Here is a 47,498-nt window from a genome sequence, read left to right as displayed (position 1 = left end):
CGTACTCAAGTACAGCCTGCGGCTAGCTTCCTAGTTTGCTCTTTGATTTTCATTGAGTATTAGCATTTGACCGATTTTGTCAAAGGTTTTTGCATTACGAATGGTAATTTGGCGGTAGAAAGGCATCTTGAGTAAGTACTTGTGATAGGCCGTTTCGTAGTATGATTCTTCGGAGTATTTTCCCCAGAAAATACCAAGTTTTCCAAAATGAACGACTTCATCTTCCAGTACCAAACTGTCCACTTTCTCGATAACTTGATCCGCATCCAAGCCCTCCGTATAGAAGAGGACGTCTTTTCGTGCCAAGTTTTCGTTCCACCAATCTGGCAGATTCTCCAGCTCTGCTTCATAATCTTCCTGACTCAGCAAAGAAAAGCTCTTAATAAATGGATAATGGATTTCAAAGAAAGCCTCTAATTTTTCAACCAATTGGGCTTTGGGAGTTGTCGAAGTAAAGAAAATGTTGCCACTATTGATGTAGGTTTCAACCTTTTCAAGTCCCAACTCTGTCAGTTCTTGACGAAGTTGCACCATGACAACCTTATTCTTGCCACCAACATTAATGCTCCGAACAAGTAAAGCATATCGCGTCATCTTATACCAATTTATCTAAGAAACTTTCCCCAATCATGGCAGTTTCAACGCCAAAGTTATCGGCAATAGTCGCTGAGATATCTGCGAAATGTCCGACTGGTAGCAAACCATTTCCTTTAAAGGCAGGGCTGTAGGCCAAAAGTGGAATGTATTCACGAGTGTGGTCTGTTCCTGCATAGGTCGGGTCATTCCCATGGTCCGCGGTAATCAAGAGAAGGTCATTCTCTCTCATGGCTGCGATAATTTCAGGCAAGCGTTCATCAAACTCATGCAAGCAATCACGGTAACCATGGGCATCACGACGGTGGCCGTAAAGAGCATCAAAGTCAACCAAGTTTGTGAATGAGAATCCTTTTTCAAACTCAGCAAGGCCCATAGTCTTCAATAGTGTATCAATTCCATGACTATTTGATTTGTTGTGACCCATATCATGGTTGATACCAGCACCGTTAAAGATATCGTTAATCTTACCAACAGCGTATGTATCAATACCTGCTTCGTTCAATTTATCCAACACAGTTGGTGCAAATGGAGATACAGCCAAGTCACGACGGTTTGCAGTACGAGTGAAGTTACCAGGCTCACCTACATAAGGACGGGCAATGATACGACCTAAAAGGGCTGGACGCTCAAGGGTGATTGAACGAGCGTATTCACAGATACGGTACAATTCATCCAAAGGAATAATGTCTTCGTGGGCAGCAATCTGCAAAACAGGGTCAGCTGAAGTATAGATAATCAACTCCCCGGTTTCCATCTGACGTGGTCCAAAATCATCAATAACAGCTGTTCCTGAGTAAGGTTTGTTAGCTTCACGAATAACCTTGCGTCCTGAGAATTCTTCAATTTTTGTCAAGATTTCTTCTGGGAATCCGTTCCAGAAAGTATCGAAAGGCTCCGTAATGTTAAGTCCCATGATTTCCCAGTGCCCAGTCATGGTATCCTTACCAAGAGATACTTCTTCCAATTTCGTTGCATAACCAGTTGGATTGCTTTCTGCTGGTACAGTCTTAAGAGGAGTTTCTCGAGGAATATTTCCAAGACCAATTTTAGCCATGTTTGGGACATTCAAACCAACTGCTTTTGAAATGTGTCCTAATGTGTCAGAAGCTCCATCTGGAACTCCTGCATTGACAAAGTTATTAGCATCTGGTGCAGCACCGATTCCTACAGAATCCAGTACCACCAAGTGAATACGATTAAATTTTGACATAGTATGTCTCCTTATTACTTTGATTAGTTTGCTTTTGTTGAAGTTAAAATCTGAACCCCATCTCGGCCAGCAACGATGACCTTATCCACCATTTTGTTGAATAATCCGTGCTCCACAACACCAACGATATGGTCCAATTCTTTCCCAAAGGCAATTGGGTCTTCGATGACATCCAAGGCAAGGTCAATGATAAAATTCTGCATATCTGTCACAAAACGTTGACCGTCTTTTTCACGGAAACTTGGTTTGTAGCCAGCTCGCTCAAAACGACGAAAGACTTGTTCTGCACCATACTGAACCACTTCTACTGGCAATTTAAAAGCACCTAGTTTATCTACCAGCTTGCTTTCATCCACCACCCAAATGTATTCTTTTGAGGGCGTTGCAACCACCTTTTCCATGAGAAGGGCACCACCACCGCCTTTGATTCCATTAAACTGACTATCCACTTCATCCGCCCCGTCGACTGTCACATCGACAAAGTCTACTTGGTCAATAGACTTGAGTGGGATATTAAGCCCTTCAGCCTGTTTACTGGTCACACTAGAAGTCGTTACAGCTGTAATCTGCAACCCTTCTTCTTTAATACAACGACCAATTTCTTCGACAAAATAATAGGCAGTAGAACCAGTTCCCAGTCCGACAACCATTCCATCCTTGACAAACTCAGCAGCCTTGATGCCTGCCATTTTCTTCAGATTTTCCACTCAAACACCTCCATTAAAGAGCTACTTTTATTATAACATGTATCCGTTTTTATTTCATGGATACACTGGAAAAACCCGAACATTTTTATTTCTAGCTTATTCTGGTAGTTAGAATCTTAGTTGTGAGAACTTGTACATAAAAACAGGTACTAGACAAAAGCTGCAACAATTGATTTTTTATCATAAAAATGATTAAATAGTTAAGTACAAAAAAGGAGAATAAGATGAACTCATTAGATTTGTTTAATCAAGTAAAAGAACTAATCTAAACAAAAGATTTCGAAGCTACAAAAACATTTGTTACAGAAAATCAAGAACAGCTTGGAGAATACTTCTCTCAAGCTCAGCAATTGATTTCTGGTTATGAAGGTCTAGATGGCCTCGTTGACAAGATTAAAGGATTTTTCTAAACATATAAGAGGGTGACAAAACTCAATTTCAGGAAAAAATGAACTAAATTTTCCCACAATCATGACCACCCGTCTAACGGGTGGTTTGTCCCAAGGCTATAAGCCCAAATTACCAGAGTCTGGGACAAAAGTCTAACCTTAAATATAAAAAGCGAACAAAACAAGTTATCTTACACTCAGAATTCTGTTTTGTTCGCTTTTTTATCTAATCTATCGATTTTAAAAATTTATAATAAAGAATTCCTAAAATCAAAATCTTTTTGTCCCAGACTCTTTCACTTTGTTCAAGCCTTATTGCTCTTGACTCGTCACTTGCCTCTCAAAGAGGCTTGGGTATTACTTACCACTATCCCTAAAGGGATCCTCATATTCTTTTACACTTAATTTATCTAGTGCTATATCATGCTTTACTCGTTCTCAAATTTTTATACTCGTGAAGAAATCATCCACTGGATAATTTCTTTATTCTTGAATATATTTCTTAATTGTGGCTTCATTGAGGCCAACCGTACTCACATAATAACCTTCCGCCCAGAAATGCCGATTCCCAAACTTATATTTGAGATTGGCGTGTTTGTCAAACATCATGAGTGCACTTTTCCCTTTTAAATACCCCATGAAGCTTGAAACACTTATCCTTGGTGGAATACTGACTAACATATGTACATGGTCTGGCATCAAGTGTCCTTCGATAATTTCAACTCCTTTATAACTACACAATCGATGAAATATCTCGCCTAAACTACTTCGATATTGATTATAGATGACTTTTCGTCTATACTTAGGGGTGAACACAATGTGATACTTACAGTGCCACTTTATGTGCGATAAACTATGAGCCTTTTGTGCCATATTTTTCTCCTTTCGCTTTACAATTGGCTTGAACACCTTTATTGTACCGCGTTTGGAGTTTTTTTGGTATAACCTTCGACGCGCACCCGCATAGCGGGTGGTTTATTTGTCTCGCACCTAACGGAGCGAGACGGACTAATAGTCACATAATAAAACGCATAGTATCAAGTTTTTGTAACTCTGATACTATGCGTTTTTATGATTAACTATGCTCTGTAATAAACTTGTAAGCTTCTTGACCAGCGATAGCTCCATCTCCAACTGCTGTTGTTACTTGGCGAAGGTCTTTCAAGCGAACATCTCCAACGGCAAAGATACCATCAACTGCAGTTTTCATGTGGTTATCTGTCACAATCCAGCCAGCCTGATCTTGGATATTCAATTCTTTAACAAAATCGCTAAGAGGGTCCAATCCAACATAGATAAAGACGCCACCGAAGGCTTGTTCTGTCACTTGACCTGTTTTCACATTTTCAAATACGACAGATTCTACTCTGTTTTCACCCTTGATTTCCTTGACTACAGAATCCCAGATAAAGCTGACTTTTTCATTAGCAAAGGCTCGGTCTTGTAAAACTTTTTGGGCGCGAAGTTGATCACGACGGTGAACAATGGTAACAGTCTTGGCAAAACGAGTCAAGAAGAGGGCTTCTTCCACAGCCGAATCTCCACCACCGACTACCAACAAATCTTGGTCACGGAAGAAAGCTCCATCACACACGGCACAGTAAGAAACACCACGACTGTTCAGTTCTTCTTCTCCAGGCACTCCCAAAGGACGGTGTTTAGAGCCAGTCGCTACGATAACTGTACGTGTTTCATATGTTTGGTCATCAGTAATCACTTTCTTAAAATCACCATGGTCTTCTACATTTTCAACATAACCATAAATGTTCTCAACACCAAGATTTTCAAGCGGTTCAAACATCTTTTCTGCCAATTCTGGCCCACTAATATTAGCGTATCCTGGGTAATTTTCAATATCAGATGTATTATTCATCTGACCACCTGGCAGACCACCTTCAATCAAGGCTACTTTCAGATTGCTTCGAGCAGCATACAAGGCTGCAGTCATCCCTGCAGGTCCAGCACCGATAATAATAGTATCGTACATATAGTTTCCTTCTTTCTTGTTGTAACTATCTTTATTCTAACTCTTTCTTGTCAATCATGCAAGGATTATGCCTTGAAAACAAGAATTAAACTCATAACCGCAAAGGATAATACTGGAACAACCAAGACTCCAATCATAATCATATCATAGAGATGGGCTTGGCGAGCCTTGGCTGTCTTATCAACTCCCGACATGGCTCTTAGTCCAATCCAAATCCCTAAAAAAATCAGGACGAGGATGGTGGTCAAGATCAAACTCTCGAAATATAAAGAAAATAGTTGCAGTAGCATGGTTTCTCTCATTTCTATCTTTTTTAAAGAGTAAACTCAGCTAGTCCAGCTAACTGAGTTTTTCTTTATCTATTATATCAAATATAAGTCCGTTTGTAACTAGCGAAGAATTCTTTTGTCCGCTCTTCTTTAGGATGGTGGATAATCTCATCCGGTGTTCCAGACTCGATGATTTTCCCCTTATCTAAGAAGAGAATCTTATCAGCTACTTGGGCTACAAAGGACATGTCATGACTGACCAAAATCATGGTTTGACCTGACTTAGCAGCATCTGCAATAGACTTCTCTACTTCACCGACCAATTCTGGGTCAAGAGCTGAAGTTGGTTCGTCTAAGAGCAAGACATCTGGTTTCATAGCAAGCGCACGCGCTAGGGCAACCCGTTGCTTTTGTCCACCTGATAAATGACGAGGGTAATGATTCTCACGGTCAGAAAGCCCAACCTTAGCCAACTCTTCCTTGGCAATCTTAGTCGCTTCTTGGTCAGATAATTTCTTGACAACAACCAAGCCTTCTTTCACATTATCAAGTGCTGTGCGGCGTTCAAACAAATTAAACTGTTGGAAAACCATAGACAGCTTACGACGTAGGGCAAGGATTTCTTCTTGAGTGATTTTAGAAAAATCAACTGAAAAATCATCAATCTGAATAGAACCGCTGTCAGGTGTTTCAAGATAATTGAGACTGCGAAGGAAGGTTGATTTTCCAGCTCCTGAAGAACCAATCAAGGCGACAACTTCCCCTTTTTGAATATCCAAGTCCAGATGATCCAAGACAGTCTGTCCTGAAAAGGATTTGCTTAAATTCGAAATCTTAATCATTAACGAAGGTCTCCTTTCACATCTGTTTGCACTGTATCAGGTGCAGAAATAGCCATTTTTCTCTCGATGAAACGACCAAGACTTTCAATACCGATATTGACTACCCAATAAACAAGGGCAACGGAGATAAAGCGTTCAAAGTAACGATAATCGGCACCACCCAAAATCTGAGCTTGGGCAAAGACTTCCACAACACCCGCACTGAAGGCTAGGGAAGTTCCCTTGGTCAAGCCGATTAGGGAATTGATCAAGGTTGGAGTCGCCACAACGGCCGCATTTGGAATAATCACTCGTCGATAAACTTGTGCTCGGGTCATACCCAGACTGCGTGCTGCCTCAATCTCACCAGGATTGACTGAGAGAATAGCTGCACGAATGGTTTCACTAGCATAAGCTGCCTCATTAAAGGCAAAGGCTACAATCGCAAAAACAGCCGCTGGAATCGCATTGATATTGAAACCAGTACCCCATTGCTGATTGAGAGCTTTCAAAGCCAAAGGGATTCCGTAGTAGGTCAGCATGAGTTGCACCAAAATCGGTGTCCCTTTTAAGAAACTAACAAAGAAGGCCTGCAAGGGGTATAAAATCTTGACACGATTGATCTTCACAATGGCAAAAAGAAGTGCCAAAACCAAGCCAAAAAAAGCACCTCCAATTGTCAACATAATCGTTGTTGGAAGTTGTTGGACAATTCTTGGAATCCCATCAAAGACCGAACGTAGGCTAAACAGCTTGCCATCCGGAATCAATTGCATCAAGTTTTGGTACCAATCTGATGCTAAAATCGTTGTAACATTCATAAAAACATCCTCTCCTGATAATGATTCATTCTACCATACTTCTGCCGTCAATGAAATTATTTGCTACGGTCAGATACAGACTTTGTCTATCTACTAGTTTATCATACTTTGAAACAGGGAGGTTATATATTTTATCTATCAAAGAGATAAGTAAAAACTATTTCAATCCCAATTCTTCATAAGGTTTTCGATAACCGATTTGCTTAACAGTTCCATTTTCTACTAAAATGGGCCGTTTTAACAACATACCGTCACTTGCTAGTAACTCAGCCGCTTCTTGGTTTAACAGACTTCCTACCTTATCTTTCAGCCCTAATTCACGGTATTTAATTCCACTGGTGTTGAAAAATTGCTTTAGCTCAAACCCTGAGGTTTCTAACCAGTTTAAAATTACTTCTTGGCTGGGTGTTTCTTCTACGATATGAACAGCATTGTAGTCCACACCGAGTTGGTTTAATTCTTGTTTTGCTTTTTTACAAGTTGAACATTTTGGGTATTCGATAAATTCTAACATGTCTTTCACTTTCTATTGTTTATATCTTTAAAATCTGCGCCTTCATGCTCCAAGAGCCAAGCTTTCTTTTCCACTCCCGCAGCATAACCTGTCAGACGCTTGTCTGCGCCTAGCACACGATGACAAGGTACTAGGATAGACCAGGGATTGCGTCCCACTGCTCCACCAATTGCTTGAGCAGAATCCACTTGTAGCTCTTGGGCTATTTGTCCATAGGTCACTGTCTGACCATAAGGAATTCCCTGTAAATAGGACCAAACTCGCTTTTCAAAATCCGTTCCGATTGGAGCCAAGGGCAAGTCGGATAAATCCCGAGACTTGCCTTTAAAGTAATCATCTAAGCAAGCAATAACTGGATCTAAAATGAGATGACTAACAACTTCTTCTATCGTTTCATCTCCTAGTCCTCTCTCAAAATACTTCTGCTCCTGCACCCAAATTCCATACAAATAATGGTCATCAGCTACCAGTGATAGAATACCAATTGGCGAAGAGTAGAGCATTTTTGCGTACTTCTTTTGCATTATTTCTTCAATTTTTGATAGGCCAAGCGTTCGCCATCAACTGGAACCTTACCAACCTGTTTAAATCCGAGTTTTTGAAAAATATGTTGCATAACCTTGTTTTCAGCATGCGTATCTGAGCGAAAATCTAGATAATCAAATCCTTCAATTAAGCCCTCTAAGAAGGTTTGAGCAACGCCCTGTCCCTGAACATCTGCTGCCACAGCGATTCGGTGAAAGACTAGGTACTCTGACTCTCCAGCTTGCCATTTTCCTTCATAAATGGCCTCAAAGGCTGCCTCTGGACTCTTAGTCACAGCGACATAAGCTAGTAGTTCTCCATCTTCCAAGGCTACGTAGGCTTGACCTGAGATAATATCATCGATGATAACATCTGCATTTGGATAACCATTTTGCCACTGGTCACTACCAGCATCTGCTAAACATTTTTTAGCATCCTCCATCACCTGCATGATGGCATCTACCTCATTTGGAAAAGCTAAACGAATCTCCATCTTTTCTCCTCATTTCTGACTAGTTTCTCCCATCATAGCATAATTTAAGCCTTTCTACAAGCAGTTAAAACTTGACTTTCTGTTTTTATTATTTTATAATCTAGTTATTAAAACTAGATAAAAAGGAGTTGAAAATGAAAACTACCTTTTCCTACCCAAAATGGGCAGAAATTCCAAACATTGACCTCTATCTGGACCAGGTTTTACTCTATGTCAATCAGGTCTGCGCCCCTATCTCTCCTGATAAAGACAAGGGCCTAACAGCATCTATGGTCAATAATTATGTGAAACATGGTTACCTGACAAAGCCTGACAAGAAAAAATACCAACGTCAACAGATTGCCCGTTTAATTGCTATTACAACCCTCAAGTCGGTATTTTCTATTCAAGAAATCGCTCAGACACTTAATACTCTCCAAAGTCAAGCAAGTTCAGACCAACTCTACGATGCTTTTGTAGATTACATGAACCAAGGAATTGACCCATCAAACCCTATTATCCAAACCAGCTGCCAAACCGTTAAACTCTATCATCAAACTCTAGCCTTAATCCATCATACTGAAGAGGAGGTAATCCAATGAATACCAGTCTTAAACTCAGCAAACAACTCAGTTTTGGAGAGGAGATTGCTAATAGCGTGACCCATGCTGTGGGTGCAATCATCATGCTCATCTTACTGCCTATTTCATCCACCTATAGTTATGAGACACACGGATTTTTATCCTCTATCGGCGTTTCCATTTTCGTCATCAGTCTCTTTCTCATGTTCCTCTCATCCACCATTTACCACTCTATGGCCTATGGTTCGACCCACAAATATGTCTTGAGAATCATTGACCATTCTATGATTTACGTTGCCATTGCTGGCTCTTACACGCCCGTCGTCTTGACCTTAATGAACAACTGGTTTGGTTATCTGATTATTGCCATTCAATGGGGAACGACCATCTTTGGTATTCTCTATAAAATCTTTGCTAAAAAGGTCAATGAGAAATTTAGCCTTGCTCTTTACCTGATTATGGGCTGGTTGGTTCTGGATATCATTCCAGCCATTATCAGTCAAACGACACCCATTTTCTGGAGTCTCATGGTAACTGGCGGACTCTCTTATACAGTTGGAGCTGGATTTTACGCCAAGAAAAAACCTTATTTCCACATGATTTGGCATCTCTTTATCCTAGCTGCATCCGCACTCCAATACATCGCCATTGTTTATTACATGTAAAAATAGGTCGGGACGAAAAATCCTAACCTCATTTTTTTATTCTCTATGATGTTTTATACCCAATCAAAAAATTACTCTAGCCCATTTTATAGTACCTACTATCGTGCCGTCAATTATGGGATACTGCTTCCCTACTAGTACGTAAATCAGAATGGTTAATACTCAATGAAAATCTCTTCAAACCACATCAGCTTTACCTTGCCGTAGATATATGTAACTGACTTCGTCATTCTTATCTACTACCTCAAAACGGTGTTTTGAGCAACCTGCGGCTAGCTTCCTAGTTTACTCTTGAATTTTCATTGAGTATAAATCATAAACACCCACCCGTTAATAAACCGTACCTAACGAATCAAGACAGACAAATGGTCACATAACAAAAATCATTTTCCAACGTTTTTTTGACTGTGATTTCTTTAAATGCCTTTGCTCCTAAGGCAAATCATTTCCTGCAGCGATGTAAATTTCATACCATTCTTTTCGAGTCAGGTTGACATGACTTGCTTGGCTTGCCTCTATTAAATGCTTAGGATTGGTTGTTCCTACCACTGCCTGCATCTTGGCTGGGTAGCGTAACACCCAAGCGATAGCAATAGCTGATGGACTGACTCCATATTTTAAGGCTAGTCGATTTAGGACTTGGTTTAGTTGTTGGAACTTCTCATTGCCAACAAAATTACCCTTGAAGTAGCCAAACTGCAAGACTGACCAAGCCTGAATAACCATGTCGTTTAATTTACAGTATTCAAAGACGCTTCCATCACGCAAAGCTGCCTTGTTCCCGTCCATATTGACATGAAATCCTGCTTCAAAACCAGGCGTGAAAGCTGCACTTAGTTGTAATTGATTGATAGCTAGAGGCTGTTTGACTTCTTTCTTCAGCAACTCCATCATCATAGGATTTTGGTTGGACACACCAAAGTCTCGAACTTTACCTGATGTGTGGAGAATTTCAAAGGCTTCCGCCACTTGGTTAGCTTCCATCAATGCATCTGGTCGATGGAGTAGCAAGCTATCTAAATAGTCAACCTGCAATCTTTTTAAAATACAATCTACTGATTCTAGAATACACTCTTTTGAAAAATCAAAATAGGTAAATTCTTCAATGCGAATGCCACATTTGGACTGAATCCACATCTTTTCTCTTAAATCTGGACGATTTTTTAACACTTGACCCAGTAATTCTTCGCAACGTCCACCACCGTAGATATCTGCCAAGTCAAAGGCATTGATTCCAACGGACAGGGCTGTTTCAACTAGCTCCTCAACTTCCTTGACCGACTTGTCACTGATGCGCATCATACCGAGCACAATTTCTGACAGTTCTTTTTTCTCTTGACCAAAAGTAATGTATTTCATAGCAACTTCCTCCGTTTTCATTCATTATAAAGGAGAATGACACTTTTATCAACCGCCACCTTACAAAAGAAAAGAACCAGTTCAAACTGGTCCTTTTAAATTTTACCCAATCACACTTCCATTTGGTACAGCTGGATCAACTGTGAGAAGAGTTAATTGTCCATCATGTTCAGCTGAGAGAATCATCCCTTGGCTGACATATTTCTTCATCATCTTACGAGGTTTTAGATTGGCAACGATTTGAACTTTCTTGCCGACCAATTCTTGTTCATTTGGATAATATTTTGCAATTCCTGAGAGGATTTGACGATCTTCACCATCACCAGCATCTAGGCGGAATTGAAGCAACTTGTCAGAACCTTCCACTTTAGACACTTCTTTGACTTCTGCGACACGGATTTCAATCTTGTCAAAGTCTTCAAACTTGATTTCTTCTTTGTTTAGTTTGAGTTCGACTTCATCCGGATTCCATTCTTTTTCAACTGCAGGTTTATTACCTTCCATTTGTTCCTTGATATAGGCGATTTCTTCTTCCATATCCAGACGTGGGAAGATTGGTGTTCCCTTAGCAACTACAGTCACACCTGCAGGAAAATCAGCCAAGCTCAAGTTCTCAAGGCTAGAAACTTCATCCAAGCCAAGTTGATTCAAGATCGCACGACTTGTTTCCATCATAAATGGCTCAATCAAATGAGCTACGACACGAAGGCTGGCTGCCAAGTGGCTCATAACACTAGACAATTGATCACGAAGAGCATCTTCCTTAGCCAAGACCCATGGAGCTGTCTCATCTATGTATTTGTTAGTACGAGAGATGATGGTCCAGACCGCTTCAAGTGCACGTGGATAGTCGACTGCGTCCATACGATTATGGTAATATTGAATAAAAGTTTCCACATTTTCAACAAGATTCATTTCAGGAGTATATGCAGGATTAACATAACTCACTTCGTCTTTTTCAATAAATGCCGGCGGAAATGTATCTGAGTCCATAACAGGTAATTCAGGAATTTGCCCATCAAAATACTTGTTAATCATGGAAACCGTACGGTTGAGGAGGTTTCCAAGGTCATTTGCCAATTCATAGTTGATACGGCCCACATAGTCTTCTGGAGTAAATGTTCCGTCTGAACCGACAGGAAGGCTACGCATGAGGTAATAACGAAGTGGATCTAAACCATAGCGCTCTACCAACATTTCAGGGTAAACGACATTCCCTTTTGACTTAGACATCTTACCGTCTTTCATGACAAACCAACCATGGGCAATCAAACGTTCTGGCAATTTAATATCCAACATCATGAGAAGGATTGGCCAGTAGATAGAGTGGAAGCGAAGGATATCTTTTCCTACCATGTGGAAGACTGTTCCATTCCAGAATTTGTCAAAGTTACCATGCTCATCTTGACCATAACCAAGGGCTGTCGCATAGTTGAGAAGGGCATCGATCCATACATAAACAACGTGTTTAGGATTTGATGGGACTGGTACACCCCAAGTAAAGGTTGTACGAGAAACTGCCAAGTCTTCCAAACCAGGCTCAATGAAGTTACGCAACATTTCATTAAGACGACCATCAGGAGTGATAAATTCAGGATGAGCTTTGAAAAATTCAACCAAACGATCTTGGTATTTGCTGAGGCGAAGGAAGTATGATTCTTCAGATACCCATTCAACTTCGTGACCTGATGGAGCAATACCACCCGTTACATTTCCAGCTTCATCACGGAATACTTCTGCAAGCTGGCTTTCTGTAAAGAATTCCTCATCTGAGACTGAGTACCAACCAGAATATTCACCCAAATAGATATCATCTTGAGCAAGCAAGCGTTCAAAGACTTGTGCGACAACTTTTTCATGGTAGTCATCAGTTGTACGGATAAATTTATCGTATGAGATATCTAGTAATTGCCAGAGTTCTTTAACTCCAACAGCCATCCCGTCAACATAGGCTTGAGGGGTAATGCCTGCCTCTTCCGCTTTCTGCTGAATTTTCTGACCGTGCTCGTCAAGACCTGTCAAATAAAAGACATCATAGCCCATCAGGCGTTTGTAACGTGCTAGGACATCACAGGCGATGGTTGTGTAGGCAGATCCGATATGAAGTTTTCCAGATGGATAGTAAATCGGTGTTGTAATATAAAAATTCTTTTCAGACATAATTTTTCCTTTCCAGGCAAATGAAACCTGTTTTTCTAACACTTCATTATATCACATTTTTAATGATTTTCGATAGGGAAATCCATACAAAAACAAGATAGACGAGTGTCCATCTTGTTTATCTTATTCATAACGAAGGGCTTCAATTGGATCAAGTTTCGATGCTTTATTAGCTGGCAAGACTCCAAAAATCATACCTACACTAGCTGAAACTGCAAGACTAAATAGGGCAACTGGGATTGATACTCCCACTTCTATACCCGCAATCAATCCTTGTAAAAGTATCCCAGCTATAGCTGTTAAGCCTGTCGCAATGGTTAGACCAATGACTCCACCTAGTAAGGTCAAAATCATGGATTCAATCAAAAACTGGATTAAAATATTAGCACGTGTTGCACCCAAAGCCTTACGGAGACCAATCTCACGCGTACGCTCTGTCACCGAAACTAGCATGATGTTCATAACACCAGTCCCTCCAACAAAGAGGGAGATTCCCGCAATGGCACTAATAATCGTAGTTATAAAGCCAAAAAGTTGTTGTACTTCTTGGAAGGCTGCAGTTGCATCTGCCACCTGATACTCCCCTTGCTGAAGACCAGCAATCTCGGTCAATTTTCTAGCTAATTCTGGTCCCACTGTTGGTGTCAAACTGGTATCATTGACACGAAAGACAATATCAGAAATTTCATCCATATTGAAGTTATTTGCAAGAGAAATATTAGTCGTAATTGGAAGTCCACCAATACCAAAAGTCTTGGCAGCCTTGGACTCGTCGCTAGTATAGACACCAATGACACGATAACTAAAGCCACCAACATCTATAATTTGGTTAACCGCTTCTTGAGCTGACCCAAACAGACTATTAGCAAGTTCTTGGTCTAGTAAAATGACACTGGCCACATCTTTATAATCCTGAGCCATGAGACTTCGTCCTGCAACAATTTCATTTTCAACCGCCTTCATGTAGGTAATATTGCCACCTGTCAAGCTAGCTCGCTCTACTTTTTTATCTTTATAAGACAAGGTGGTATTTGTTGAGTTGGTTACATAGTAACTATCTACCCCCTTCAGTTTGGCCGCCTCCTTGACCCAAGATTCTTGTGGTTTTGGTGGTTCAACATGAACTTCCTCTTCTTTCCCAGAAACTGTTAAAGCTGATTGTTTTTGGGTAAAAGAACCGTCTTTACTTTTAATAGGCGAGAAAAAGACATGAATATTCTTCTGTGACTTGGTCATATTTTTATTGATCTGACGAGACATAGAATCCCCCAGAGCCATAATCACAACAACTGATGAAACACCAATGATAATCCCAATCATAGTAAGAAAAGAGCGCATCTTATGTGCCATGATAGATGAAAAGGCAAATTTCAGATTCTGCATCTTAGTTTTCCTCCTTTTCTAACTGAGCACTGTCAGACGAAATAACTCCATCCCGAATAACAATCTGGCGTTTGGCATAAGCAGCGATTTCAGGCTCATGCGTTACCATAATAATTGTTTTTCCTTCATTATTCAGTTCAACTAATAATTGCATGATTTGATTCCCTGTTTTGGTATCCAATGCTCCTGTCGGTTCATCTGCTAAGATGATAGAAGGATTGTTTACCAAGGCACGCGCAATAGCCACACGTTGCTTCTGACCACCAGATAATTCAGAAGGCAAATGGTGACTACGCTCAGTCAATTCAACCTTATCTAGATATTCCTCAGCCAACTTGCGCCGTTTTGAAGCCGAAACTCCTGCGTAAATCAAGGGCAATTCTATATTTTGTAGAGCATTGAGTTTGGATAGAAGAAAGAACTGCTGAAAGACAAATCCGATTTGTTGGTTACGGACCTTGGCTAGTTGTTTTTCACCCAATCCAGCCACTTCTTGGCCTTCAAGATAATACTCTCCACTGCTTGGTGTATCCAACATGCCAATGGTATTCATCAGAGTGGACTTACCAGAACCAGATGGTCCCATGATGGCGACAAACTCACCCTCGTTCACTTCTAGGTTGATATTTTTGAGAACCTGCAGTTCTTGGTCACCATTACGGTAGCTTCTGCAGATATTTTTTAAACTAATTAGTTTCTTCATCAGCCTTCACCTCTTTTCCTTCCTCTAGAGAAGACGTTGGGTTACTGATGACCTTGACTCCATTTGTCAGACCTGAAGTGATTTCTTGGTTGTCTGCATCAGCATTGCCCAAACCAACTTCCACTTTCTTGGCCTTTTTCTGCTCGTCAAGCACCCAGACATAGTTCTTATCATTTTCAGTCACAATACTTGTTAGAGGAACCAAAATAGCTTTAGTCTTATTCTTCACCTCAACACTAACTGAAAATCCTTGTTTCAAGACACCGATTTCACTTGTAACGTCGATGGTATATGGATATTTGGAACCAGAATTACCAGCTGCTGCGGCAGCCGTTGCACTTGCTGCTTCGCCATTGGTTTTAGGATAGTCAGAGATATAGCTAATCTTACCTGTCCAGCTCTTATCTTGGTAAACTTTAGAAGTAAAGGTTACTTCTTGTCCAACAGATAGGTTGGCAAGATTATATTCAGATAGTTCACCCTTAACTTGCAAGTTTTCATTACTTACGACATGAACCACCACTTGGCTAGCTCCTGTTGGAGATTTAGAAACGTTGCGGTTGACTTCTACCACAGTTCCTTCTAGGGTACTGAGAACCGTCATGGCATCCAACTGACTTTGAGCCTTGCTTAATTGCGCTGCTGCATCTGCACGGGCATCACGAGCATCCCCTAGTTGTGCATCAATAGAGGAAACTGCATTTCCTGATACTGGAGCTGGGGTTTGGGCTGCTGCACCTTCTCCTCCTGCTGGCGCTGGTAACTGTGGAGCCGGAGCTGAAGCGGCTTCATTTCGTGCTTGATTGAGTTCATTGATATGACGATCTGCCTTAGCTACTGCTCGACTAGCTGAATCATAGGCTGCCTGGGCTTCTGAACTACTGTACTTGACTAAAGCCTGGCCTTCGCTGACCTTATCACCCACAGAAACAAGGATTTCATCTAAATCTCCCTTACTAGCATCAAAATAAACATATTGTTCATTTTTTGCTGTTACTGTTCCTGATAATAAAACAGAAGATGCCACGCTTCCTTCCTTGGCAACAACAAGATGAGTAGCCTCATCTTTTACAGCAGTCTGAGAAGGTTGTCTAAAGAGCAAAATCCCCCCAGCCCCCAATACAACTACGCTTGCAGCACCAATTGCTGCATACAATTGCCACTTTTTAGCTTTACCATTTTTTTTCATAATGAAACTCCTTTTTGATTTAAAGTCCTTAACAATATTATACAAAAATTATCAATTTGAAACAATAACAGTTCAGAACGAAATAATGACATTTCAGGATTCAATAATTGTTCGGAATTTATTTTTTGTTATTGTACTAGATATATAATACACTTTATTTTGCCTTTTTGCAAGCCTTTTCTCTAATTTTTTTGAACGTAGCAGATTTTTGCAATCAAATCAAAAAAAAGATAGAATATGACTATCAAAAAATGACACTCTATTATTTCACAGAGTACAAAGGAGTTTTCAATGAGAGAATACGATATCATTGCTATCGGTGGAGGTAGCGGGGGAATTGCTACCATGAACCGTGCTGGCGAACATGGTGCCAAAGCAGCTGTTATTGAGGAAAAGAAACTCGGTGGAACTTGCGTCAACATCGGTTGTGTTCCCAAAAAAATCATGTGGTACGGAGCACAAATCGCTGAGACTTTCCATCAATTTGGAGAAGACTACGGCTTTAAGACTACTGATCTTAACTTTGACTTTGCAACCCTACGTCACAATCGTGAAGCCTACATTGATCGCGCTCGTTCTTCTTATGATGGCAGTTTTAAACGCAACGGTGTAGACTTGATTGAAGGTCATGCTGAATTTGTAGATTCTCATACTGTCAGCGTAAATGGTGAACTGATTCGTGCTAAACATATCGTGATTGCTACTGGTGCCCATCCAAGTATTCCAAATATTCCTGGTGCTGAACTAGGTGGTTCTTCTGATGATGTATTTGCCTGGGAAGAATTGCCAGAGTCAGTTGCTATTCTAGGCGCTGGTTATATCGCCGTTGAATTGGCTGGAGTACTCCACACTTTTGGTGTCAAGACAGACCTCTTTGTTCGTCGTGATCGTCCTTTACGTGGTTTTGATTCTTACATCGTTGAAGGTCTGGTCAAGGAAATGGAAAGAATAAACTTGCCGCTTCATACTCACAAAGTCCCTATCAAGTTAGAAAAAACTGCTGAAGGCATTACCATTCATTTCGAAGATGGTACTAGTCACACAGCTAGCCAAGTTATCTGGGCTACAGGTCGCCGTCCAAACGTTAAGAGCTTGCAACTTGAAAAAGCTGGAGTAACTCTGAACGAACGTGGCTTTATCCAAGTAGATGAATACCAAAATACTGTTGTTGAGGGAATCTACGCTCTAGGTGATGTAACGGGTGAAAAAGAACTAACTCCAGTTGCTATCAAGGCTGGACGTACTTTGTCTGAACGTCTCTTTAACGGCAAAACAACTGCTAAAATGGACTACTCAACTATTCCAACTGTTGTCTTTTCACACCCTGCTATCGGAACGGTTGGCTTGACCGAAGAGAAAGCTATCAAAGAATACGGTCAAGATCAAATCAAGGTTTACAAATCAAGCTTTGCATCTATGTACTCTGCCGTTACTAGCAATAGACAAGAATCCCGTTTCAAACTCATAACAGCTGGTTCAGAAGAAAAAGTTGTCGGACTTCATGGAATTGGCTATGGCGTTGATGAAATGATCCAAGGATTTGCCGTTGCTATCAAAATGGGAGCAACCAAGGCTGACTTTGATGCAACCGTTGCGATTCACCCAACTGCATCTGAAGAATTTGTAACCATGCGTTAATCGAAACAAAAGAAGCAGAGCAAAAAACACTTCTAAATATCAAAAAGCGAGTATTTCTGTAGCTGGAGATACTCGTTTTCTTATGTCTTATGTTATAGTATGTTGAAATAAGATATGAAAAAATCATACTCAATGAAAATCAAAAAGCAAACTAGGAAGCTAGCCGCAGGTTGCTCAAAACACCGTTTTGAGGTTGTAGATAGAACTGACGAAGTCACTAACCCTATCTACGGTAAGGCGACGCTGACGTGGTTTGAAGAGATTTTCGAAGAGTATCAATTAGCAAGCCATAGCAAAATATAAGGATTATAACACAATCATTTATTCTTTTCTTTAAAAGATTCATATATTTTTTTATATAACACTTTTATATCTTTTTTCTGAGAATTCAACTCTTCATTACCGTAGTCAAAATTTGCTACTACAAATCCCTCGTCAGCATTAGAAAAAGTAAAAAATTCTATATCAATTAGTTTATTATGCTTAGAGTCCTCTATAGTGTCTCCTAAACCATTATTGAATTTCTTCACTTCTTCTTCACGAACTCCGAACCCCGCAGCAGCTCCATTTGCAATGATGTTTGAAAATACTTCTTCTGAAGATGCTAATTCTTTCACAGTTATGAAGTATATAGCTTCTTCCGTTTCTACTTGTCTCACTTTATTCCATTTTTCTGTATCACTAGAAGAAAGCGTATAGACTATTAACTCCAGTGTTGGTTTATTGGTATTTTCTTTTGTGATCATTTGTTTTCCAAAGAAGAAAATAGCAAGTAGCCCAGCTACAAAGATCAAAGCAATATAAATTATCTTTTTCATACATTATCCCCTATATCTTTCATATCAATGATCACATCAACTTTATTATAGACAGCTGGATCATGTGTCGCTATAATAACATATTTGTCTTCAGCTGTCTCATTTAATAATAAACGAATAATTTCTTTTCCAATCTCACCATCTAAAGCTCCTGTGGGTTCATCTGCTAAGATAATTTTACGTGGTTTCATTAACATTCTGGCAATAGCTACACGTTGAGCCTGCCCTCCAGACAATTCATATATTTTTTGATGTAAGTAGTCACTTGACAGTCCTACTTTTTCAAGTACATCAGTTATTGTTTTTTTGTCTTTAGTGATAAGTTTCAAATTATCATATACTGTTTTGTTATCTATTAAAGAATAATTCTGAAATACATATCCAACAGTATTTTTAAAAAAAGTTCTTTCTTTTATCTTCCAAATATCTTGTTTATCAACTAAAACATTCCCACTGTCAATTTTTTCTAATCTTCCTATAATATTAAGAAGGGTGCTTTTACCAGATCCGGAACCTCCAATCAATCCATAACTTTTTCCAGATTCAAATCTTAAATTTAAGTCTGTAAAGATCTTTTTTGAGCCGAAACTTTTTGAAACGTTCAAAAGGTCAATTGTCATGTTTCATCTCCTTTTAAAATTTTAGTGTAGCTTTCAGATAATTTTCTAAAACTCATGATTATTGACAACATCAAAACGAGCAGAGAAGCAAGACCAATATATAGCAACTCTATTTGACCTGTCATAAGAAATGTAAATAGGATAACGATTGTAATAGTCATCATAAAATACTTGAGACTTGAAATTGCTATATATGTTTTTGACAGACCTAAAATGATTTTCTTCACATATTCATTCTGTTTTAGGGCAATATAAAGTTGGACATATTGATAAATGAGTATAAAGACAATACTGTAAATTATCTTCTGCAAGATTTGTGAAAGTAGAATTTGGTGCTCTAAGGACTGGATCTTTAATTTCACAATTTGGTAAACATCTACTGGATTCATTGAAAAATTCAACTGGGTAGCCATCTCATTTATTTTCTTTACCGCCTCAGGACTAAAAAGAGACTTATGTGTTATATTACTAGCCAAAGAAAACTTGTTGTTTTCAATCATTTTGTCCGTATCTAACACAACAACAATGTTATCTTTGCTATCTGCTACACTTGCCATTGGTAAAAACTCTTTCATTTTATGACTATCATCAGTATCTTCATTGAAATAAAAAATTTTATCCCCATCAGGAATTATTTGTACTGCAATTTCTTCTTTTGTATAGTTTGTTCCAATAAATTGTTCTGCTACAACTGTATTTTCAATAGATTTCTGATTTTCTTTCCATTTCTCAGGAATATAGATGGTTGCTATCTTATTATCTAAAAGATGATAGTTTGTTCCATTCACTTTATTTTGTAGGTTAGCACCTGTTTGATTGATATAAATCAACTCTTTATTTATTTCTGGATTCGTTATTCCGTCATTTTCTAATTGTTTAGAAAAGTCTTCCATAACATGTGAAGTTTTCATGAAATCTGGAACATATGCTGAGGATCGATCTATATATAAATAATCTAAGTTTTTTAAGGAAGCAGCGATCTGTAGATACTGACCATCCGAATCATTAACTTCTCCATTTTTAGTAGAGTTACTTTCAATTCCAAGGAACTCAATCCTTCTCCAGTCTTTTACTGTGTCCCATGGTACTAAATTCTGTATCTGGATGTTAATACTGGATTGACTACTCTTTGTTTCTTGTAAAAAAATTCCTGAGATAAGGATGATAATCGAAATAATGGCAAGCCATACGACAAAAATAAGCTTATTTTTTGCCTTGTTTTTGATAATTTCAATAGGCTTTTCAACCTGAATCGTCAACCAAAATAAAACAAAGGTGATGAAATCAATGATTTGAAATAGTATAAAATTCGTTAAAAGCAGAGAGAAAAATAACTTAGAACTATAGGTGAAGAAACCATTTCCCAAAAAAGAACTGTAAGAAATCATCCATAAAGCTATCATAATCAGTTCAAAAATAAGAGAAATGCCATAATCTCTTTTTAGTTCGTATACAGGCAAGCCCAAAGAACGTCGTATCACTCCTTCTTTAATCTGCTTCGTTCTAACAACAAATAACACAACTAATAAAGTTAAGTAAATTGAACCCATTAACAGTATTCTTAAAGTTCCAGTAAATTGTAAGATTCCTCCTATATACCAAGGATAAGCCATATATACTGTTTGCAACCCCGTCATCGTAAGTGGTTTCAAACTATCTATATCCATTTCCCCAAGGGTGTAATACATCCCTATTATTGGTGCTGACTTTAATTGTTCATTATTTACATCATCAAAATTTACATACTTCAACTGACCAGAACTCTGAACGATGGGCTTGTAAATGGTAACCTTTTCCTTTTTTGATAAGTCACGAACCATTTCGTATATTTCGTTATTAGAAAGATTGCTTTTTCCTTGAATAGAAAAAGCACCATCAATTGGTAAAGGTATGGGCATTTCGGTATCGCTAATAGTGACCCAACCAATTGCAGCAATCAAACAGAAGAAGAAGCCAATGATACATAATTTTAATTTCATAAGCACTTACCATATTACAAGAGACCCTATTTTATAATTGGGTCTCCTGTTTTCATAAATTATTTTTAAAATCTATAATAATCCCAATATGCATTTAATCGAGCATCGCTCCAAGATTTTGTAGCACTTGAATATGCCCATCCATAATCTTGTTTATCGTGAGCTTTAACTGTTCCCCAAAAATTCGTTACTGAAGATTTTGAACCAATATTATCTGGAGAACTAACAAAGTAATTCGAATAACCAGAGTTATCATTTACACCATATTCCCATACATCAATAATGGGACTTGGAGCAGGGTGTGCTGTAGTTGGACTAACAACACTAGCTACAGTAGCAAAGCTAAAACTTAAAACACTTGCGGCTAGAAAAACAGATGCTTTCTTACTCATTCTTTTTTTATTTTACTTCTCCTTGAATTAAAATATTTGATGAAGAATAAGCAATAGTCCCCTTTTTAGTCCCTCCATATTACTTTAATATGAATTGATTATATTTAGGTTTTTAATCACCGTTATGATATCTAGAGTCGTTAAAATATCTCATAACTACCCCTCCTTTTAAAATTGAACACATTCAAATGTATTCGTTTACATTTGTTAATATATCACTTATTTTTTAGTTTGTCAATTATTTATAGTATATTTGTTATTGATAAAATGAGATTATCTATAAAGGCAATTTTCGAATCTACAAAAAAATTATCCAACTTAACCAATAAGCAAAATCGGCCGTTACAGCTTTTGTTACCTTGTTTTTAAAAATCGGTTGACAATGATTCCTCTACGAGTATAATAGTTACTATACATCAGAAAAGAGGTTAACTATTATGAAAAAAGCTCACGTTTATGCTATCCCTGCTATTGGAGCTGCTCTCGTTGCTGTTTTGGCACAAATCAGTCTTCCAATTGGACCTGTTCCCTTCACTCTGCAAAACTTTGCAATCGGCTTGATTGCTACTGTCTTTAGACCGAGAGAGGCTGTACTTTCTGTTGGACTCTATCTTCTTCTAGGTGCTATCGGTCTTCCTGTCTTTGCAGGAGGTGGAGCTGGATTGCAGGCGTTGGTTGGTCCTACTGCAGGTTATCTTTGGTTTTATCTTGTATACTCTGGACTTACTTCTTCCATAACTAACAGCAAGAGTGGAGTTGTCAAGATTTTTCTTGCAAATCTCTTGGGTGATGCCCTTGTCTTTGTCGGTGGAATCATTGGCTTGCATTTCCTAGCTGGAATGCTATTTGAAAAAGCTCTTGCTGTGGGGGTATTTCCCTTTATCATCCCAGATCTTGGTAAAATTATTGCTATTAGTTTTATTAGCCGTCCACTACTTCAACGCCTTAAAAATCAGGCTTACTTTACTAACTAAAAAGGATATCGAGTTGTAATGACTCAGTATCCTTTTCTTTCATTTTGAAAACTTAGTTTCCTTTAAAAGCATCCACCATGGTTTGAAATTCTTCATTAGAGAGAGTAATTCCTTTGCCCATTTTAGTATGGTCTGGGCTCCAAGCACGAATATCAAACTTTGCAGGGGCACCATTAAAGCTCACACGGTTGATTTCCTTAGTCCAACCTTTTTCGTTTTCAGAAAGAGTCAACAAGTGCTCTTCAATTTCAAATGTAAATTCTGCCATTTTCTTCTCCTTTTTTAGCTTTCATCTGACTATTCGTAAAATCTTGTAGATTTTAGGAAAATTTTATATAATATTGATATCAAAGAAGGGAGGCCAATATGAAACATAAATTCCAGCAAGTTCTAGATAAAATACATGATTTTTTAAATGGACATGACCAACAAGACCAGACTGAAAGCAACTCCCTTACGGCTACTATTGAAGAGGCTATCCAGAAACAAACCGCTGTTCACCTTATCTTATCAGAGACAAGTTTTACAGGTGATATCATCAAATACGATCAGCAACGCCAGCAAATTATCGTGAAAAATTTTGCCAAAAATGTGAGTCGTATTATCCGCATAAGCGATATTCAACGCCTTCGCTTTGTCCCCTCAACTGTCCAAACAGCCCAAAAAAATAGATTTAAGAAAGAGTGAGATGTCTTCCTTCATCCCACTCTTTTTTCTTAACGAACTTGTTCAAAATGTAAATGAACCGCGATATGATCTCCATAACCACTTCTTTCCAAATCACGTTGTAGACGATAGGAAATGTAGTGTTCTGCAATGGTAATGTAACCTGCACCCAGTAAACGATGTTCAACCATAGACTGAATCATGCTGATAGTGGCACGTTCCACCTTGGCTTCTTCCAAATCCAAAACCACTTTCTTAGTGACTTGTGCAAGGTTTTGACGCAAATCATCTGTCAATACATAGACGGTCTGGGCTGCCTTTAAGATGGCTTGGTAAATCTTATCTGGATTAAATTCAGCAATTTCTCCGTCACGTTTGATTACTTGCATAGGTTTCTCCTTTATTCTTTGTTTTCTTTAATTTCTGCCAGCATTTTTTCTTCTTCTGGTGTCAGTTGGTAATTTTCTAGCAAATCAGGTCTGCGCTCGTAGGTTTTCTTTAAACTCTCATACAGGCGCCACTGACGAATCTTTTCATGGTGACCACTCATCAGAACATCTGGCACGACCATACCTCGATAATCATAGGGACGTGTGTACTGAGGATATTCGAGAAGGCCAGAAGAAAAACTATCATCTTGGTGGCTAGACTCCTTGCCAATCACTTCTGGAATCAGGCGAACCGTAGCATCAATCATGGTCATGGCCGCCAATTCCCCACCAGTCAAGACATAGTCTCCTAAGGAAATTTCATCGGTTACCAAGGTCTTGATGCGCTCATCATAGCCCTCGTAATGCCCGCAGATAAAGATAAGTTCCTCTTCTTTCGCCAAATCTTCAGCATAAGCCTGATTAAACTGCTTTCCAGCTGGATCGAGGAGAATGACGCGCGGATTTTTCTTTTCAATAGCATCAAAGGCATCGAAAATGGGTTGAGCTCGGAGCAACATCCCCTGACCGCCTCCGTAGGGCTCATCGTCGACATGGCGGGCCTTTTCAGCACTTTCTCGGAAGTTATGATACTGGATATCCAAGAGCCCCTTTTCTCGAGCCTTTCCAACGATTGAGTGCTCTAGCGGAGAAAACATCTCTGGAAAAAGGGTTAAAATATCAATCTTCATCGTCTAACCCTTCTAAGATTTCCACATCGACGCGGTTATTTGGAATATCAACATTGAGAATCACTGGTGGGATATAAGGCAAGAGCAAGTCACGTTTACCTTTTCGCTTGACCACCCAGACATCGTTGGCACCTGGTTGCAGGATTTCCTTGATGGTTCCAATCAAGTTATCACCCTCATAGACTTCCAAACCAATAATCTCATGATAATAAAATTCACCATCGTCTAGGTCATTCAAATCTTCCTCAGCGACCTTGAGACTGTACCCCTTGAATTTTTCAATAGCGTTGATATGGTACATATCTTTGAATTTAATAATGTCAAAATTCTTCTGTTTACGGTGGTTAGCGATAGTCACTGTTTGGACAAACTGATCTTTTTCATCAAATAAAGCCAGCTCAGCGCCTTTTTTAAACCGTTCTTCTGCAAAATCCGTCACAGACAAGACTCGCATCTCACCCTGTAACCCCTGCGTATTGACGATTTTCCCAACATTAAAGTAGTTCATCTTGTCTCCTGTACTCTCCTTCTTTCCATCTTACTTATTCTGACAATTCTCGAATAATAGCCACAATTTTTTCTGATTCTGACCATTGTAAATAATGGTGATTCCCTCCTAAAATGAGTTTAGTATTGGAAGTCCAATATTCTGATTCTCTGTACTCTTTTTCTCTATAAGCCTGACAAAAAATAAATACAGGGGTATGAGCTTCTATCGACAAATTCTCAAAATCTTCCTCAGTAATCTCTCCAGATATCTGAAATCCTGGATCTTGATTTTCCAACTCTGAGCCTTTTTCTTGCATTATTTCCCAGATTTCTTTATTCATTTCAGGGCTAAATGTTGCTTGAGTTAAGTTCTTAAAATAAAGTTCAGGACCACACTCGTCAATCAGCCTCATCTGCTCTTCCATTTCTGGATAAGGATTTTCTGAAAAATCAGCAAACATGACGTTTTTAGTTGTCGGTTCAATTACTACTAAAGCCTGACACTTAATTGGTTTCTTGAGTAATTTACAAGCTAAAATTCCACTCAAACTATGTACACAAAGTATATATTCAGAAATCCCTAATTCTTCAAGTACTTCATAAACCGCATCTGCAAGATTATCTAGATTTTTTCCAGCTTGGTCATGAATCGGACTCCTACCTGTGTTCGGAAAATCAATAGTCAAATAACCAATTGTAGGAGGAAGTTTTTCAAGTATAAGTGAAAAATTTTCATAACTTGGTAGCAAACCTGCGCCACTTAAACAAACTAGCACTTTCTTTTGCTTTTGATAAGTCACAGAGAGACTACCAATTTCTGTAGATACTTCAAACCTCTTCATAAAGAAACCACTCATTCTATACAATGATTTATTATATACCCTTACCCTTTATTTTATCACGTTCCAGGGATTTTCACAAGTTGGATAGATACTATCTTACGGGCCTACTACTTCTTCAAAAAATTCACCAATAAGCCGATTAAACTCTTCAGGATGGTCATTCATAGGTTGGTGTTTGCTATCTGAAACCGTTACTTGACGCGCATTGGGATTTAAAGCAATGATACCATCATAGATTTTCTTTAGGTGTTTGGGAAAATCGTTTTCACCTCTTACTAATAGCATGGGGGGATTTCCATGATAACCTTCTATCTCATGGACAGACAAAAAACCGGTGATTCCAAGGTTCAAAAAAACATCTCGCCCAGTTTCTATAATGGCCGTCTTGACCAATTCTCTTGTGATAGGATTATCTGTACACATCTTTGAGTTCTTGTCTGCAATCACCTTCCAAGGAATCGTTTTATACATAAGAGAACTATATTTTATGCGATTTCTTTCTTTATCTGATAGGTAACGATGCTGTCCCCAACTGTCTACCATGACCAAGGCTAGAACTCGATCTGGATGACGATAGGTGTACTCTTGAAGTGGATTTCCTCCCCAAGAATGTCCGACCAATATCACCTCATCTAACTGGAAATAGGACAAAATAGCATCTACATCTTGAACAGCGCCTTCCAAGTCAGGTAGACCAACTTTCATAGGTGATTCCCCCTGTCCTCTAACATTGACAAAGTAGAGGTCAAATCCTTCAAAGGCATCATACTGGTGGGCCCACATCTGACTACGACCACAAGCTCCATGATAAAAAATAATGTGACCCTTACTTGAGCTTCCAGGGCGATGATAAACAGCCAAATCACAATTTAAGACTGGTATAATGTGACGTACCAAAGTCTCGGGTTCTCTGTTATAAAAAGCAATAGCTTCAGCTATATCATTTCGCTTCATTCCTACACTCTCTCCTCTTTATCCTAGTATCATTCTTTTATCTATTTTATCATGCTAAATTAAAATCATCGTTTTCTAAACATAATTTCATTAAAAATTTTGAATTTTCTGCATCATCTAGATAAAGAAAAAGACTGCTAAGCAATCTTTACTATTTTCTCATCAGATTCATACCTAAAATTCCAGCAATAATCAAAGTTGCTCCGATCACATGATAACTAAAAATTGGTTCGTGGAGGATAAGAGCTCCGGCTAGAATAGTCAAAACTGTTCCAAGATTTCCAAAGACACTGACGGTTGATGCTCCAAGTCGAACAATAGCATAGATAGAGAGACTACCAGTAACGATAGAGGCTAAAATTCCCAGATAAAGGATGGAAATCAGATAAGGAAGCTGTCCGAACGGCACAAAGTAAGCTAATATGTTGCCATCTAGATAGTGCGAGGTCAGACTCAGCGTATTAAAGGTGACGAAGCCAACAAATATCACAACAGCTGTCATATCCATGGCCCGATAGCGATCTCCTTTAGCCTTGCTGAGGATATTGTTTATTGCATTGGCGAGAACAGATCCCAACATCAAGAGAAAGCCAAAACTAGCAGTCTCAGTACCAAAGTTCGCTCCTTTACTAAGGAAGATGAAAACTACTCCTGCTACGGATAAAAATAAAAAGAATTTTTGAAGAAAGCTTGTCTTTTCCTTGAGAAAGGCCGATGCTAAAAGGAGAGTAAAAATCGGGACAAGAGCCTGTAAAATTCCAGCTTCAGAAGACGATATATACTGTAAAGCAAAGGATTGAAAAATAAAAAAGAAAAGCGGATAGAAAAGACTCATAGGAAGAATAGAAAGAATATCTTTTCTACTTAAACTCAGTTTGATAAGTTTGGTTTGATGAAGAACGACCATTACTAAAGCTGCGATTGTATAGCGATGCGCTAAGTTTGTGAGAGGACTGGCATAGCCTAAAGCAATCTTAGTAAATAAAAAAGAAAATCCAATGATGGCTGAAAAGAATAAGGCTGCTAGGTAAGCTTTTGTTTTCTCGTTCATAGATGGTTACTCCCTTTAAAAAAAGCTATTCTCAAGATTGATTGACTAGAATTCTTTGAGACTGTCTTTCCATTTTAGCATAAGTAGAATCCTAGATGCTATTTCTAGGATTGGTATTTTATGCCTTCTTTATTAAGAAAAAAATCATTTCTTTTTGTCTTAGGTGTTCCCCTTCAAAAAACCTTCCAAATCTCGTTCATGTTGGTACTTAATAGCTGCAATTTTGTCTTTCTCAAAGATAGTCTTGGTAAGGTCAATATGATTAATAGCTGCGATTGCGACGGTGTAGTGAATAATATCAGCCAGTTCTTTTGCTAGTTCCTCGTTCGAATCTTGAACCCCCTCTTTTCGACCAGAGCGCCCATTCAAAACTTCGGCTACTTCTCCGACTTCCTCCACTAGCTTGATAAAAAGACCTTCCTCAGTCCTAGACTGCTGGTAATGTTCGAGTAAGTAGTCTTGTAATTGTCTAAACGTTAAATCTTTCATCCTCTATTCCTCATAAAAAAGCGAGACTTCTGTCCCGCTCTTCTTATTTTTCGTCAATAACGATTCTTACTTTTTTGTCTTCAGTTGGGACAGAGTAGACAATCGTTCTTATCGCAGAAATAGTGCGACCCTTACGACCGATTACACGACCCACATCGCTTTGATCAAGATCCAAGTGATATTCCAAAAATTCTGGTGTATCTTCAATCTTGATAGTTAAGGCATCTGGTTGTGAAATCAAGGGTTTCACAATCGCAATAATGAGATTTTCAATCGTATCCATCTGTCAACCTACTTTAAACTTATTTTGAGAATTTAGAATCGTGGAATTTCTTCAATACACCTTCTTTTGAAAGGATGTTGCGAACTGTATCTGAAGGTTGAGCTCCATCAGCCAACCATGCAAGAACGCGGTCTTCTTTCAATGTTACTTGGTTTTCAGCAACAAGTGGGTTGTAAGTTCCAACTGTTTCGATGAAACGTCCGTCACGTGGTGAACGTGAATCTGCTACGTTAATACGGTAGACAGGTTTTTTCTTAGAACCCATACGAGTCAAACGGATTTTAACTGCCATTTTTAAAGTCTCTTTTCTTATTTTTTATTTGAGTGAAATAGCTGAGCTATTTAGCACATGTTCTATTATAGCAGATTTCTGACAGGTGTCAAGAAAAAAACTTGACAGACTATAAAATTTTTAAATTTTTTAGACTAATAGGGATAAATTAGAAAGAAAAAAATTATGAATACTACTTTTGATACTGTCTATAAAGACTACCCTGTCAAGCCCTATATCTTTCCTAATCTTGATATGGAAGGCCCTAAACCTGTCCCAAAACGCAAAATGGAACTACTAGAAGACAATCTATTAGCAGATGATATCACCCTCCTATGGAGAGTCCAGTTTGGTACTTTTACAACCGAAACATGATTTTAAAAACTCCCATTCGAATATATTTCAAAATTCGCTTAAAATCAATGTTTTCCCACTTTTTCAGCAAACAAATTTTCATCTAATTTAAATAACTTTCAATTAAATGGTGTGAATTTTGCTTAAAATCATCAAAAACACCCCATGGTGTGAACCATGAAGTGTTGTAAATGCTGTATTGTAGCTAGTTTTTAACGTTTAGAAAACTACCTAGCTTTACGAGCTTTCTTAAAATCTGGTTTGAAAAGTATGCGTTTCAGTTGGACTAAAAACAGCGAAATATGAAGGATTTTAAGAACGATATCTACTAATTAATTTATAAAATATGAATTAATAGATTCTAAATAGGGGAATAGTTTAGGTCTGTAATCATTAAAATAATACACCTAACTTTGGTCACCGTTTTTTAGTTATTCACTCTTTTTTCAGATAGTGTTTTTAAAGTTATGATGTAAAATGCCGCAATTAAAACACTATACATCATAATCGGAGGATAGAGAATTAAGGATAGAATCAATCCCACTCCTTTAATTATTAGGTCAGGTATCAATAACTTTCTATATTGTGCGGTAGCTTCAAGTAATTCTTTCTGATCCATATTGGGTTTATCAATTACTTTATGTAAAAACCAGTTGGCTACTGTTGAAGCAACAACGATTAATCCGTAAAAGAGCTGTGCCGTATGGTTCATGAAATGACTACTAACGATTCCAGTAGCATAGGGCATAAATGAAACAAAAAATAAAAGATACAAATTCCACCAAACAATTTGTGGGGAAATTCTCTCAACCTTTTCCCATAATGTGTTTAGTGCCATCCATAACGATCCCAACCAGAAAAAGGAAAGAAAATAAGCAAAGAAATTTTGCCGTAAATCCCAAAAAGCTTGAAGACTTGGTGTCGTTGGCTTTTCTAACTCTAAAATCAAAATGGTCATAATAATTGCTATAACAGCATCTGTCAATGCAATTAATCTATCTTTCTTCATCAGATTACATCGCCTTTCATTTTGTAGCATTCTATCTCATCGTATAATATTTATTAATCTTAAATATTAGATATTCATTTCATACTTTGAGTACAAACAAGATACACTAAAAAACATGTATCTGTCATATTTTATTTAACTTTAGAAATATTCATCCATCTAATTAATAAATATATCATATTTCACAATAAATGACTACTATCAAAGATACATTTTCTTTCAAATTTCTCCCTTTTCAACTTGGCTAACTTGACCTGCATTACCTAGGTAGCTTTGCTTTAAATTATATTTTTCTCTTAAAGATTTGATACGAGTATGTATTTCTTGTGAGTAATTTTCATCAAAAAATTTCATAGAGTAGCTCCCTAGAATCATGGAAAAGTAGTAAAAATAGTTGTTATCCTAGTTGATTAAAAAAATCTCTGATTTCCTTATCTTTTATAAAATAATATATAATTTTCCCCTCTCTTCTAGTGTCCAAGATGTTTTGATTGGCTAGTTTACGAAGATGGTGAGAAGTAGATGCCACACTGAGATTTAGTAAACAGGCTATATCACAGACACAGAGTTCTTCAACAGCAAGAAGATAGAAGATGATATTTATCTGCTTATTATCGGTAAATTTTGTTAAAATGCGAAGTGATTTTTGGACTTTTTCCTTTTCAAGGTAGTTCGTTGCGGTTGTAATATTTTGCTGATTTATAACATTCACTTGGCAGATACTATCTTTTTTCATAATATTTTCTCCTAGCCTAATATAGTCCATAGTATGTCAAAACTGTTATTTTCAATCAGGATATATATCCCCAATCCTAAATAGACAACGGCAATAAACCATCTGCTATATTTTTCCAAAATTTCTCCAACAGAAGGGACTTGTGCTAATTTTTGGGCAGAAAAAACCAAGAGATAAATCATGACTAGAAAAGTAAGTAAAGCTACTATCAAATTTGCTAAATTTAAGGTAGTAAAATATGGGACAAAGACACCAATATTGTCAGCGCCACAACTTGCAAAAGTAATCATAGCGACTAGAAATATCAGGTTTTTATTATCTTTGCGCAAACCTTCTTTGGCAATAGTTTCTCCATCAGAATCTCCTAAAAGCAAAACTTTGAGACCTAGGAAAATTGGAATCAAACCAAGCAAACCTAAAATCTCTTTGCTAGGAATATAATTTAAGACAAATGCAAAAAGTAAACTTAGCAATATTAGACTAACAGAGCCTAGAAATTGTCCTAAATAGATGTTAATGATGTCTTTTCTGCTTTTTCTTTTGGCAAAAAATAACATTAGGATAATAAGTAAGTCTACGGCTGTCCCAGAATACAGGATTATTGAAGTAACAACATTTTGAATCATAAAACACCTCATTCAAATATATTTTTGAATGTATTCTAACATTAAACTTTGTAGATGTCAACTTAAAATCCACCAAAATATAGATAAGAAGTTAGTGTACCAAATATTAAAAAGCCCTGCCATCGAAATGACAGCAGGGCTTAACTTCAATATCCAGATGATATATTTATCTAAAAAGGGTTGAGTAAAAGGTAGAGTTTTTATTGATTTGTAGTGCGATATAATGAGTTTCCAAAAATCAAAAATCGCTTAAAATCAGTATTTTGACATCTATTGACGTGTACTGAAATCCTTACTTAACCTCTGTAAAAATTAACTTCTACACCTACAAAGCTTATTCTGACAGACTTTATAACAGTCTAAGAAAAAAAGTAGAGATTCATACAGTATCTAGATTTTCCAAAAATTCCTTATCATCAAATATTATTAACGAAACTATCCAAACCAAATCCGATGCATTGCTTCAAAGAATTCTTTAGTTGTTTGACTAGCGAGGGCTTTTATTAAAAAATTTTTTCAAATAATTGCCACCTTAGCACATAAATTCTTGCTTTCCAAATTTAAATGTGATATATTTATAACATAAAATTTAAGTGTTATATATTTATAACACAAAAAAGGAGTCTATCATGAAAAAAATTCAAAAAATGCGTGGCCTCATTGCAATGATTGCAGTAGCTCTCTTTATTGATTTTATTGTTTTATTTGGTTCTAATCTTAGTTGGGGACCCAAGTTAGTTATTACTGGTATTTCATTGCCAGGTCAAATTGTAGCTATTTGGAGCTGGCTACATATGAGTCAGAAAGGTAAGGGAAAGATTATTTTTGACTTATCTGCTAAGCTTTACACGGTACTTGTATTTGCAGCAAGCATTTTTTATACAGTAGGAATTTGGGTTGCGACCCCAAGCGAAAGTTCTGGTATTAGAGAATGGATTTTGGGAATTGGCCTCGTTATTGAAGTGATTGTATTTGGTTTTTTCTCTTTGAAAAATGTCAAGGAAACTCCGGACGAACGCTTTTATGCTAATTTAGCCAAGGCAGCTAGCTTGATGTTTGTTTTTATACTAGGCGCACTGATGATCCTAACAGTTATCATTGGGTATATGGGGTCTCTCACTCTTTACATGGGTCAAGTCTTTATTAGCATAGCTGCCTTGATTTTCATCTTTGCGATTGTCTACTTTATCTTGGAACGGAGAGGATAAGCATGGCCAAAGAAAGCAAGATTATTACTAATCTCAAATCTGTTCGTGAGTCGACAGGCATGACCCAGCAGGAGTTAGCCGACCTCATCGGCATGCGACGCGAGACAATTCTGCACTTGGAAAATAACCGTTACAACCCTTCGCTGGAAATGGCTCTTAAAATTGCTCAAGTTTTTAATCTGAAAGTAGAAGACCTCTTTGAACTCAGACAGCAAGAGGAAGCATAATTCTTTTCGAGACCTGGTATTAAGTTCATTGATTAATTAGGAATTGAAGCCGAAAGAAAAATCCTTTGAAAATATACTCTTTTAAACTATAGTAATTCTTTCGAATTAACGTTTACTAATTGTGATGCTTTACGGGCTTTCTTAAAATCTGGTTCCCTAAATACTTTGAGTACACTTATGGTATTGATGCCCCTAAGCATCTAACAACTCTGGTGGAAAAAGGTTATGCTCTTGTCGAAACTGCTTTTGACTCGCTTGACCATCTAAATGCTACTATGAAAAAGAATATCCTGAAAAGCAAAGGAATTACAGGACTTTCTAAGATGAAGGCTACAGATCTGGACCAAGCTCTTCATGACAACTTGACGGAGGAAGAATTAGCAAGTCATTTTACCGTTCGTGGCTACAAATTGACTCCAAAGGGAGAGCAGATACTGAAACAGTACCAGGACATTGTCGACCGTCATCCAAAGAAAAATCTCTAATCAAGCGACTTTTTGGTTGACTTTCTCTTAAACGACCTTGTCACTAACATTTGAAATCCCCTTCCTTTTAAGGTACAATGGTAGAAATGAATTTTTGAGAGGATCAGAATGAAAAAACTAGCAACCCTTCTTTTACTATCAACTATAGCCCTAGCTGGATGTAGCAGCATCCAACGCAGTCTTCGTGGTGATGACTATGTTGATTCCAGTCTTGCTGCTGAAGAAAGTTCTAAAGCAACTGCCCAATCTGCCAAGGAGTTAAACGATGCTTTAACAAACGAAAACGCCAATTTCCCGCAACTTTCCAAGGAAGTTGCTGAAGACGAGGCTGAAGTCATTCTCCACACAAGCCAAGGTGATATTCGCATTAAACTCTTCCCTAAACTCGCTCCTCTAGCGGTCGAAAATTTCCTTACTCATGCAAAAGAAGGCTATTATAACGGCATTACCTTCCACCGTGTTATCGATGGCTTTATGGTCCAAACTGGAGATCCACAAGGGGACGGTACAGGTGGTCAGTCTATCTGGCATGACAAGGATAAGACAAAAGACAAGGGAACTGGTTTCAAGAACGAAATCACTCCTTACCTCTATAACATCCGTGGGGCTCTTTCTATGGCTAATACTGGTCAACCAAACACCAATGGTAGCCAGTTCTTCATCAACCAAAACTCTACAGATACCTCTGCTAAACTCCCTACAAGCAAGTATCCACAGAAAATTATCGAAGCCTACAAAGAAGGTGGAAATCCTAGTCTAGATGGCAAGCACCCAGTCTTTGGCCAAGTGATTGATGGTATGGATGTTGTAGATAAAATTGCTAAAGCCGAAAAAGATGAAAAAGACAAGCCAACGACTGCTATTACTATCGATAGCATCGAAGTTGTGAAAGACTACGATTTTAAATCTTAATACTCTTCGAAAATCTCTTCAAACCACGTCAGCGTCGCCTTACCGTATATATGTTACTGACTTTGTCAGGTTCTATCCACAACCTCAAAACTGTGTTTTGAGCAACCTGCGGCTAGCTTCCTAGTTTGCTCTTTGATTTTCATTGAATACAAAAACAAAAAAATACAGTATCCATATTCGGTACTGTATTTCTTTTACTCTCATTCTTAAGTTAAATTATTAAAATCCCATATTTGGTCCATCCAGCCTTCATAAAAGTCTGGTTCGTGACAGACCATAAGGATAGACCCCTTGTATTCTTTGAGAGCGCGTTTGAGTTCATCCTTGGCATCCACATCCAAGTGGTTGGTCGGCTCGTCCAGCACTAAAACATTGTTTTCACGATTCATCAGGAGACAGAAACGAACCTTGGCTTGTTCCCCACCTGACAAGACCTGAATTTGGCTTTCAATATGCTTGGTTGTCAAACCACACCGGGCAAGGGCTGCACGGACTTCTGCTTGATTAAGTGCAGGAAAGGCATTCCAGACAGCCTCTAGTGGTGTTTGACGATTTCCACCTTCTACTTCCTGTTCAAAGTAACCGAGTTCTAGGTAGTCACCGCGTTCCACTTCCCCAGCGATTGGCGGGATAATTCCCAAAAGACTCTTCAAGAGAGTTGTTTTCCCGATACCATTTGCCCCGATAATAGCAACCTTTTGATTGCGTTCAAAGGTTAGGTTTAAGGGCTTTGTAAGTGGACGGTCATAACCAATTTGCAAATCCTTGGCTTGGAAGATAAAGCGCCCGGGTGTACGAGCTGATTTGAAATCAAAGGATGGTTTTGGTTTCTCACTTTGCAGCTCGATAATATCCATCTTATCCAATTTCTTCTGACGAGACATGGCCATGTTTCGTGTTGCAACACGCGCTTTGTTTCGAGCTACAAAGTCTTTGAGGTCTGCAATTTCTTTTTGCTGACGTTCGTAGGCAGCCTCTAGCTGAGATTTCTTCATAGCATAGACTTCTTGGAACTGGTAGTAGTCACCAGAATAACGCGTCAGCTGTTGATTTTCCACATGATAAACAATATTGATAACGTCGTTTAGGAATGGAATATCGTGCGAAATAAGGACAAAGGCATTTTCATAGTTTTGGAGATAGCGCTTAAGCCAGTCAATGTGCTCAGCATCCAAGTAGTTGGTCGGCTCGTCCAAAAGCAAGATATCAGGCTTTTCAAGGAGAAGTTTAGCCAAAAGCACTTTTGTTCTTTGCCCACCTGACAAAGACGTTACATCCGTATCCATACCAAAGTCCATGACACCAAGGGCACGTGCTACTTCGTCAATCTTAGCATCCAAGGTATAGAAATCACGACTCTCCAGACGGTCTTGAAGTTCTCCCACTTCTTCCATGAGAGCATCAACATCCGCTCCATCTTCAGCCATTTCCATATAGAGGTCATTGATACGGGCTTCTGCTTTGAAAAGCTCATCAAAGGCTGTACGGAGAACATCACGCACCGACTGTCCTTCTTCCAAGACAGAGTGCTGATCCAAGTAACCAGCAGTCACATACTTTGACCACTCAACCTTCCCTTCATCTGGTAACATCTTACCAGTCACAATGCTCATAAAGGTTGATTTCCCTTCACCATTAGCACCGACCAGGCCGATATGTTCCCCCTTGAGGAGACGGAAGGACACATCTTCAAAAATTGCACGGTCGCCAAAACCGTGACTCAAATTTTTAACTTCTAAAATACTCATTTTAATTCCTTATCTTGTTTTTATGTAATTGTTTATAGAGGAGCCAAGCCAAATAGCCACCCAAGGTATTGGTCCACAAATCATCAATCTCAAAGACGCGATTAAAATCAAAGAAAAAGTCCAAGACTAACTGCGTACACTCAATTCCAAGACTCACTAGAAAACTAAAAAGTAGCACTTTTTTTGTTTTCCGCAAGTTTGGAAGGAGATAAAGGAGTTGGAATACCAAAGGAAAAAGCAAGAAGACATTGAGGATATTTTGTAAAAAAATCCAAGATAATTGTCCTACATCACTCACTTCGCCCAGTTTCCAAAAAGAATTGAAAGGAGTCAAAAGAAAAACCAGGCGTCCAAGATGCTGAATACCTGGAGTTTCCACTCCCGCAGGAGAATGTTCTTGAAGAGTAAAGCAAAAATAGACAATACAAATGCTATAGAAAATGACTCCCCAGACCAAAACATGATTATAAGTTTTCTTCATCATTAAGGATTGACTGCTGCGACTGCTTTCTGGCGGTCGCGTTTCATTGTATTAGAACGCAATTGTCCACAAGCTGCATCAATATCAGTACCATGCTCTTGACGAACCACACAGTTAACCCCTTTTTTCTTAAGCGTATCATAGAAGGCCAGGACGCGCTCTTTAGGACTACGGCTATATTGGTCATGCTCACTAACTGGGTTATAAGGAATCAAGTTTACATAAGACAATTTCTTAATATTCTTGAGCAATTCAGCCAATTCTAAGGCTTGTTCTACACCGTCATTGACTTCATTGAGCATAATATACTCAAAGGTCACACGACGATTGGTTGTTTCGATATAGTACTCAATAGCGGCAAAGAGTTTTTCAATCGGAAAGGCACGGTTAATCTTCATGATGCTTGAGCGTAATTCATTGTTAGGCGCGTGAAGAGAAACGGCAAGATTGACCTGAACTCCTTCATTAGCAAAATCACGAATTTTATGGGCCAAACCTGACGTAGAAACAGTGATGTGACGAGCCCCGATAGCCATCCCCTTGTCATCATTGATGGTACGAACGAAATTCAAGACATTGTTGTAGTTATCAAAGGGCTCACCGATACCCATGACAACGATGTGGCTGACGCGTTCATCCTGACCACGCTCATCAAAGTATTTCTGAACCAGCATGATTTGCGCTACGATTTCACCGTTATTGAGGTCACGTTGTTTCTTAATCAAACCAGAGGCACAGAAGGTACAACCGATATTACAGCCGACCTGAGTGGTCACACAGACTGACAAACCATAGTGCTGACGCATCAGTACAGTCTCAATCAGCATACCATCAGGCAACTCAAAAAGATATTTAACTGTACCATCAGCAGATTCTTGAACGATACGCTGTTTCAAGGGATTGACCACAAACTTGTCATTAAGCTTAGCAATCAAATCCTTGGAAAGGTTGGTCATCTCTTCAAATGACTGGACACGTTTACGGTAAAGCCATTCCCAGATTTGATCTGCACGGAATTTCTTTTCTCCCTGCTCCAAAACCCATTCCTGCATGGTTTGACGTGTTAAACTATAAATTGACGGTTTCATTTCTTCTCCTTATTCCTACTCACTTCTGACGAATGACAAAATGACGTTGCCCCTTGTCCTCTTTCTGAGAATGCTGGTCTTTCTGACGACGTCTATTTTTCTTATCTGCATTCGGTTTTCGTTTTGTTTGAGCCGATTTCTTTCCTTTTCTAGAAGGTGTTTCTTCTTCCTTCTTACGCATTTTCTTGTCAAATGATGCGCGCTTAGGGGCTTCATTTTCTAAGACAAAATAGGCACAACCATAACTACAATACTCTAAAAGGTAGTCTTGTAAACGACTGATTTTTTCAAGTTTTTCTTCTGTTCGATCATCCTTATAAAAACCTCGTAGGCGAAGCTGTTCGTTGCTCCAGTCTCCCACGATATAATCAAACTTAGTTAAAACTTCTGAAAAACGCTGATTAAAAGCCGTCACATCAAAGGCATCCTTGATATTTTCCACCAAGGAAAAAGCTATCCCTTCCGTTTCGACCTTGTCCCCATGTAAATGGAACTCAGGACCAGGAAACTTGTTATAGTTGTATAATTCAGGTGCAATTTCTTTTCGCATAGATATCCTTTTTTCACGATTACTTAATACTTTATTCTACCATAATTTCTAGCAGTTAGCACGTTTCTCATAAAAATGAAAAAAGTCTGACGATTTTGTCAGACCAAATAATATAACCTTAAAAAGAGAAGAACAATTCTTCCCTCCAACTATCATTATTTAGCAGCTGCGTACAATTCATCTACTTTGTTCCAGTTGATCACTGAGAAGAAAGCTTTGATGTAGTCAGGACGCACGTTGCGGTATTTCACGTAGTAAGCATGTTCCCAAACGTCCAAGCCCAAGATTGGTTTTTTACCTTCTGAGATTGGTGTGTCTTGGTTTGCTGTTGAAGTCACTTCAAGTTTACCTTCTTTGTTGACAACCAACCATGCCCATCCTGAACCAAAACGAGTTGTTGCGGCTGCAGTGAAGGCTGCTTGGAATTCTTCAAATGAACCAAATGTTGCATCGATTGCTGCTGCAAGTTCTGCTGATGGAGCTGTTTTTTCAGGAGTCATCAATTCCCAGAAAAGAGCGTGGTTCAAGTGTCCACCACCGTTGTTGATAAGTGCTTGACGGATATCAGCTGGGATAGATTCTACATCAGCAAGCAAGGCTTCAAGGTCTTCACCGATTTCAGGGTGTTTTTCAAGAGCTGCATTAGCATTGTTGACATAAGTTTGATGGTGTTTGTCATGGTGCAAGTGCATTGTTTCCGCATCGATGTATGGTTCCAAAGCGTCGTATGCATATGGAAGATCTGGTAAGATAATAGCCATCTGTAATACCTCTTTTTCTTTCTATATGAAAATGATAACGCAAACATTCACTTTTTTCAAGTTTTTTGCTTATAGATAAGGAAATCACTGAAATACTTTCTAATAATACTCTTTGAAAATCTCTTCAAACCGCGTCAACGACGCCTTGCCGTAGGTATATGTTACTGACTTCGTCAGTCTTATCTACAACCTCAAAACAGTGTTTTGAGCTGACTTCGTCAGTCTTATCTACAACCTCAAAGCAGTGCTTTGAGCAGCCTGCGGCTAGTTTCCTAGTTTGCTCTTTGATTTTCATTGAGTATAAAACAAGCAAATCACTAAGAAACCCATGACAAGATAATCTTGACGTGGGTTGTAGTTTCAAAAAATGTCAATTGACCTGACTAGCAATCTGTAAGAGTGCTTTTTCGAAAAGGAAACCTTTTTCATAAAGACCTGTTTTAATCTGATAATCTGTCTCAATCAAGTAGGAAATAGCTTGCTTCAAAAAGCTCAAAGAAAGTCCTCGCGCATCTCTCAGCGCAAACTTGATTTGATAGGGATTGGGATTGCGTCCGAGATAACTGCCTAAACTACTTGCAATCTGCGATTCTGTTTGTCCAGACTCCGCCAAAATCTTCACCTGAGTAAAAGTCCGAAATTGTCCTAGCATGACTGCAATCAACTTTATTTCATCTTCACCTTGCAAGGTCAAGTCTCTAACCAAGTCTCGTGCCTGGTCCATCTTTTTAGTCAGAATAAACTGAGTTAAATCAAAAATATTGTCCTGTAAGGTCTTGGGAATAGCGTTGACAATATCCTCTTCTTCGATAACAGAATTTTCCTTATAGGACTGTAAAAAGAGGAGATTTTTCTGGATTTCGCTAAATTGAAAACCCGACTTGACGAGAAGATTTTCAAAAGAATGATTGGCAAACTGCAGACCTTGTTTCTGGCTCCACTTTTGGAAATACTGGCGTAATTCTTGTTCTTTGGCTTCTACTGCATCAAAAAACTTAGCATCACGCTTAAGTAATTTAACCAACCGTCTCTTGCTATCCAGTTTTCCTTCCGCAAAGATCAACAACTTAGTTATTGGTGAAGGATTGTCAAGGTATTCCTCAAATGACTTGAGCTCATCATCTGTTAAAAAGCGTTTCTTGGTTGTTGTAATATCGACAAAATGGTCTAATATCACGATTTTCTCATCCGCAAAGAAAGGAAGGCTGACCAACTCCAGTTCTACATCTTTGTAAACTACTTCTTTCATATCAAAGTAGGCAAAGTTGAGGTCAGCAGAATCATAGCCAATCTGTTTCAATACTTGACTCTTCATCACTTCAAACTGGCCCTGATCTGTCCCTGTAAATAGGCTCAGACTCGGTAAATTTGATAAAGTCAACTTCTGACTTTCTTCAATAGCTAGCATCTTCTCTCCTTTCTTCTGATTTTTTAATGAATTTAATCAATATAGCGTAATTTCCCACGGAAATCTTCTAGGCTTTCGTACCCTTTTTCCGCCATGATTGCTTTCAGTTCATTGGTAATACGATCAAAAGCACCAACTCCTTCTTTGTGAAGGGTGGTTCCCACCTGCACCATACTTGCTCCACAGAGGATATGTTCAAAGGCATCACGACCAGTCAACACGCCACCTGTTCCGATGATTTAGATTTGAGGATTGAGACGTTGGTAGAAGGCATGAACATTAGCTAAAGCAGTCGGTTTGATATACTCCCCACCAATTCCACCAAAACCATTTTTAGGACGAATAACGACAGACTCATCTTCTATATAAAGGCCGTTTCCGATAGAGTTGACGCAGTTGATAAACTTGAGCGGATACTTGTTGAAAATAGCTGCCGCTTGGTCAAAGTGAACAATGTCAAAATATGGTGGCAATTTAATTCCCAGAGGTTTAGTGAAGTAGGCAAACACCTCTGCCAAAATCCGATCTGTTGTCTCAAAATCATAGGCAATCTGAGGTTTACCTGGAACATTTGGACAGGAAAGGTTTAGCTCAGTCAGACCACGAAAATCACTCTCTTGGACTTTTTTCAAGATAGTATGGGTTTCTTCTGGAGACATGCCGACTAGAGATAAGAAGAAAGTTCGGCTTGGCTCTTTTTCCTGCAAGTCCAAAAGATAGTCCAAATAATAGTCTAAGCCATTATTTGGCAAGCCCATAGAGTTGATGGAACCAAGTGGAACATCTTGATAGCGTGGCTCAGGATTTCCCTGACGGAAGTCCAAGGTCGCTGTCTTAGTGACAAAGGTTCCTGCCGCTGAGTTTTTAACCCCTTCTAGCTCCTCTATCGTCATACAAGCCACACCTGCTGCATTCATCAAGCAATTGTCAAACTCAAAACCAGCAATTTGTGTTTTCGTTGATACCATGATTCTGATCCTCCGGATTCCATTTATTTCTAATATTATACCATATTTTCAGCTTTTCTCTTTGATAAACTAATTTCTATCTAAAACGTTCGGTTTTATAAATTGAAAGAATTTTTAGAAAATTTCTGTTTTTTTCTTTACACTCAAAAAAAATTCTGCTATAATGGCTCATGTAATAAAATATAACAACAAAAGGAGAACGATATGACATCTGCTAAAGAATATATCCAAAGCGTGTTTGAAACTGTAAAAGCTCGTAACGGGCACGAGGCTGAATTCCTCCAAGCTGTTGAAGAATTTTTCAACACTTTGGAACCTGTATTTGAAAAACACCCTGAGTATATCGAAGAAAATATCTTAGCACGTATTACTGAGCCTGAGCGTGTGATTTCTTTCCGTGTTCCTTGGGTTGACCGTGATGGAAAAGTTCAAGTAAACCGCGGTTACCGTGTTCAATTCAACTCAGCTGTTGGACCATACAAAGGCGGACTTCGTTTCCACCCAACTGTAAACCAAGGGATTTTGAAATTCCTCGGATTTGAACAAATCTTTAAAAACGTTTTGACTGGACTTCCTATCGGTGGAGGTAAAGGCGGATCAGACTTCGATCCTAAAGGTAAAACAGATGCTGAAGTGATGCGCTTCTGCCAAAGCTTCATGACTGAATTGCAAAAATACATCGGACCATCACTTGACGTACCTGCTGGTGATATCGGTGTTGGTGGACGTGAGATTGGTTACCTTTACGGTCAATACAAACGCCTTAACCAATTTGATGCTGGTGTCTTGACTGGTAAACCTCTTCCATTCGGTGGTAGCTTGATTCGTCCAGAAGCAACTGGTTACGGTTTGGTTTACTACACTGAAGAAATGCTCAAAGCTAACGGCAACAGCTTTGCTGGTAAGAAAGTCGTTATTTCAGGTTCTGGTAACGTTGCTCAATATGCTCTTCAAAAAGCGACTGAACTTGGTGCAACTGTTATCTCTGTATCTGACTCAAATGGTTATGTCATCGATGAAAATGGTATCGACTTCGATCTTTTGGTTGATGTTAAAGAAAAACGTCGCGCTCGTTTGACTGAGTATGCAGCTGAGAAAGCAACTGCTACTTATCATGAAGGTTCTGTATGGACTTACGCTGGAAACTATGATATCGCTCTTCCATGTGCGACTCAAAATGAAATCAATGGTGAAGCAGCTAAACGTTTGGTTGCTCAAGGCGTGATCTGTGTATCTGAAGGTGCCAACATGCCAAGCGACCTTGATGCCATCAAAGTCTACAAAGAAAATGGTATCTTCTACGGACCTGCCAAAGCTGCCAATGCTGGTGGTGTAGCTGTTTCAGCCCTCGAAATGAGCCAAAATAGCCTTCGACTCTCATGGACTCGTGAAGAAGTTGATGGACGTCTCAAAGATATCATGACAAACATCTTCAACACAGCTAAAACAACTTCAGAAACATATGGTCTTGATAAAGACTACCTAGCAGGAGCTAACATTGCTGCCTTTGAAAATGTAGCAAACGCTATGATTGCCCAAGGTATTGTTTAAGATTTATTTGCTCAATCCTCAATCACTACGATTGAGGATTTTTAGGTTGAGTTAGACAGTTAGGAAATTACTTACTCACCCCTTTTGTACCCTTTTTAAATAAAAAGAAAAATCGCTACTCCTAAGAATAGCGATTTAATCATATTTTTAAGATACTAATGTTTACTACTGTTCTGATTCCGATTTGTTTGCACTCGTTTCAGAGCTTTGCGAAATTACTGAAGTCAAATCTTGACTAGTTGAAGAACTTGTACCACTTTCATGTTGACTCGTTGCCTTATTTTCAAGATCTTTTTTCACTACTTCTTTGGATTCTTTTATTTCCGAATTACTTGTAGCTCTAGTTGTAGCAGATTTCTCTACCGGAACATCCACTAACCAGCCACCACTTGAATCAACAGTATAGCCTTCTGGTGTCTTACCGTTCACAAGTAATTGACCATTTTCTTTCAAGAAGTACCATTTGTCCTTGTCTTTGATCCAACCAACAGCTCGTGAACCATCTGTATTGTAGAAGTACCAATCATTTACCTTTTTATGCCAGCCTTGCTTCATAGCTCCTGATTCTTTTAGATAATAATGATGACCAGCAACTTCTATCTCACCTGTCTTCATGATACCAGTGGAATCCATATAGTACCAGGTTTCTTTATCTTTTACCCAACCCGTTTTCATTTCCCCTGATTGAGCAAAGTAATACCATTGACCCTTATATTGAAGCCAACTTGTCTTCATAGAACCATCGTTTGATAAATAATAGTTCTGACCTCCAGTATTTACCCAACCAATTTCCATCTGTTTTTCTTTGTTGAAATAATACCAGGTTCCATCGATTTTCTTCCAATTTTTTGCAGAAGCACCAGAGTCTGTCAAATAGAACCAACGATTGTTCCATTTTTTCCATTGATTCTGTAACAAGATACCTCTTTGGTTAAAGTAATACCATTCACCTTCGATTTCATTCCAACCGACAGCATATTCTCCTGTAGAATCAGGCGCTTGATACCACCAATTACCATATGCACTCTTATGCCAACCAGCTTGAAAACTTGGAATCGACTTGTAGGACGTTGAAATATTGACAAACCCATCTTTTCGAATATCAAAAACTGTTGCATCATAGTCTTTGCTGGCTGCATTAATTCTCTCAATTCCTCGTTCTTTGAGCCAATTGACATACTCACTGTCAACACCATTTTTCCAAGGTAGACTATCCGAGGTTTGAACAATCAAACTCGGACTCAAATTTCTGATGAAATCCTTGGTATTTGATTTGTTGGTATCATGGTGATGATTAAACTTCATCAAATCAACTTTTCCAATAAGAGGACCATACTTGTCTTCTGCTCCATGAACATTATCTAAGTCTCCCCCAAGGTAAATTTTCTTGCCATTGACTTTCACCACACTAATCAAGGAATTGGAATTGTCATCCCAAATTTTCTTTAATTCACCCGACGAATCTGTTTCATTTTCATAATTATAGAGCTGGATATCCATGTCCCCAAACTTAAAATGAGCATCTCCTTGTGTGATGTTTTGAATAACTGAAACACCTTTTTCTGCAGCAGTCTGTAAAACCTTATTATAGCCATACAGATTATCCCATAGGCGTTCAGAATTAGTAATACGATTATCACTATATTTTTTAAGATAAACTCGGTCAACTGGATAGGTAGACAATAATTCATCAACATTTCCAATATGATCACTGTGGGTATGAGTCACTAAAATAAAATCAAGTTTTTGGACACCCAATTCCTTCAAATGACGAAAGACACGGTCTGTCAGAACATGCTTATAAGACGTTTCAGTTCCTTCTCTCCATGGATAACGAGAATCACTTCCATCTGGGAAATCATAATCTTCTCCTGTATCCACTATGGCAAAATGTCCATTACTTTCAAGAATAATTGCATCACTGCCACCTTCATGAACATTTATAAAGTGAATTTTATTTCCCGAACTTTCTTGAGCTTGTACATTACCATACCATGACACACCTAAAAAAGCGCCTGCAAGTGCCAAACTAGTTAATTTCTTTTTCATTCTTATTTTCTCAATTTCTCCAAGGTTTCCTTAAAAATCTCTGGGATATCTGCAGTAAATTCCAAAATCTCACCTGTTCGTGGATGAGTAAACCCTAAAGTCTTAGCATGAAGAAATTGTCCATGTCCCTTAAGTGTCTTGCGTGGACCATAGACTTCATCCCCAGCGACTGGATGACCAATATAAGCCATATGAACACGGATTTGATGGGTACGCCCTGTCTCCAGTTGTAACTCCACTAAGCTGTAATCACCAAAGCGTTCCAAGACGTGGAAACGAGTCACTGCAGGCTTCCCTTTAGCAGTCACAGCCTGTTTCTTACGGTCTTTTTCACTACGGCCAATCGGCGCTTCAATCACACCGCGATCATTGGGTAGATTTCCATGAACAATCGCCCAATATTTGCGTAAAGACTTTTTATCCTTGAGTTCTTTGGCAAGTGCTAGATGCGCCTCATCGTTTTTAGCAATCATGAGAAGGCCTGACGTATCTTTATCAATACGGTGAACAATTCCTGGACGCAGAACCCCATTGATACCCGACAAGTCCTTAATATGATACATAAGGGCATTTACCAGAGTACCACTAATATGACCAGCACTCGGATGCACAACCATCCCCTGAGGTTTGTTAACGACAGCCACATCCTCATCTTGGTAGATGATTTCTAGTGGAAGATTCTCAGCCACATACTCTAAAACCTCCGGCTCTGGTACATGGTAAGTGACGATATCTCCCTCTCGAACAGTGTATTTAGCTTTCTTGACTTGGCCATTGACCAAGACCTGGCCTGATTTAATTTGTTCATTCGCGAGACTACGTGATAATTCTGTCAAATCCGACAAAGCCTTATCCAAACGCATGCCACCAGTTTCAATTTTAATTTCCATTTGTTTCCTCTTTTAGCATTGCAATCAATAAAATAATCACTCCAACCGTCAAATAGCTATCTGCTACATTGAAAATTGCAAAATTGATAAAGTCAAGGTGGAACATATCCACAACAAATCCCTGACTAATTCTGTCAATAAAGTTTCCAAGACCACCTGCGATAATCAAGGTCAAACCCAAGACCATCCAGAGTGAGTCCTCCATGTGCTTATGTAGATACCAAATGGCACCTACCATAACGACAAGTGTAATGATAGCAAATAACCACTGCTGGTCTTGTAACATGGAGAAGGCTGCCCCTCTATTTTGCAGGTAGGTCAAGCTAACGAAATTGGGAATCCAAGAGCGTACTTCACCCAGTGGAATCTGCTGGACGATATAGGATTTAACTAACTGATCCAGCCCAATCAAAAGCAGTACAATGACTGCCACTATTCCTCTTTTTTTCATGATTTCCTCTTCTGATTAAAATATTCTTGCATGACTTCTACGAAAAGATTCCCAGCTTGACTAAGCTCCACTTCCTCACGTTTAACATAGACCATGCGATTATCTAGGTTATCCTTGAGACGAATGACTGTGATACCATTAACACTATCACTATCTAAAAATCCAGAACCTGTCGCATAGGCGTCCGTCCGCTCCAAAATACCATTCAAAGTAGCACGGTCTGTCACATTAAACATCTGTGAGCTTGCACTAGTATCAACAAAATTCTCTGAATAATAAAGGTACTCGTCTTTCTCTTGAGTGAAACGAACCGTTGGTAAATCTGCTAAATCCTCCATGACCAATTCCTCTTTCTGGGCTAAAGGATGCCCTTCACGAAGATAAATATGGGTATGAAAGGGAATTAATTCAATGACCTCAAGACCTAGCTTTTCAACCCGTTGCATGATCCCTTTTTTATTTTGATTGTTGAGGTAGATAATCCCAATCTCACTGTGCCCCTGAGCTACTTCATCAAGTATTTGAACTGTAGTAGACTCAAAAATACGGAAGTTCTTATAGTCAGGATAGCGCTCTGAGAAGGCTGTAATGGTTGGTGGCAAGAAGTCATAGTGCTGACTGGCAATGGAAAATTCATCTTTTTCTTCCTCAGGATTGGCATACTGATTTTGAAAAATATCAAATCCTTTAACCAATTCTTGCGCTTTTTCATAGAATTCCATACCACGACGGGTCAAGAAAGTCCCTGAGCTGGTCCGACGGAAAATCTTAAAGCCCAACTCTTTTTCCAAATCACGAACAGAAATAGACAGACTCGGCTGACTCACATACATCTTCTCAGCAGCTTCACGGAAAGTACCGCTATTGGCAATGGCAACAACATAGCGTAATTGTTGAATGTTCATCTTCTACCCCCAACTTCTTTATCTTTTCATTATACCATATTTTAGAAGTTTTCCAAAAAGGAAAAAAGTCTGGAAATTTTCAAATTCCAATGCGTAACTTCTCAAAGTAACTTCCACCTCTCTCCCAAAACTGGAAGTTAGTCTCAGACGACG

56 protein-coding genes and 5 pseudogenes are annotated in these 47,498 nt (G+C 38.7%); 15 read left to right on the top strand and 46 right to left on the bottom strand.

All coding sequences use genetic code 11. The annotated features are described in order from the left end of the window. Nucleotides 1-30 precede the first annotated feature (30 nt). Genes ADI86_RS07475 through rpiA form a run of 3 tightly spaced genes read right to left on the bottom strand, consistent with a single transcriptional unit; the run spans nucleotide 31 to nucleotide 2,514 of the window. A complete protein-coding gene (locus ADI86_RS07475; RefSeq protein WP_049532422.1) occupies nucleotides 31-594 on the bottom strand; it encodes a DUF1697 domain-containing protein in 564 nt (187 codons plus the stop codon). Between the two features lies 1 nt (nucleotide 595). Next, a complete protein-coding gene (locus ADI86_RS07470; RefSeq protein WP_049532420.1) occupies nucleotides 596-1,807 on the bottom strand; it encodes a phosphopentomutase in 1,212 nt (403 codons plus the stop codon). Nucleotides 1,808-1,830: 23 nt separating this feature from the next. After that, entirely contained in the window at nucleotides 1,831-2,514 is a 684-nt protein-coding gene (rpiA, locus tag ADI86_RS07465) for a ribose-5-phosphate isomerase RpiA (protein WP_049532419.1), read from the bottom strand. Nucleotides 2,515-2,738: 224 nt separating this feature from the next. Here rpiA and ADI86_RS12340 point away from each other — a divergent pair. Further along, a pseudogene (locus ADI86_RS12340) lies at nucleotides 2,739-2,924 on the top strand (hypothetical protein). A 336-nt stretch (nucleotides 2,925-3,260) separates the two neighbouring features. Here ADI86_RS12340 and tnpA read toward each other — a convergent pair. The 8 genes and pseudogenes from tnpA to ADI86_RS07425 all read right to left on the bottom strand — a co-directional run bounded on the left by tnpA (nucleotide 3,261) and on the right by ADI86_RS07425 (nucleotide 8,333). Then, nucleotides 3,261-3,776: pseudogene (tnpA, locus tag ADI86_RS07460) on the bottom strand (IS200/IS605 family transposase). Between the two features lie 202 nt (nucleotides 3,777-3,978). Next, nucleotides 3,979-4,890, bottom strand: a complete 912-nt coding sequence (gene trxB, locus ADI86_RS07455; protein ID WP_049532416.1) for a thioredoxin-disulfide reductase — start codon at nucleotides 4,888-4,890, stop codon at nucleotides 3,979-3,981. 65 nt (nucleotides 4,891-4,955) lie between these two features. Then, nucleotides 4,956-5,180 (bottom strand): DUF4059 family protein, encoded by a 225-nt coding sequence (locus ADI86_RS07450; RefSeq protein WP_000926599.1) that lies wholly within the window; start codon nucleotides 5,178-5,180, stop codon nucleotides 4,956-4,958. A 77-nt stretch (nucleotides 5,181-5,257) separates the two neighbouring features. Beyond that, nucleotides 5,258-6,001 carry an amino acid ABC transporter ATP-binding protein gene (locus ADI86_RS07445; RefSeq protein ID WP_000590965.1) on the bottom strand — a complete coding sequence of 248 codons (744 nt, stop codon included), beginning with the start codon at nucleotides 5,999-6,001 and terminating at the stop codon, nucleotides 5,258-5,260. Continuing rightward, nucleotides 6,001-6,801: an amino acid ABC transporter permease gene (locus ADI86_RS07440; RefSeq protein ID WP_049532415.1), complete on the bottom strand. Its 801-nt coding sequence runs from the start codon at nucleotides 6,799-6,801 to the stop codon at nucleotides 6,001-6,003. The genes ADI86_RS07445 and ADI86_RS07440 overlap by 1 nt, the downstream gene beginning before the upstream one ends. 157 nt (nucleotides 6,802-6,958) lie before the next feature. Further along, a complete protein-coding gene (locus ADI86_RS07435; protein WP_049532414.1) occupies nucleotides 6,959-7,315 on the bottom strand; it encodes an arsenate reductase family protein in 357 nt (118 codons plus the stop codon). A 5-nt stretch (nucleotides 7,316-7,320) separates the two neighbouring features. Continuing rightward, nucleotides 7,321-7,839, bottom strand: coding sequence for a methylated-DNA--[protein]-cysteine S-methyltransferase (locus tag ADI86_RS07430; RefSeq protein ID WP_049532413.1), 519 nt, complete (start codon nucleotides 7,837-7,839; stop codon nucleotides 7,321-7,323). Next, complete coding sequence (locus tag ADI86_RS07425; RefSeq protein ID WP_049532412.1) at nucleotides 7,839-8,333, bottom strand: GNAT family N-acetyltransferase; 495 nt, start codon at nucleotides 8,331-8,333, stop codon at nucleotides 7,839-7,841. Before ADI86_RS07425 ends, ADI86_RS07430 begins: the two co-directional genes overlap by 1 nt. 134 nt (nucleotides 8,334-8,467) lie before the next feature. On the opposite strand from ADI86_RS07425, the gene ADI86_RS07420 reads away from it, so the two are divergent. Together ADI86_RS07420 and trhA are read left to right on the top strand one after the other, a co-directional pair. Further along, entirely contained in the window at nucleotides 8,468-8,914 is a 447-nt protein-coding gene (locus ADI86_RS07420; protein WP_049532411.1) for a DUF1836 domain-containing protein, read from the top strand. Next, nucleotides 8,911-9,558: a PAQR family membrane homeostasis protein TrhA gene (gene trhA, locus ADI86_RS07415; protein ID WP_049532409.1), complete on the top strand. Its 648-nt coding sequence runs from the start codon at nucleotides 8,911-8,913 to the stop codon at nucleotides 9,556-9,558. The genes ADI86_RS07420 and trhA overlap by 4 nt, the downstream gene beginning before the upstream one ends. A 432-nt stretch (nucleotides 9,559-9,990) precedes the next feature. Here trhA and ADI86_RS07410 read toward each other — a convergent pair whose 3' ends face one another. The 5 genes from ADI86_RS07410 to ADI86_RS07390 form a co-directional block, all read right to left on the bottom strand. Continuing rightward, complete coding sequence (locus ADI86_RS07410) at nucleotides 9,991-10,917, bottom strand: aldo/keto reductase (RefSeq protein WP_049532430.1); 927 nt, start codon at nucleotides 10,915-10,917, stop codon at nucleotides 9,991-9,993. A gap of 102 nt (nucleotides 10,918-11,019) precedes the next feature. Further along, on the bottom strand, nucleotides 11,020-13,077 hold the full coding sequence (gene metG / locus ADI86_RS07405; protein WP_049532407.1) for a methionine--tRNA ligase: 2,058 nt from the start codon (nucleotides 13,075-13,077) through the stop codon (nucleotides 11,020-11,022). Between the two features lie 123 nt (nucleotides 13,078-13,200). Beyond that, the gene (locus tag ADI86_RS07400) at nucleotides 13,201-14,460 is read right to left on the bottom strand and encodes an ABC transporter permease (protein ID WP_049532406.1); all 1,260 of its coding nucleotides are present in this window, start codon (nucleotides 14,458-14,460) and stop codon (nucleotides 13,201-13,203) included. Between the two features lies 1 nt (nucleotide 14,461). After that, on the bottom strand, nucleotides 14,462-15,163 hold the full coding sequence (locus ADI86_RS07395) for an ABC transporter ATP-binding protein (RefSeq protein WP_049532405.1): 702 nt from the start codon (nucleotides 15,161-15,163) through the stop codon (nucleotides 14,462-14,464). Continuing rightward, entirely contained in the window at nucleotides 15,147-16,355 is a 1,209-nt protein-coding gene (locus tag ADI86_RS07390; RefSeq protein ID WP_049532429.1) for an efflux RND transporter periplasmic adaptor subunit, read from the bottom strand. Before ADI86_RS07390 ends, ADI86_RS07395 begins: the two co-directional genes overlap by 17 nt. 288 nt (nucleotides 16,356-16,643) lie before the next feature. On the opposite strand from ADI86_RS07390, the gene gor reads away from it, so the two are divergent. Both gor and ADI86_RS12335 read left to right on the top strand, forming a co-directional pair. After that, nucleotides 16,644-17,990: a glutathione-disulfide reductase gene (gor, locus tag ADI86_RS07385; protein ID WP_049532404.1), complete on the top strand. Its 1,347-nt coding sequence runs from the start codon at nucleotides 16,644-16,646 to the stop codon at nucleotides 17,988-17,990. Nucleotides 17,991-18,122: 132 nt separating this feature from the next. Then, a complete protein-coding gene (locus tag ADI86_RS12335) occupies nucleotides 18,123-18,293 on the top strand; it encodes a hypothetical protein (RefSeq protein ID WP_049532427.1) in 171 nt (56 codons plus the stop codon). A 14-nt stretch (nucleotides 18,294-18,307) separates the two neighbouring features. Here the strand turns inward: ADI86_RS12335 and ADI86_RS07375 are convergent, their stop codons facing one another. The 4 genes from ADI86_RS07375 to ADI86_RS07360 all read right to left on the bottom strand — a co-directional run bounded on the left by ADI86_RS07375 (nucleotide 18,308) and on the right by ADI86_RS07360 (nucleotide 21,799). Further along, nucleotides 18,308-18,808, bottom strand: a complete 501-nt coding sequence (locus ADI86_RS07375; RefSeq protein ID WP_049532403.1) for a hypothetical protein — start codon at nucleotides 18,806-18,808, stop codon at nucleotides 18,308-18,310. Continuing rightward, nucleotides 18,805-19,428 carry an ATP-binding cassette domain-containing protein gene (locus ADI86_RS07370; protein WP_049532402.1) on the bottom strand — a complete coding sequence of 208 codons (624 nt, stop codon included), beginning with the start codon at nucleotides 19,426-19,428 and terminating at the stop codon, nucleotides 18,805-18,807. Before ADI86_RS07370 ends, ADI86_RS07375 begins: the two co-directional genes overlap by 4 nt. After that, entirely contained in the window at nucleotides 19,425-21,407 is a 1,983-nt protein-coding gene (locus tag ADI86_RS07365; RefSeq protein WP_049532401.1) for an ABC transporter permease, read from the bottom strand. Before ADI86_RS07365 ends, ADI86_RS07370 begins: the two co-directional genes overlap by 4 nt. Nucleotides 21,408-21,472: 65 nt before the next feature. Further along, on the bottom strand, nucleotides 21,473-21,799 hold the full coding sequence (locus tag ADI86_RS07360; RefSeq protein WP_049532399.1) for a hypothetical protein: 327 nt from the start codon (nucleotides 21,797-21,799) through the stop codon (nucleotides 21,473-21,475). A gap of 437 nt (nucleotides 21,800-22,236) precedes the next feature. Here ADI86_RS07360 and ADI86_RS07355 point away from each other — a divergent pair, with 437 nt between their 5' ends. After that, complete coding sequence (locus ADI86_RS07355; protein WP_049532397.1) at nucleotides 22,237-22,773, top strand: biotin transporter BioY; 537 nt, start codon at nucleotides 22,237-22,239, stop codon at nucleotides 22,771-22,773. 52 nt (nucleotides 22,774-22,825) lie between these two features. Here ADI86_RS07355 and ADI86_RS07350 read toward each other — a convergent pair whose 3' ends face one another. Continuing rightward, nucleotides 22,826-23,041 (bottom strand): YdbC family protein, encoded by a 216-nt coding sequence (locus tag ADI86_RS07350; RefSeq protein WP_000807422.1) that lies wholly within the window; start codon nucleotides 23,039-23,041, stop codon nucleotides 22,826-22,828. Nucleotides 23,042-23,139: 98 nt separating this feature from the next. Here ADI86_RS07350 and ADI86_RS07345 point away from each other — a divergent pair, with 98 nt between their 5' ends. Then, entirely contained in the window at nucleotides 23,140-23,460 is a 321-nt protein-coding gene (locus tag ADI86_RS07345) for a hypothetical protein (protein ID WP_049532396.1), read from the top strand. Nucleotides 23,461-23,489: 29 nt separating this feature from the next. Here the strand turns inward: ADI86_RS07345 and ADI86_RS07340 are convergent, their stop codons facing one another. The 9 genes from ADI86_RS07340 to rpsP form a co-directional block, all read right to left on the bottom strand. Then, the gene (locus ADI86_RS07340) at nucleotides 23,490-23,828 is read right to left on the bottom strand and encodes an ATP cone domain-containing protein (protein WP_001196041.1); all 339 of its coding nucleotides are present in this window, start codon (nucleotides 23,826-23,828) and stop codon (nucleotides 23,490-23,492) included. An 11-nt stretch (nucleotides 23,829-23,839) separates the two neighbouring features. Then, nucleotides 23,840-24,559, bottom strand: coding sequence for a tRNA (guanosine(37)-N1)-methyltransferase TrmD (trmD, locus tag ADI86_RS07335; RefSeq protein ID WP_049532395.1), 720 nt, complete (start codon nucleotides 24,557-24,559; stop codon nucleotides 23,840-23,842). After that, a complete protein-coding gene (gene rimM / locus ADI86_RS07330) occupies nucleotides 24,549-25,067 on the bottom strand; it encodes a ribosome maturation factor RimM (RefSeq protein WP_049532394.1) in 519 nt (172 codons plus the stop codon). The genes trmD and rimM overlap by 11 nt, the downstream gene beginning before the upstream one ends. Before the next feature lie 34 nt (nucleotides 25,068-25,101). Beyond that, a complete protein-coding gene (locus ADI86_RS07325; protein ID WP_049532393.1) occupies nucleotides 25,102-25,890 on the bottom strand; it encodes an alpha/beta fold hydrolase in 789 nt (262 codons plus the stop codon). A gap of 96 nt (nucleotides 25,891-25,986) precedes the next feature. After that, nucleotides 25,987-26,844, bottom strand: a complete 858-nt coding sequence (locus ADI86_RS07320; RefSeq protein WP_049532392.1) for an alpha/beta fold hydrolase — start codon at nucleotides 26,842-26,844, stop codon at nucleotides 25,987-25,989. Nucleotides 26,845-26,995: 151 nt separating this feature from the next. Further along, nucleotides 26,996-27,895 (bottom strand): DMT family transporter, encoded by a 900-nt coding sequence (locus tag ADI86_RS07315; protein ID WP_049532391.1) that lies wholly within the window; start codon nucleotides 27,893-27,895, stop codon nucleotides 26,996-26,998. A 159-nt stretch (nucleotides 27,896-28,054) separates the two neighbouring features. Beyond that, nucleotides 28,055-28,384, bottom strand: a complete 330-nt coding sequence (locus ADI86_RS07310) for a MazG nucleotide pyrophosphohydrolase domain-containing protein (RefSeq protein ID WP_049532390.1) — start codon at nucleotides 28,382-28,384, stop codon at nucleotides 28,055-28,057. Between the two features lie 43 nt (nucleotides 28,385-28,427). Continuing rightward, a complete protein-coding gene (gene kphA, locus ADI86_RS07305) occupies nucleotides 28,428-28,667 on the bottom strand; it encodes an RNA-binding protein KphA (protein WP_000379617.1) in 240 nt (79 codons plus the stop codon). Between the two features lie 19 nt (nucleotides 28,668-28,686). Continuing rightward, nucleotides 28,687-28,959 carry a 30S ribosomal protein S16 gene (gene rpsP, locus ADI86_RS07300; protein ID WP_049532389.1) on the bottom strand — a complete coding sequence of 91 codons (273 nt, stop codon included), beginning with the start codon at nucleotides 28,957-28,959 and terminating at the stop codon, nucleotides 28,687-28,689. A 165-nt stretch (nucleotides 28,960-29,124) separates the two neighbouring features. On the opposite strand from rpsP, the gene ADI86_RS07295 reads away from it, so the two are divergent. Further along, the gene (locus ADI86_RS07295) at nucleotides 29,125-29,313 is read left to right on the top strand and encodes a hypothetical protein (RefSeq protein WP_049532388.1); all 189 of its coding nucleotides are present in this window, start codon (nucleotides 29,125-29,127) and stop codon (nucleotides 29,311-29,313) included. Between the two features lie 406 nt (nucleotides 29,314-29,719). Here ADI86_RS07295 and ADI86_RS07290 read toward each other — a convergent pair whose 3' ends face one another. The 4 genes from ADI86_RS07290 to ADI86_RS07280 form a co-directional block, all read right to left on the bottom strand. Next, complete coding sequence (locus ADI86_RS07290) at nucleotides 29,720-30,301, bottom strand: TMEM175 family protein (RefSeq protein WP_049532425.1); 582 nt, start codon at nucleotides 30,299-30,301, stop codon at nucleotides 29,720-29,722. A gap of 219 nt (nucleotides 30,302-30,520) precedes the next feature. Beyond that, nucleotides 30,521-30,655, bottom strand: a complete 135-nt coding sequence (locus ADI86_RS12465; RefSeq protein WP_275043693.1) for a hypothetical protein — start codon at nucleotides 30,653-30,655, stop codon at nucleotides 30,521-30,523. 43 nt (nucleotides 30,656-30,698) lie between these two features. After that, nucleotides 30,699-31,037, bottom strand: a complete 339-nt coding sequence (gene cadX / locus ADI86_RS07285; RefSeq protein WP_049532387.1) for a Cd(II)/Zn(II)-sensing metalloregulatory transcriptional regulator CadX — start codon at nucleotides 31,035-31,037, stop codon at nucleotides 30,699-30,701. Nucleotides 31,038-31,048: 11 nt separating this feature from the next. Next, nucleotides 31,049-31,663, bottom strand: a complete 615-nt coding sequence (locus tag ADI86_RS07280; RefSeq protein WP_049532386.1) for a CadD family cadmium resistance transporter — start codon at nucleotides 31,661-31,663, stop codon at nucleotides 31,049-31,051. A gap of 28 nt (nucleotides 31,664-31,691) precedes the next feature. On the opposite strand from ADI86_RS07280, the gene ADI86_RS12330 reads away from it, so the two are divergent. The 5 genes and pseudogenes from ADI86_RS12330 (at nucleotide 31,692) to ADI86_RS07260 (ending at nucleotide 34,495) form a co-directional block, all read left to right on the top strand. Then, the gene (locus ADI86_RS12330) at nucleotides 31,692-31,847 is read left to right on the top strand and encodes a FanG protein (RefSeq protein WP_079114811.1); all 156 of its coding nucleotides are present in this window, start codon (nucleotides 31,692-31,694) and stop codon (nucleotides 31,845-31,847) included. A 445-nt stretch (nucleotides 31,848-32,292) separates the two neighbouring features. Continuing rightward, on the top strand, nucleotides 32,293-32,871 hold the full coding sequence (locus tag ADI86_RS07275) for a DUF3796 domain-containing protein (protein ID WP_049532385.1): 579 nt from the start codon (nucleotides 32,293-32,295) through the stop codon (nucleotides 32,869-32,871). Nucleotides 32,872-32,873: 2 nt separating this feature from the next. After that, nucleotides 32,874-33,098 carry a helix-turn-helix transcriptional regulator gene (locus ADI86_RS07270; RefSeq protein ID WP_049532384.1) on the top strand — a complete coding sequence of 75 codons (225 nt, stop codon included), beginning with the start codon at nucleotides 32,874-32,876 and terminating at the stop codon, nucleotides 33,096-33,098. 152 nt (nucleotides 33,099-33,250) lie between these two features. Beyond that, nucleotides 33,251-33,583 (top strand): annotated as a pseudogene (locus ADI86_RS11765) (hypothetical protein); the annotation flags it as partial. A gap of 108 nt (nucleotides 33,584-33,691) precedes the next feature. After that, nucleotides 33,692-34,495, top strand: coding sequence for a peptidylprolyl isomerase (locus ADI86_RS07260; protein WP_049532383.1), 804 nt, complete (start codon nucleotides 33,692-33,694; stop codon nucleotides 34,493-34,495). Nucleotides 34,496-34,701: 206 nt separating this feature from the next. On the opposite strand, the gene ADI86_RS07255 is transcribed toward ADI86_RS07260, so the two are convergent. From ADI86_RS07255 to ADI86_RS07220, 8 genes and pseudogenes are all read right to left on the bottom strand, one after another. Next, nucleotides 34,702-36,243, bottom strand: a complete 1,542-nt coding sequence (locus ADI86_RS07255) for an ABC-F family ATP-binding cassette domain-containing protein (protein ID WP_049532382.1) — start codon at nucleotides 36,241-36,243, stop codon at nucleotides 34,702-34,704. 1 nt (nucleotide 36,244) lies between these two features. Further along, nucleotides 36,245-36,727, bottom strand: a complete 483-nt coding sequence (locus ADI86_RS07250) for a VanZ family protein (RefSeq protein WP_049532381.1) — start codon at nucleotides 36,725-36,727, stop codon at nucleotides 36,245-36,247. Further along, nucleotides 36,727-37,812, bottom strand: a complete 1,086-nt coding sequence (gene rlmN, locus ADI86_RS07245) for a 23S rRNA (adenine(2503)-C(2))-methyltransferase RlmN (protein WP_049532380.1) — start codon at nucleotides 37,810-37,812, stop codon at nucleotides 36,727-36,729. The genes ADI86_RS07250 and rlmN overlap by 1 nt, the downstream gene beginning before the upstream one ends. A 19-nt stretch (nucleotides 37,813-37,831) precedes the next feature. Further along, the gene (locus tag ADI86_RS07240) at nucleotides 37,832-38,362 is read right to left on the bottom strand and encodes a YutD family protein (protein ID WP_042901209.1); all 531 of its coding nucleotides are present in this window, start codon (nucleotides 38,360-38,362) and stop codon (nucleotides 37,832-37,834) included. Nucleotides 38,363-38,517: 155 nt separating this feature from the next. Next, nucleotides 38,518-39,123, bottom strand: a complete 606-nt coding sequence (sodA, locus tag ADI86_RS07235) for a superoxide dismutase SodA (RefSeq protein ID WP_000974733.1) — start codon at nucleotides 39,121-39,123, stop codon at nucleotides 38,518-38,520. Between the two features lie 124 nt (nucleotides 39,124-39,247). Continuing rightward, nucleotides 39,248-39,418 carry a hypothetical protein gene (locus ADI86_RS12325; protein ID WP_049532379.1) on the bottom strand — a complete coding sequence of 57 codons (171 nt, stop codon included), beginning with the start codon at nucleotides 39,416-39,418 and terminating at the stop codon, nucleotides 39,248-39,250. Nucleotides 39,419-39,493: 75 nt separating this feature from the next. Continuing rightward, nucleotides 39,494-40,531, bottom strand: coding sequence for a DNA polymerase III subunit delta (gene holA / locus ADI86_RS07225; protein WP_049532378.1), 1,038 nt, complete (start codon nucleotides 40,529-40,531; stop codon nucleotides 39,494-39,496). Nucleotides 40,532-40,563: 32 nt separating this feature from the next. Then, nucleotides 40,564-41,499, bottom strand: a pseudogene (locus tag ADI86_RS07220) (dihydroorotate oxidase). A 204-nt stretch (nucleotides 41,500-41,703) separates the two neighbouring features. On the opposite strand from ADI86_RS07220, the gene gdhA reads away from it, so the two are divergent. Then, nucleotides 41,704-43,050 carry an NADP-specific glutamate dehydrogenase gene (gene gdhA / locus ADI86_RS07215; RefSeq protein ID WP_049532377.1) on the top strand — a complete coding sequence of 449 codons (1,347 nt, stop codon included), beginning with the start codon at nucleotides 41,704-41,706 and terminating at the stop codon, nucleotides 43,048-43,050. A 165-nt stretch (nucleotides 43,051-43,215) separates the two neighbouring features. On the opposite strand, the gene cbpE is transcribed toward gdhA, so the two are convergent. Genes cbpE through ADI86_RS07195 form a run of 4 tightly spaced genes read right to left on the bottom strand, consistent with a single transcriptional unit; the run spans nucleotide 43,216 to nucleotide 47,345 of the window. Beyond that, complete coding sequence (gene cbpE, locus ADI86_RS07210; RefSeq protein WP_049532376.1) at nucleotides 43,216-45,099, bottom strand: phosphorylcholine esterase CbpE; 1,884 nt, start codon at nucleotides 45,097-45,099, stop codon at nucleotides 43,216-43,218. 2 nt (nucleotides 45,100-45,101) lie between these two features. Further along, nucleotides 45,102-45,989, bottom strand: coding sequence for an RluA family pseudouridine synthase (locus tag ADI86_RS07205; protein WP_049532375.1), 888 nt, complete (start codon nucleotides 45,987-45,989; stop codon nucleotides 45,102-45,104). Then, on the bottom strand, nucleotides 45,979-46,440 hold the full coding sequence (lspA, locus tag ADI86_RS07200) for a signal peptidase II (RefSeq protein WP_049532374.1): 462 nt from the start codon (nucleotides 46,438-46,440) through the stop codon (nucleotides 45,979-45,981). The genes ADI86_RS07205 and lspA overlap by 11 nt, the downstream gene beginning before the upstream one ends. Continuing rightward, complete coding sequence (locus ADI86_RS07195; RefSeq protein WP_049532373.1) at nucleotides 46,437-47,345, bottom strand: LysR family transcriptional regulator; 909 nt, start codon at nucleotides 47,343-47,345, stop codon at nucleotides 46,437-46,439. Before ADI86_RS07195 ends, lspA begins: the two co-directional genes overlap by 4 nt. On the opposite strand from ADI86_RS07195, the pseudogene ADI86_RS12320 reads away from it, so the two are divergent. Then, nucleotides 47,338-47,412 (top strand): annotated as a pseudogene (locus ADI86_RS12320) (AraC family transcriptional regulator); the annotation flags it as partial. The gene ADI86_RS07195 and the pseudogene ADI86_RS12320 overlap by 8 nt on opposite strands. Nucleotides 47,413-47,498: the final 86 nt, after the last annotated feature.

This window comes from Streptococcus pseudopneumoniae (assembly GCF_001074975.1).
GTDB lineage: Bacteria > Bacillota > Bacilli > Lactobacillales > Streptococcaceae > Streptococcus > Streptococcus pseudopneumoniae_D.
The sequence above is the reverse complement of the archived record's forward strand: the minus strand, read 5'-3'. Positions and strand labels throughout refer to the sequence as shown.

What these genes read in the sequence shown, in the direction of transcription:
- ADI86_RS07475 (WP_049532422.1), bottom strand. Translation starts at nt 594, where the DNA reads ATGACGCGATATGCTTTACTTGTTCGGAGCATTAATGTTGGTGGCAAG.
- ADI86_RS07470 (WP_049532420.1), bottom strand. Translation starts at nt 1,807, where the DNA reads ATGTCAAAATTTAATCGTATTCACTTGGTGGTACTGGATTCTGTAGGA.
- trxB (WP_049532416.1), bottom strand. Translation starts at nt 4,890, where the DNA reads ATGTACGATACTATTATTATCGGTGCTGGACCTGCAGGGATGACTGCA.
- ADI86_RS07450 (WP_000926599.1), bottom strand. Translation starts at nt 5,180, where the DNA reads ATGCTACTGCAACTATTTTCTTTATATTTCGAGAGTTTGATCTTGACC.
- ADI86_RS07445 (WP_000590965.1), bottom strand. Translation starts at nt 6,001, where the DNA reads ATGATTAAGATTTCGAATTTAAGCAAATCCTTTTCAGGACAGACTGTC.
- ADI86_RS07440 (WP_049532415.1), bottom strand. Translation starts at nt 6,801, where the DNA reads ATGAATGTTACAACGATTTTAGCATCAGATTGGTACCAAAACTTGATG.
- ADI86_RS07435 (WP_049532414.1), bottom strand. Translation starts at nt 7,315, where the DNA reads ATGTTAGAATTTATCGAATACCCAAAATGTTCAACTTGTAAAAAAGCA.
- ADI86_RS07430 (WP_049532413.1), bottom strand. Translation starts at nt 7,839, where the DNA reads ATGCAAAAGAAGTACGCAAAAATGCTCTACTCTTCGCCAATTGGTATT.
- ADI86_RS07425 (WP_049532412.1), bottom strand. Translation starts at nt 8,333, where the DNA reads ATGGAGATTCGTTTAGCTTTTCCAAATGAGGTAGATGCCATCATGCAG.
- ADI86_RS07420 (WP_049532411.1), top strand. Translation starts at nt 8,468, where the DNA reads ATGAAAACTACCTTTTCCTACCCAAAATGGGCAGAAATTCCAAACATT.
- trhA (WP_049532409.1), top strand. Translation starts at nt 8,911, where the DNA reads ATGAATACCAGTCTTAAACTCAGCAAACAACTCAGTTTTGGAGAGGAG.
- ADI86_RS07410 (WP_049532430.1), bottom strand. Translation starts at nt 10,917, where the DNA reads ATGAAATACATTACTTTTGGTCAAGAGAAAAAAGAACTGTCAGAAATT.
- metG (WP_049532407.1), bottom strand. Translation starts at nt 13,077, where the DNA reads ATGTCTGAAAAGAATTTTTATATTACAACACCGATTTACTATCCATCT.
- ADI86_RS07400 (WP_049532406.1), bottom strand. Translation starts at nt 14,460, where the DNA reads ATGCAGAATCTGAAATTTGCCTTTTCATCTATCATGGCACATAAGATG.
- ADI86_RS07395 (WP_049532405.1), bottom strand. Translation starts at nt 15,163, where the DNA reads ATGAAGAAACTAATTAGTTTAAAAAATATCTGCAGAAGCTACCGTAAT.
- gor (WP_049532404.1), top strand. Translation starts at nt 16,644, where the DNA reads ATGAGAGAATACGATATCATTGCTATCGGTGGAGGTAGCGGGGGAATT.
- ADI86_RS12335 (WP_049532427.1), top strand. Translation starts at nt 18,123, where the DNA reads ATGAAAATCAAAAAGCAAACTAGGAAGCTAGCCGCAGGTTGCTCAAAA.
- ADI86_RS07375 (WP_049532403.1), bottom strand. Translation starts at nt 18,808, where the DNA reads ATGAAAAAGATAATTTATATTGCTTTGATCTTTGTAGCTGGGCTACTT.
- ADI86_RS07370 (WP_049532402.1), bottom strand. Translation starts at nt 19,428, where the DNA reads ATGACAATTGACCTTTTGAACGTTTCAAAAAGTTTCGGCTCAAAAAAG.
- ADI86_RS07365 (WP_049532401.1), bottom strand. Translation starts at nt 21,407, where the DNA reads ATGAAATTAAAATTATGTATCATTGGCTTCTTCTTCTGTTTGATTGCT.
- ADI86_RS07360 (WP_049532399.1), bottom strand. Translation starts at nt 21,799, where the DNA reads ATGAGTAAGAAAGCATCTGTTTTTCTAGCCGCAAGTGTTTTAAGTTTT.
- ADI86_RS07355 (WP_049532397.1), top strand. Translation starts at nt 22,237, where the DNA reads ATGAAAAAAGCTCACGTTTATGCTATCCCTGCTATTGGAGCTGCTCTC.
- ADI86_RS07350 (WP_000807422.1), bottom strand. Translation starts at nt 23,041, where the DNA reads ATGGCAGAATTTACATTTGAAATTGAAGAGCACTTGTTGACTCTTTCT.
- ADI86_RS07345 (WP_049532396.1), top strand. Translation starts at nt 23,140, where the DNA reads ATGAAACATAAATTCCAGCAAGTTCTAGATAAAATACATGATTTTTTA.
- ADI86_RS07340 (WP_001196041.1), bottom strand. Translation starts at nt 23,828, where the DNA reads ATGCAAGTAATCAAACGTGACGGAGAAATTGCTGAATTTAATCCAGAT.
- trmD (WP_049532395.1), bottom strand. Translation starts at nt 24,559, where the DNA reads ATGAAGATTGATATTTTAACCCTTTTTCCAGAGATGTTTTCTCCGCTA.
- rimM (WP_049532394.1), bottom strand. Translation starts at nt 25,067, where the DNA reads ATGAACTACTTTAATGTTGGGAAAATCGTCAATACGCAGGGGTTACAG.
- ADI86_RS07325 (WP_049532393.1), bottom strand. Translation starts at nt 25,890, where the DNA reads ATGAAGAGGTTTGAAGTATCTACAGAAATTGGTAGTCTCTCTGTGACT.
- ADI86_RS07320 (WP_049532392.1), bottom strand. Translation starts at nt 26,844, where the DNA reads ATGAAGCGAAATGATATAGCTGAAGCTATTGCTTTTTATAACAGAGAA.
- ADI86_RS07315 (WP_049532391.1), bottom strand. Translation starts at nt 27,895, where the DNA reads ATGAACGAGAAAACAAAAGCTTACCTAGCAGCCTTATTCTTTTCAGCC.
- ADI86_RS07310 (WP_049532390.1), bottom strand. Translation starts at nt 28,384, where the DNA reads ATGAAAGATTTAACGTTTAGACAATTACAAGACTACTTACTCGAACAT.
- kphA (WP_000379617.1), bottom strand. Translation starts at nt 28,667, where the DNA reads ATGGATACGATTGAAAATCTCATTATTGCGATTGTGAAACCCTTGATT.
- rpsP (WP_049532389.1), bottom strand. Translation starts at nt 28,959, where the DNA reads ATGGCAGTTAAAATCCGTTTGACTCGTATGGGTTCTAAGAAAAAACCT.
- ADI86_RS07295 (WP_049532388.1), top strand. Translation starts at nt 29,125, where the DNA reads ATGAATACTACTTTTGATACTGTCTATAAAGACTACCCTGTCAAGCCC.
- ADI86_RS07290 (WP_049532425.1), bottom strand. Translation starts at nt 30,301, where the DNA reads ATGAAGAAAGATAGATTAATTGCATTGACAGATGCTGTTATAGCAATT.
- ADI86_RS12465 (WP_275043693.1), bottom strand. Translation starts at nt 30,655, where the DNA reads ATGAAATTTTTTGATGAAAATTACTCACAAGAAATACATACTCGTATC.
- cadX (WP_049532387.1), bottom strand. Translation starts at nt 31,037, where the DNA reads ATGAAAAAAGATAGTATCTGCCAAGTGAATGTTATAAATCAGCAAAAT.
- ADI86_RS07280 (WP_049532386.1), bottom strand. Translation starts at nt 31,663, where the DNA reads ATGATTCAAAATGTTGTTACTTCAATAATCCTGTATTCTGGGACAGCC.
- ADI86_RS12330 (WP_079114811.1), top strand. Translation starts at nt 31,692, where the DNA reads ATGTATTCTAACATTAAACTTTGTAGATGTCAACTTAAAATCCACCAA.
- ADI86_RS07275 (WP_049532385.1), top strand. Translation starts at nt 32,293, where the DNA reads ATGAAAAAAATTCAAAAAATGCGTGGCCTCATTGCAATGATTGCAGTA.
- ADI86_RS07270 (WP_049532384.1), top strand. Translation starts at nt 32,874, where the DNA reads ATGGCCAAAGAAAGCAAGATTATTACTAATCTCAAATCTGTTCGTGAG.
- ADI86_RS07260 (WP_049532383.1), top strand. Translation starts at nt 33,692, where the DNA reads ATGAAAAAACTAGCAACCCTTCTTTTACTATCAACTATAGCCCTAGCT.
- ADI86_RS07255 (WP_049532382.1), bottom strand. Translation starts at nt 36,243, where the DNA reads ATGAGTATTTTAGAAGTTAAAAATTTGAGTCACGGTTTTGGCGACCGT.
- ADI86_RS07250 (WP_049532381.1), bottom strand. Translation starts at nt 36,727, where the DNA reads ATGATGAAGAAAACTTATAATCATGTTTTGGTCTGGGGAGTCATTTTC.
- rlmN (WP_049532380.1), bottom strand. Translation starts at nt 37,812, where the DNA reads ATGAAACCGTCAATTTATAGTTTAACACGTCAAACCATGCAGGAATGG.
- ADI86_RS07240 (WP_042901209.1), bottom strand. Translation starts at nt 38,362, where the DNA reads ATGCGAAAAGAAATTGCACCTGAATTATACAACTATAACAAGTTTCCT.
- sodA (WP_000974733.1), bottom strand. Translation starts at nt 39,123, where the DNA reads ATGGCTATTATCTTACCAGATCTTCCATATGCATACGACGCTTTGGAA.
- ADI86_RS12325 (WP_049532379.1), bottom strand. Translation starts at nt 39,418, where the DNA reads ATGAAAATCAAAGAGCAAACTAGGAAACTAGCCGCAGGCTGCTCAAAG.
- holA (WP_049532378.1), bottom strand. Translation starts at nt 40,531, where the DNA reads ATGCTAGCTATTGAAGAAAGTCAGAAGTTGACTTTATCAAATTTACCG.
- gdhA (WP_049532377.1), top strand. Translation starts at nt 41,704, where the DNA reads ATGACATCTGCTAAAGAATATATCCAAAGCGTGTTTGAAACTGTAAAA.
- cbpE (WP_049532376.1), bottom strand. Translation starts at nt 45,099, where the DNA reads ATGAAAAAGAAATTAACTAGTTTGGCACTTGCAGGCGCTTTTTTAGGT.
- ADI86_RS07205 (WP_049532375.1), bottom strand. Translation starts at nt 45,989, where the DNA reads ATGGAAATTAAAATTGAAACTGGTGGCATGCGTTTGGATAAGGCTTTG.
- lspA (WP_049532374.1), bottom strand. Translation starts at nt 46,440, where the DNA reads ATGAAAAAAAGAGGAATAGTGGCAGTCATTGTACTGCTTTTGATTGGG.
- ADI86_RS07195 (WP_049532373.1), bottom strand. Translation starts at nt 47,345, where the DNA reads ATGAACATTCAACAATTACGCTATGTTGTTGCCATTGCCAATAGCGGT.